The organism is Rhizobium sp. BK376, from assembly GCF_004341625.1.
Taxonomy (GTDB): Bacteria; Pseudomonadota; Alphaproteobacteria; order Rhizobiales; family Rhizobiaceae; genus Rhizobium.
Genome location: NZ_SLZG01000002.1, coordinates 223,502 through 280,412 on the forward strand (window position 1 = coordinate 223,502; position 56,911 = coordinate 280,412).

The 56,911-nt window shown below is 61.4% G+C and carries 51 protein-coding genes (2 of these 51 cut by a window edge); 27 read left to right on the forward strand and 24 right to left on the reverse strand.

What is annotated here, in order from left to right:
* The 5 genes from EV561_RS05620 to EV561_RS05645 all read right to left on the reverse strand — a co-directional run.
* Window positions 1-720: the 5' portion of an ATP-binding cassette domain-containing protein gene (locus tag EV561_RS05620; protein ID WP_132518503.1), read on the reverse strand. It extends 123 nt beyond the left edge of the window; the window shows 720 of its 843 coding nt (coding positions 1-720); it begins with the start codon at window positions 718-720; its stop codon lies off the left edge, out of view.
* Entirely contained in the window at window positions 720-1,592 is an 873-nt protein-coding gene (locus EV561_RS05625) for an ABC transporter ATP-binding protein (RefSeq protein WP_132518505.1), read from the reverse strand. The genes EV561_RS05620 and EV561_RS05625 overlap by 1 nt, the downstream gene beginning before the upstream one ends.
* 13 nt (window positions 1,593-1,605) lie before the next feature.
* Window positions 1,606-2,502, reverse strand: a complete 897-nt coding sequence (locus tag EV561_RS05630) for an ABC transporter permease (protein ID WP_132518507.1) — start codon at window positions 2,500-2,502, stop codon at window positions 1,606-1,608.
* Entirely contained in the window at window positions 2,495-3,505 is a 1,011-nt protein-coding gene (locus EV561_RS05635) for an ABC transporter permease (RefSeq protein WP_132518509.1), read from the reverse strand. The genes EV561_RS05630 and EV561_RS05635 overlap by 8 nt, the downstream gene beginning before the upstream one ends.
* Before the next feature lie 298 nt (window positions 3,506-3,803).
* Window positions 3,804-5,339, reverse strand: a complete 1,536-nt coding sequence (locus EV561_RS05645; RefSeq protein ID WP_132518511.1) for an ABC transporter substrate-binding protein — start codon at window positions 5,337-5,339, stop codon at window positions 3,804-3,806.
* A 360-nt stretch (window positions 5,340-5,699) separates the two neighbouring features.
* Between EV561_RS05645 and EV561_RS05650 the strand changes: the two genes are divergently transcribed.
* The 3 genes from EV561_RS05650 to EV561_RS05660 all read left to right on the forward strand — a co-directional run bounded on the left by EV561_RS05650 (window position 5,700) and on the right by EV561_RS05660 (window position 10,804).
* Complete coding sequence (locus EV561_RS05650) at window positions 5,700-7,853, forward strand: indolepyruvate ferredoxin oxidoreductase subunit alpha (RefSeq protein WP_132518513.1); 2,154 nt, start codon at window positions 5,700-5,702, stop codon at window positions 7,851-7,853.
* A gap of 10 nt (window positions 7,854-7,863) precedes the next feature.
* Window positions 7,864-9,414 (forward strand): indolepyruvate oxidoreductase subunit beta family protein, encoded by a 1,551-nt coding sequence (locus EV561_RS05655; RefSeq protein WP_132518515.1) that lies wholly within the window; start codon window positions 7,864-7,866, stop codon window positions 9,412-9,414.
* 76 nt (window positions 9,415-9,490) lie between these two features.
* The gene (locus EV561_RS05660; RefSeq protein WP_132518517.1) at window positions 9,491-10,804 is read left to right on the forward strand and encodes an MFS transporter; all 1,314 of its coding nucleotides are present in this window, start codon (window positions 9,491-9,493) and stop codon (window positions 10,802-10,804) included.
* A 55-nt stretch (window positions 10,805-10,859) separates the two neighbouring features.
* Here the strand turns inward: EV561_RS05660 and EV561_RS05665 are convergent, their stop codons facing one another.
* From EV561_RS05665 to EV561_RS05675, 3 genes are all read right to left on the reverse strand, one after another.
* On the reverse strand, window positions 10,860-11,366 hold the full coding sequence (locus tag EV561_RS05665; RefSeq protein ID WP_132518519.1) for a MarR family transcriptional regulator: 507 nt from the start codon (window positions 11,364-11,366) through the stop codon (window positions 10,860-10,862).
* 26 nt (window positions 11,367-11,392) lie between these two features.
* A complete protein-coding gene (locus tag EV561_RS05670) occupies window positions 11,393-12,982 on the reverse strand; it encodes an NAD(P)/FAD-dependent oxidoreductase (protein ID WP_132518521.1) in 1,590 nt (529 codons plus the stop codon).
* A gap of 309 nt (window positions 12,983-13,291) precedes the next feature.
* Window positions 13,292-14,077, reverse strand: coding sequence for a cyclase family protein (locus EV561_RS05675; protein ID WP_132518522.1), 786 nt, complete (start codon window positions 14,075-14,077; stop codon window positions 13,292-13,294).
* Between the two features lie 341 nt (window positions 14,078-14,418).
* On the opposite strand from EV561_RS05675, the gene EV561_RS05680 reads away from it, so the two are divergent.
* The 5 genes from EV561_RS05680 to EV561_RS05700 all read left to right on the forward strand — a co-directional run bounded on the left by EV561_RS05680 (window position 14,419) and on the right by EV561_RS05700 (window position 18,226).
* A complete protein-coding gene (locus EV561_RS05680) occupies window positions 14,419-15,987 on the forward strand; it encodes an NAD(P)/FAD-dependent oxidoreductase (protein WP_132518524.1) in 1,569 nt (522 codons plus the stop codon).
* Between the two features lie 104 nt (window positions 15,988-16,091).
* Window positions 16,092-16,709 carry a glutathione S-transferase family protein gene (locus EV561_RS05685; protein ID WP_132518526.1) on the forward strand — a complete coding sequence of 206 codons (618 nt, stop codon included), beginning with the start codon at window positions 16,092-16,094 and terminating at the stop codon, window positions 16,707-16,709.
* A gap of 116 nt (window positions 16,710-16,825) precedes the next feature.
* Entirely contained in the window at window positions 16,826-17,341 is a 516-nt protein-coding gene (locus EV561_RS05690; RefSeq protein ID WP_132518528.1) for a MarR family transcriptional regulator, read from the forward strand.
* Window positions 17,342-17,412: 71 nt separating this feature from the next.
* The gene (locus EV561_RS05695; protein WP_132518530.1) at window positions 17,413-17,733 is read left to right on the forward strand and encodes a nucleotidyltransferase domain-containing protein; all 321 of its coding nucleotides are present in this window, start codon (window positions 17,413-17,415) and stop codon (window positions 17,731-17,733) included.
* A complete protein-coding gene (locus EV561_RS05700) occupies window positions 17,720-18,226 on the forward strand; it encodes a hypothetical protein (RefSeq protein ID WP_245512593.1) in 507 nt (168 codons plus the stop codon). The genes EV561_RS05695 and EV561_RS05700 overlap by 14 nt, the downstream gene beginning before the upstream one ends.
* Here the strand turns inward: EV561_RS05700 and EV561_RS05705 are convergent.
* The 4 genes from EV561_RS05705 to EV561_RS05720 form a co-directional block, all read right to left on the reverse strand.
* Entirely contained in the window at window positions 18,223-18,897 is a 675-nt protein-coding gene (locus tag EV561_RS05705) for an amino acid ABC transporter permease (RefSeq protein WP_132518532.1), read from the reverse strand. The genes EV561_RS05700 and EV561_RS05705 overlap by 4 nt on opposite strands.
* A 93-nt stretch (window positions 18,898-18,990) precedes the next feature.
* Entirely contained in the window at window positions 18,991-19,788 is a 798-nt protein-coding gene (locus tag EV561_RS05710) for an ABC transporter substrate-binding protein (protein WP_132518534.1), read from the reverse strand.
* Window positions 19,789-19,863: 75 nt separating this feature from the next.
* Entirely contained in the window at window positions 19,864-21,069 is a 1,206-nt protein-coding gene (locus EV561_RS05715; RefSeq protein WP_132518536.1) for a pyridoxal phosphate-dependent aminotransferase, read from the reverse strand.
* A gap of 194 nt (window positions 21,070-21,263) precedes the next feature.
* The gene (locus EV561_RS05720; protein WP_132518538.1) at window positions 21,264-22,040 is read right to left on the reverse strand and encodes an aldolase/citrate lyase family protein; all 777 of its coding nucleotides are present in this window, start codon (window positions 22,038-22,040) and stop codon (window positions 21,264-21,266) included.
* Between the two features lie 142 nt (window positions 22,041-22,182).
* On the opposite strand from EV561_RS05720, the gene EV561_RS05725 reads away from it, so the two are divergent.
* Window positions 22,183-23,274 carry an LLM class flavin-dependent oxidoreductase gene (locus EV561_RS05725; protein WP_132518540.1) on the forward strand — a complete coding sequence of 364 codons (1,092 nt, stop codon included), beginning with the start codon at window positions 22,183-22,185 and terminating at the stop codon, window positions 23,272-23,274.
* A gap of 53 nt (window positions 23,275-23,327) precedes the next feature.
* On the opposite strand, the gene EV561_RS05730 is transcribed toward EV561_RS05725, so the two are convergent.
* Complete coding sequence (locus EV561_RS05730) at window positions 23,328-23,567, reverse strand: hypothetical protein (RefSeq protein ID WP_132518542.1); 240 nt, start codon at window positions 23,565-23,567, stop codon at window positions 23,328-23,330.
* 146 nt (window positions 23,568-23,713) lie between these two features.
* The gene (locus EV561_RS05735; protein WP_132518544.1) at window positions 23,714-24,991 is read right to left on the reverse strand and encodes a cysteine desulfurase-like protein; all 1,278 of its coding nucleotides are present in this window, start codon (window positions 24,989-24,991) and stop codon (window positions 23,714-23,716) included.
* Between the two features lie 239 nt (window positions 24,992-25,230).
* On the opposite strand from EV561_RS05735, the gene EV561_RS05740 reads away from it, so the two are divergent.
* Entirely contained in the window at window positions 25,231-26,103 is an 873-nt protein-coding gene (locus tag EV561_RS05740) for an aldose 1-epimerase family protein (RefSeq protein WP_132518546.1), read from the forward strand.
* 107 nt (window positions 26,104-26,210) lie between these two features.
* On the opposite strand, the gene EV561_RS05745 is transcribed toward EV561_RS05740, so the two are convergent.
* Window positions 26,211-27,662: an MFS transporter gene (locus EV561_RS05745; protein WP_132518548.1), complete on the reverse strand. Its 1,452-nt coding sequence runs from the start codon at window positions 27,660-27,662 to the stop codon at window positions 26,211-26,213.
* A 114-nt stretch (window positions 27,663-27,776) separates the two neighbouring features.
* On the opposite strand from EV561_RS05745, the gene EV561_RS05750 reads away from it, so the two are divergent.
* Window positions 27,777-28,652 (forward strand): helix-turn-helix transcriptional regulator, encoded by an 876-nt coding sequence (locus EV561_RS05750; RefSeq protein WP_132518550.1) that lies wholly within the window; start codon window positions 27,777-27,779, stop codon window positions 28,650-28,652.
* Between the two features lie 47 nt (window positions 28,653-28,699).
* Here EV561_RS05750 and EV561_RS05755 read toward each other — a convergent pair whose 3' ends face one another.
* Window positions 28,700-29,428, reverse strand: coding sequence for a GntR family transcriptional regulator (locus EV561_RS05755; RefSeq protein ID WP_132518552.1), 729 nt, complete (start codon window positions 29,426-29,428; stop codon window positions 28,700-28,702).
* Window positions 29,429-29,533: 105 nt separating this feature from the next.
* Window positions 29,534-30,304, reverse strand: coding sequence for a polysaccharide deacetylase family protein (locus EV561_RS05760; protein ID WP_132518554.1), 771 nt, complete (start codon window positions 30,302-30,304; stop codon window positions 29,534-29,536).
* 244 nt (window positions 30,305-30,548) lie between these two features.
* Here EV561_RS05760 and EV561_RS05765 point away from each other — a divergent pair, with 244 nt between their 5' ends.
* Together EV561_RS05765 and EV561_RS05770 are read left to right on the forward strand one after the other, a co-directional pair.
* Window positions 30,549-31,076 carry a hypothetical protein gene (locus EV561_RS05765; RefSeq protein WP_132518556.1) on the forward strand — a complete coding sequence of 176 codons (528 nt, stop codon included), beginning with the start codon at window positions 30,549-30,551 and terminating at the stop codon, window positions 31,074-31,076.
* Window positions 31,077-31,209: 133 nt separating this feature from the next.
* Complete coding sequence (locus EV561_RS05770; protein ID WP_132518558.1) at window positions 31,210-31,374, forward strand: DUF1328 domain-containing protein; 165 nt, start codon at window positions 31,210-31,212, stop codon at window positions 31,372-31,374.
* 74 nt (window positions 31,375-31,448) lie between these two features.
* Here the strand turns inward: EV561_RS05770 and EV561_RS05775 are convergent, their stop codons facing one another.
* The gene (locus tag EV561_RS05775; protein WP_281024832.1) at window positions 31,449-32,957 is read right to left on the reverse strand and encodes an FAD-dependent monooxygenase; all 1,509 of its coding nucleotides are present in this window, start codon (window positions 32,955-32,957) and stop codon (window positions 31,449-31,451) included.
* A 195-nt stretch (window positions 32,958-33,152) separates the two neighbouring features.
* Here EV561_RS05775 and EV561_RS05780 point away from each other — a divergent pair, with 195 nt between their 5' ends.
* Window positions 33,153-33,368, forward strand: a complete 216-nt coding sequence (locus tag EV561_RS05780) for a hypothetical protein (RefSeq protein WP_132518562.1) — start codon at window positions 33,153-33,155, stop codon at window positions 33,366-33,368.
* Window positions 33,369-33,407: 39 nt separating this feature from the next.
* Here EV561_RS05780 and EV561_RS05785 read toward each other — a convergent pair whose 3' ends face one another.
* Window positions 33,408-34,394, reverse strand: a complete 987-nt coding sequence (locus EV561_RS05785) for a DMT family transporter (protein WP_132518564.1) — start codon at window positions 34,392-34,394, stop codon at window positions 33,408-33,410.
* 132 nt (window positions 34,395-34,526) lie between these two features.
* Here EV561_RS05785 and EV561_RS05790 point away from each other — a divergent pair, with 132 nt between their 5' ends.
* Window positions 34,527-35,291, forward strand: a complete 765-nt coding sequence (locus EV561_RS05790; protein WP_132518566.1) for a helix-turn-helix transcriptional regulator — start codon at window positions 34,527-34,529, stop codon at window positions 35,289-35,291.
* 46 nt (window positions 35,292-35,337) lie between these two features.
* Here the strand turns inward: EV561_RS05790 and EV561_RS05795 are convergent, their stop codons facing one another.
* Window positions 35,338-35,559: a hypothetical protein gene (locus EV561_RS05795; RefSeq protein ID WP_132518568.1), complete on the reverse strand. Its 222-nt coding sequence runs from the start codon at window positions 35,557-35,559 to the stop codon at window positions 35,338-35,340.
* A 194-nt stretch (window positions 35,560-35,753) separates the two neighbouring features.
* Window positions 35,754-36,668 carry a LysR family transcriptional regulator gene (locus EV561_RS05800; protein WP_132518570.1) on the reverse strand — a complete coding sequence of 305 codons (915 nt, stop codon included), beginning with the start codon at window positions 36,666-36,668 and terminating at the stop codon, window positions 35,754-35,756.
* 170 nt (window positions 36,669-36,838) lie between these two features.
* On the opposite strand from EV561_RS05800, the gene EV561_RS05805 reads away from it, so the two are divergent.
* The 3 genes from EV561_RS05805 (at window position 36,839) to EV561_RS05815 (ending at window position 42,208) form a co-directional block, all read left to right on the forward strand.
* A complete protein-coding gene (locus EV561_RS05805; RefSeq protein ID WP_132518572.1) occupies window positions 36,839-37,651 on the forward strand; it encodes an alpha/beta hydrolase in 813 nt (270 codons plus the stop codon).
* 62 nt (window positions 37,652-37,713) lie between these two features.
* Window positions 37,714-38,898 carry an efflux RND transporter periplasmic adaptor subunit gene (locus EV561_RS05810; RefSeq protein WP_132518574.1) on the forward strand — a complete coding sequence of 395 codons (1,185 nt, stop codon included), beginning with the start codon at window positions 37,714-37,716 and terminating at the stop codon, window positions 38,896-38,898.
* A 124-nt stretch (window positions 38,899-39,022) separates the two neighbouring features.
* Window positions 39,023-42,208, forward strand: a complete 3,186-nt coding sequence (locus tag EV561_RS05815) for an efflux RND transporter permease subunit (RefSeq protein ID WP_132518576.1) — start codon at window positions 39,023-39,025, stop codon at window positions 42,206-42,208.
* An 82-nt stretch (window positions 42,209-42,290) separates the two neighbouring features.
* Here the strand turns inward: EV561_RS05815 and EV561_RS05820 are convergent, their stop codons facing one another.
* Window positions 42,291-43,154: a DMT family transporter gene (locus tag EV561_RS05820; RefSeq protein ID WP_132518578.1), complete on the reverse strand. Its 864-nt coding sequence runs from the start codon at window positions 43,152-43,154 to the stop codon at window positions 42,291-42,293.
* A 108-nt stretch (window positions 43,155-43,262) separates the two neighbouring features.
* On the opposite strand from EV561_RS05820, the gene EV561_RS05825 reads away from it, so the two are divergent.
* The 5 genes from EV561_RS05825 to EV561_RS05845 all read left to right on the forward strand — a co-directional run bounded on the left by EV561_RS05825 (window position 43,263) and on the right by EV561_RS05845 (window position 50,434).
* Window positions 43,263-44,666 (forward strand): PLP-dependent aminotransferase family protein, encoded by a 1,404-nt coding sequence (locus EV561_RS05825; RefSeq protein WP_132518580.1) that lies wholly within the window; start codon window positions 43,263-43,265, stop codon window positions 44,664-44,666.
* Window positions 44,667-44,821: 155 nt separating this feature from the next.
* On the forward strand, window positions 44,822-45,808 hold the full coding sequence (denD, locus tag EV561_RS05830; protein WP_132518582.1) for a D-erythronate dehydrogenase: 987 nt from the start codon (window positions 44,822-44,824) through the stop codon (window positions 45,806-45,808).
* Window positions 45,805-46,701, forward strand: coding sequence for an NAD(P)-dependent oxidoreductase (locus tag EV561_RS05835; protein ID WP_281024707.1), 897 nt, complete (start codon window positions 45,805-45,807; stop codon window positions 46,699-46,701). The genes denD and EV561_RS05835 overlap by 4 nt, the downstream gene beginning before the upstream one ends.
* Window position 46,702: 1 nt before the next feature.
* Window positions 46,703-48,487 carry an IlvD/Edd family dehydratase gene (locus EV561_RS05840; RefSeq protein ID WP_132518584.1) on the forward strand — a complete coding sequence of 595 codons (1,785 nt, stop codon included), beginning with the start codon at window positions 46,703-46,705 and terminating at the stop codon, window positions 48,485-48,487.
* Between the two features lie 117 nt (window positions 48,488-48,604).
* Window positions 48,605-50,434, forward strand: a complete 1,830-nt coding sequence (locus EV561_RS05845) for an EAL domain-containing protein (RefSeq protein ID WP_132518586.1) — start codon at window positions 48,605-48,607, stop codon at window positions 50,432-50,434.
* On the opposite strand, the gene EV561_RS05850 is transcribed toward EV561_RS05845, so the two are convergent.
* The gene (locus EV561_RS05850; RefSeq protein WP_132518588.1) at window positions 50,397-51,419 is read right to left on the reverse strand and encodes a YeiH family protein; all 1,023 of its coding nucleotides are present in this window, start codon (window positions 51,417-51,419) and stop codon (window positions 50,397-50,399) included. The genes EV561_RS05845 and EV561_RS05850 overlap by 38 nt on opposite strands.
* A 115-nt stretch (window positions 51,420-51,534) precedes the next feature.
* Between EV561_RS05850 and EV561_RS05855 the strand changes: the two genes are divergently transcribed.
* Entirely contained in the window at window positions 51,535-52,419 is an 885-nt protein-coding gene (locus tag EV561_RS05855) for a LysR substrate-binding domain-containing protein (protein ID WP_132518590.1), read from the forward strand.
* A 17-nt stretch (window positions 52,420-52,436) separates the two neighbouring features.
* Here the strand turns inward: EV561_RS05855 and EV561_RS05860 are convergent, their stop codons facing one another.
* The gene (locus EV561_RS05860) at window positions 52,437-53,240 is read right to left on the reverse strand and encodes a DeoR/GlpR family DNA-binding transcription regulator (RefSeq protein ID WP_132518592.1); all 804 of its coding nucleotides are present in this window, start codon (window positions 53,238-53,240) and stop codon (window positions 52,437-52,439) included.
* 232 nt (window positions 53,241-53,472) lie between these two features.
* On the opposite strand from EV561_RS05860, the gene EV561_RS05865 reads away from it, so the two are divergent.
* From EV561_RS05865 to ung, 3 genes are all read left to right on the forward strand, one after another.
* On the forward strand, window positions 53,473-54,348 hold the full coding sequence (locus EV561_RS05865; protein ID WP_132518594.1) for a phosphotransferase: 876 nt from the start codon (window positions 53,473-53,475) through the stop codon (window positions 54,346-54,348).
* A 7-nt stretch (window positions 54,349-54,355) separates the two neighbouring features.
* On the forward strand, window positions 54,356-56,806 hold the full coding sequence (locus tag EV561_RS05870) for an FAD-dependent oxidoreductase (RefSeq protein WP_207910504.1): 2,451 nt from the start codon (window positions 54,356-54,358) through the stop codon (window positions 56,804-56,806).
* Between the two features lie 97 nt (window positions 56,807-56,903).
* A protein-coding gene (ung, locus tag EV561_RS05875) for a uracil-DNA glycosylase (RefSeq protein WP_132518598.1) crosses the window boundary here: on the forward strand, window positions 56,904-56,911 show its beginning. 694 nt of this gene lie beyond the right edge of the window; 8 of the gene's 702 nt are visible here — the first part of the coding sequence; its start codon is at window positions 56,904-56,906; its stop codon lies off the right edge, out of view.

Consider the following 56,911-nt stretch of genomic DNA (forward strand, 5'->3'; position numbering starts at 1 on the left):
TGAACCTTCCTCGACCACCCGGCCCTGACGCATCACGTAGACGCGGTCGCAGACGGCGCGGATGACGGAGAGATCGTGGCTGATGAAGGCCATGGAGAGGCCGAGGTCGCGGGAGAGTTCCTTCAAGAGGTTCAGCACCTGGGCCTGGGTCGAGACGTCGAGGCCGGAGACGATCTCGTCGGCGAGCACGAAGTCCGGCTTCAGCAGGGCTGCGCGAGCAATGCCGACACGCTGGCGCTGGCCGCCCGAGAGTTCGTGCGGGCTGCGGTCGAGGCAGGCCTGCGGCAGCGTCACGCGCTCGAGGATTTCGACGACGTGGGCATCGGCTTCCTTCCGGCTCTTCGCGAGCCCGTGCAGCAGCAGGGGCTCGACGAGGATGCGGCGGATCGTATGGCGCGGATTGAGCGAGGCCATCGGATCCTGGAAGATCATCTGCATGCGCCGGCGTAGCGGCCGCATGGCATTGTCCGGCATATGGGTGATATCGGATCCGTCGAAACGGATCTCGCCGGCGGAGACATCGATGAGGCGCAGTAGGGCGCGGCCGAGCGTCGTCTTGCCCGAGCCGGATTCGCCGACGATGCCGATCGTCTCGCCCCTGTTGATCGACACATCGATGCCGTGCAACACCTTGTGGCCGCCGCCTGATTTGCCGAGCAGGCCGTGGGTGGCGCCGTAGGTGACTTCGATGCCTGTGGCGGTGAGAAGCGCGTCGGTCATCAGCGGCCCCCCTTGGCGATGCCGATTTCGGAGCGCAGCTGGTCGAACACCGCCTGCGGCACCGGCGTCAGCCCGGCATCCGGCCGGTCGTAGCGGGGGCCGGCCGAGAGCAGCGATTTCGTGTAGACATGGCGCGGCTTGGTCAGGACGTCCACGGTCGGTCCTTCCTCGATGACCTTGCCGGAATAGAGGAGCGTGACCGTATCGCAGATCTGCGCGACGACGCCGAGATCGTGGGTGACGAAGATGACGCCGGTGCCATGCGCCTCCTGCAGGCCGCGGATCAGGCGCAGAATCTGCTTCTGCACCGTCACGTCGAGCGCCGTCGTCGGCTCGTCGGCGACGACGAGCTTCGGCTCCAGGGCGAAGGCGGCTGCTATCAGCACGCGCTGGCGCATGCCGCCGGAGAGTTCGTGCGGATAGCAACGCATGACGCGTTCGGGGTCGCGGATATGGACTTCTTCCATCAGCGCCAGCGACCGCAACCGCGCTTCCTTGCCGGAGAGACCGCGTTTCATTCGGAGCCCGTCCGTTAGTTGCGCCTCGATGCGCCGGCCGGGATTGAGGGCGGTTTGCGGGTCCTGCGGGATCAGCGTGATCTCGCTGCCCATGATGTTGCGCAGCTCTTTTGCCGGCAGCGCGAGCAGGTCGCGACCCTCGAAGAGCACGCTGCCGCCGGTGACGCGCACCGTGCGCGGCAGGATGCCGAGCAGGGCCTTGGCGATGGTCGATTTGCCGGCGCCGCTTTCGCCGACGAGGCCGCGGACTTCGCCGCGCTGCAGGCTCAGCGACACGTCGCGCAGGATCGGCGCGCCGCCGTCGCGGTCGGAGATGGCATCAAGGCCGGATATGGACAGAAGAGGCTGATTCATCGGCGCATCCCCTTCATCGGCGCATGACTGGGTCGAGGGCGCGGCGCAGGCCGTCGCCGAGCTGGTTGAAGGCGAGCACTGTGGCGAAGAGCGCGATCAGCGGCGCCACAAGCACCCACCAGCCGTCATAGATGATCTGCCGTCCCTCGGCGATCATGCCGCCCCAGGTCGGGGTGTCCGAGGAGACCGAGAGACCGACGAAGGAAAGGATGGCCTCGACGATGACGGCGATGCCCATTTCCAGGCTGACGAGGCCGATCAGGACAGGGCCGACATTCGGCAGGATCTCGCGGAAGAGGATGTGCAGGCGTGAGAAGCCGATGGTCCGGGCGGCGGTGACGTAATCCATCTGCGCCTGCGCCTGGGTCTCGGAGCGGACGACGCGGCAGAAGCGGGTCCAGTCGATGATGACGATCGCGGCAATGACCGAGTGCACGCCGGAGCCGAAGACGGCGACGAGCAGGATCGACAGCAGCACCGGCGGAAAGGCCATCCAGATATCGACGAGGCGGGAGATGATGCGATCCGCCCAGCCGCCGTACCAGCCGGCGACGAGGCCGAGCAGCGTGCCGATGACCGCGGCGAGGCTGGCGGCGACGAAGGCGACGGTCAGCGCAATACGGGTGCCGAAGATGACGCGCGAGAGCACGTCGCGGCCGAGATCGTCGGTGCCGATGAGGAAGCCAGGATCGCCGTTTTCCATCCAGGCGGGCGGCAGCGTGCCGGACATCAGATCCTGGTCGAGCGGGTTCTTCGGGGCGATCTCGGGCGCGAAGAGGGCGATGACGATCAATAGAAGGATGAAACCGCCGCCGAAGATGACCTTCGGTTCGCGCAGCAGGGCGCGGAGCTGCTTTGCGGCGGGAGAGCGGGTTTTCGGCATGGATGCCGCAGCGAGCGTATTAGCCATGGGCGAGCCTTGGATTGAAGGCGGCCACCAGCAGGTCGACCAGGATATTGACGATGATGAAGAGGGCGCCGAAGACGAGGACGAGGCCCTGGATCAACGGCAGGTCGCGATTGATGACTGCGTCGATCGCCATGTTGCCGATGCCCGGATAGGAGAAGATGCGCTCGACGATGACCGTGCCGCCGATCAGGAAGGTGAATTGTACGCCCGTCAGCGCGATGGTCGGGCCGACCGCGTTGCGTAGCGCCTCTCCGGCGACGAGCCGGAATTCGGACATGCCTTTCAGCCGGGCGAGAAGAATGTAGTCCTGCAGCATCGCCTCCGAGAGCGCCGCTTTCAGCACCCTGGCGATGATCGCGGCGAGCGGCAGCCCGAGCGCCAGCACCGGCATCACCATATGGGCTGCGACATCGGCAAAGACTGCGAAGCGGAGGGTGACGAGGCTTTCGATCAGGTAGAAGGGCGTTGCGAACTGTGCATCAGTACTGGGATCGATGCGGCCGGATAGCGGAAAGAGCGGCCAGGCGACGCCGAGAACAAGAACCAGCGCCAGCGCCCAGACGAAATCAGGCACGGCGAGGAAGAGGCCGTTGACGCCATCGACGACGGGCTCCGCCGGCGTGCGGCGCAGCAGCGTTCCTGTTATCGCGACCGCGCCACCGAGCAGGACGGCGAGGACGAGGGCGGCGACGGCAAGCTCCAGGGTCGCCGGCAGGCGATCACCGAGCAGCGAGAGGACGTCGCGTTTCAGCGAGATCGAGGTGCCGAAATCGCCCGACAGCACCGATTTCAGCCAGATGCCGAACTGCACCGGCACGCTGGCGTCTAGGCCGTAATGCGCGCGGAGCGCGGCAATGTCGGCAGGCGTGGCGCCGGGGGAGATCATCATGGCAATGGGATCGCCGGGCACGACGCGCAGCAGCACGAAGACGATGACGGCGACGCCGAACAGCGTGACTACGGCCATGATCAGGCGATTGAGGATGGCGAGGGCGATTGTCATGGTGCAATTCCACACGGCGCGGACGAGTCGGGATACCCCCCTCTTTCCTGCCGGACATCTCCCCCGCAAGGGGGGAGATTACAAGCGGGCTGATCACCGCGACTCTTGATCGTCTCGTCGTGTTGCATCGGGTTCTGTCCACCGGCGGAGGTGCGCCGAGCCGATCTCCCCCCTTGAGGGGGAGATGCCCGGCAGGGCAGAGGGGGGTGGCCTCCGCATCCTGCCCATGAGGTATCGACGCAAGACCGCTTCTCTCTCCCAGCAAGCTGGGAAAGAGAAGATGACAGGTTCCGTCGCATCAAGCCTTCGACACCAGCGTCGGCTGCAGGGCGCCCGACTTGTTTGGCGTCACCTTCAGGCTCGTCTTGTAGACGACTGGCTGAGCATATTGCAGCAGCGGCAGAACGTAGCCCTGCTCGGCGATGTACTTGATCGCGGCCTTCCAGCCGGCGATGCGCTTGGCCTCGTCTTTTTCGCCCCAGAGCGGGCCAAGCATGTCGTCGACATCCTTGGTCTTCCAGGCCGAGTGCGGCGAGGGGCCGAACATGGCAAAGCCGGTGGAGGTCGTCGGGTCGCCGATCGCGTTGCCCCAGTTGTAGAAGGCGGCCGGGCCGAGCTGGTGGGCGGCGCGCAGCTCGTAGTGCTTGGCGATTTCGTAGACCTCGATATTGGCCTCGATGCCGACCTTGCGCCACATGCCGACGATCGCCTGGATCATTTCATAATCCTTCGGCTTGAAGCCGCGGGTCGTCTTGATCGTGAACTTGACCGGCTTTTCCGGCGAATAGCCGCTGGCAGCGAGCAGCTTCTTGGCCTGTTCGGGGTCATAAGGCGTCTTGATCGAGGGATCGTAGGCGTCGTATTCCGGCGCTTCCAGCGTTTCGAGCGGAACGCCATAGCCGCGCAGCAGACGCTTGATGATTGATTCCTTGTCGACGGACATGATCGCCGCAAGCCGGACATTTTTGTCCAGCATGGGATCGACGTTGGAAATGAAAATCATGCCGATATCGGAGATGGGCGTCGCTTCGCCGGCATAGCCCTTCTTCTTTTTCAGGCGGTCGAAATCCTCATAGGGAATTTCGAGCGTGACGTCGGACGAGCCGGATTCGATTTCGGCGACACGGCTCGTCTGGTCGGTCACGAACTTGAAGATGACGGTGTCGAAGGCCGGCTTGCCGCCGAAATAGTTCGGATTGGCCTTGAGGCGCAGGAAGGAATTGCCCTCGTAGGCATCGAACATATAGGGGCCGGTGCCAACCGGCTTCTTCTCGAAGCCTTCGGCGCCGACCTTGGTGTAATAATCCTTCGGCAGCACGTAGCCGGTGAGGAAGGCCATCCACTTGAAATAGGTCGGCTCGAAGCGGACGACGTCGCCGGTGATGCGATTGCCTTCGACCTTGTAGTTGTTGGCCGTGGACCAGATGAAGGAGATCGGATTGCCGCCCTTCTGGTCGGCGGCGCGGTTCAGCGACCAGACGATGTCGTCGGGCGTGAACTTGGAGCCGTCGTGCCAGGTGACGCCCTCGCGGACATCCATCCAGACCTTGGTCTTGTCGTCGTTCCAGCCCCACTTGGTCAGAAGACCCGGCTGGAATTTCAGATCCGGGCCCTGGCCGATATATTGATCGAAGATCGAGCGGTAGATCGCCTGGATCGTCGGATTGACGGCGGACGGACCCGTGGTCGGATCGAAGGCCGGCAGGTTGACGTTGAAGGCTATGGTCAGCGTGCTCGCGTCAGCAGCTTCGACGACCGTGCGGCCCGATAGAATCCCCGTAATGAATGCGGCTGCGCCGAGGCTCAAGGCCTCGCGCCGAGTAAGCGTCGTCATGGTCACTCCGTTCCCCTGTTGAGCGGCAAGATGACACGACGCCGGCCTGCCGCTGGCGATTTATTGTCGGAATGTTTCAACCTTAAAATAAGCGTTGGGAACGTCAAGCGCTTTCTGTGCGGCAACTGTCGATTTCCGGGCACACATTGGAAGCGACTATTTTTTGATCTTTTGCCCACGTTGATGTATGCTGTTGCATATATTTTGATGCTGTACCGCAAGCGCATTGCCGCTCTGCAAAACTGTTTATCCCATGATCCCTCGTGGGATCGATTTGCCGATTGACAGTTCGATGACGCTCAAAATATGCTTTTGCAAATGATTGAATAAGAAGCCCCACAGGGGCAAAGGGGTACTGCAATGGCCGAACGGTCTTTTGCGCGCGAGGTCGAGGACCTCAAGCTGGGAGAAGGCGAGATCTTCCGGGGCGAGGGCATTCTCGCCATCACCAAGGCGCTGCTGCAATCCGGCGTCTCCTATGTCGGCGGCTATCAAGGATCGCCGATTTCGCATCTCATGGACGTTCTGGCCGACGCAAAGGACGTGATGCAGGAGCTGGGTGTCCACTTCGAGACCTCGGCGTCGGAAGCCGCTGCAGCCGCCATGCTCTCGGCCTCGGTCATGTATCCGGTGCGCGGCGCCGTGACCTGGAAATCGACGGCCGGCACCAATGTCGCGTCGGATGCGCTGTCGAATCTCTCTTCCGGCGGCGTTACTGGCGGCGCGCTTATTATCATCGGCGAGGACTACGGCGAGGGCTCCTCGATCATGCAGGAGCGCAGCCACGCCTTTGCGATGAAGTCGCAGCTATGGCTGCTGACGCCCCGCCCGAACCTGCCGTCGATCGTCGAGGCTGTCGAAAAGGGCTTCGAGCTCTCCGAAGCATCGAATACGCCCGTCATGTTGCAGGTCGGCATCCGCAGCTGTCATGTGCATGGACAGTTCGACGCCAAGGACAACAAGCGCCCGGCCTTTACGCTGAAGCAGGCGCTGGAAAATCCGGTGCGTGACGTTAACCGTATCGTGCTGCCGCCGGCCTCTTTCATCCATGAGAAGGAAAAGCTGGAGAAGCGCTGGCCGGCCGCAGTCGACTTCATCAAGAAGCACGCGCTCAACGAATATTTCGGGCCCTCCGAAGGCGAGGTCGGCATCATCCTGCAGGGCGGGCTTTACAATGGTGTGATGCGCGCGCTGCAGCAGCTGGGCCTCGCCGATGTCTACGGCAATTCCTCCGTGCCGCTCTATGTGATGAACGTCTCCTATCCCCTGATCGATGAGGAGATCGTCGATTTCTGCGCCGGCAAGCAGGCGGTGCTGATGGTCGAGGAAGGCGCGCCGGAATATATCGAGCAGTCGCTGAACACGATCCTGCGCCGCCGCGATATCCAGACCAAGGTGTCGGGCAAGGACGTGCTGCCGATGGGCGGCGAATATACTGCGCCGGTCATGGTGAAGGGCATCAAGAATTTCCTGGAAATGTACCAGCGGGTGCTACTGGGTAACCAGCCGCCGATCCCGGATCCGTCGCCCATCCTCAACGATCCGAAAGTGAAGGCTTTGGCCGAAGTCGTGCCGCCGCGGCCGCCGGGTTTCTGCATCGGCTGTCCCGAAAGGCCGATCTTTGCCGCCATGAAGATGGTGCAGAATGAGCTGGGCCAGCATCATATCTCCGGCGATATCGGCTGCCATCTCTTCTCCATCCTGCCGCCCTTCAATCTGGGTTCGACGACGATGGGCTACGGCTTGTCGCCGGCCGCGGCCTCCGCCTTCAACGTCAAGGCCGACAAGCGCGTGATCTCGGTCATGGGTGACGGCGGCTTCTGGCACAATGGTCTTGCCACTTCGATCGGCAATGCCGTCTTCAACAAGCAGGATGGCGTCATTCTCGTTGTCGATAATTTCTACTCCGCGGCAACAGGCGGACAGGACATTCTGTCGTCGCGCGCCATCAATCCGCGCCGCAAGACCAACAATTCCATCGTCGATGCCGTAAAGGGCGTGGGTGCCACCTGGGTGCGCCAGATCGACCGGACCTATGACGTCACCAAGATGCGCGACACGCTGCGCGAGGCGCTGACGACGAAGGAAGAGGGGCCGAAGATCATCGTCGCCTCCTCCGAGTGCATGCTGAACAAGCAGCGCCGAGTGAAGCCGCAATTCGCCAAGGCGGTCAAGGACGGCAAGCGCATGGTGAAGGAGCGCTTTGGCGTGGATGAGGATGTCTGTACCGGCGATCACGCCTGCATCCGCCTTTCCGGCTGTCCGTCGCTCTCGGTCAAGCATACGGACGACCCGCTGAAGGATGATCCGGTTGCGGCGATCGACAACAACTGCGTCGGCTGCGGCAATTGCGGCGAGGTCTCGGAGGCCGCAGTGCTGTGTCCGTCCTTCTATCGCGCCGATGTCATCCACAACCCGACCGGCTGGGACCGCTTCGTCGCCCGCATGCGTGCGCATGTCATTGGCTGGCTGCAGGCCCGCCGCGATGCCGGCCGCGTCGTCTTTGCGGATTGAGGAGGTCGCCATGAACGAGCATGTAAACTTCTCTTCGTCGCGTCTTTCTACCGACAAGCCGCTGTCGATCGCCATTCTCGCCATGGGCGGGCAGGGCGGCGGCGTCCTAGCGGACTGGATCGTTGGCCTTGCTGAAGAGCAGGGCTGGATGGCGCAGACCACTTCGGTTCCCGGCGTCGCACAGCGCACGGGCGCGACCATCTACTATATCGAGATGCTGCCGGCCCGCGACGGACATGCGCCGATCTTCTCGCTGATGCCGACGCCGGGTGATGTCGATGTCGTGATGGCGGCCGAGCTGATGGAAGCCGGGCGCTCCGTGCTGCGCGGTATCGTGACCCCCGACAAGACGGTGCTGATCGCCTCGACGCATCGCTCCTTCGCGGTCTCGGAAAAGCAGACGCCGGGCGACGGCATCGGCAATCCCGAGGTGGTGGTCGAGGCAACCGATTTCGCTGCCAAGCGTACTATTGCCTTCGACATGGAGACGCTGGCGATCAAGAACGGCAGCGTGATTTCCTCCTCCATGTTCGGGGCGCTCGCCGCGTCCGGCAGTCTGCCGTTCCCCAAGGAGGCCTTCGAGGCGACGATCCGCGCCGGCGGCAAGGGCATCGAGGCGAGCCTTCGCGCCTTCAATGCCGCTTTCGAACGCGCCAGCGGCAAGCCGAACGAGGCGCTGTCGGCGACGCCGCACAAGCGGCTGGAAGGCCTGCCCGAGACCGCGGGCCATCCGGCTCTCGACCGGCTGGTCAACCGCATCCGCGCCGAGTTTCCGGAACCGGCATGGCCGCTGCTCTTTGCCGGCGTCAAGAAGCTCACCGATTTTCAGGATCCGGCCTATGCCGACGAATATCTGACGCGGGTGGCAGCCCTCCATGCCCTCGACCGCAAGGCGGGCGGCGAGGAGAAGGGCTTTGCCTTCACCGTTCAGGCGGCGAAATATACGGCCGTCGCCATGGCCTATGACGATGTCATCCGGGTTGCCGATCTCAAGGTGCGCGCCTCGCGCTTCGATCGCGTCCGCAAGGAAGTCGGCGCCAAGGACGACCAGATCGTCTACATGACGGAATATATGCATCCCCGCATGGAGGAAGTCTGCGGCACCTTGCCGAAGGGGCTAGGATTGTGGATCGAGAGCCGCCCTGCGCTTTTCGACCGGCTTGACCACATGGTCAACAAGGGCCGTCGCGTGCAGACGGGCACGCTCTTCTGGTTCCTCGGCCTCTATATGGTCTCGGTGCTGCGCAAGGGTCGTCGCGGCACGCTGCGGCATGCGCGCGAGGTCGAGCATCGTGAGGCCTGGCTCTCCACTGCGACGGGGCTTCTCGCCTCAAACTATGATCTTGCCGTCGAAGTGCTGAACAATCGCCGCCTGGTAAAGGGCTATTCCGATACGCATGCGCGCGGCCTCTCCAAGTTCGACCGCGTCATGTCGGCGCTGTCGATGCTGCGCGACCGCGAGGATGGCGCGGCCTGGATGCGGCGGCTCCGGCAGGCGGCACTTCTCGACGAAAACGGCGTCGCGCTCGATGGAGCGCTGAAGACGGTTGGGACGCTCTGATCGCAATGATCAGAGCGGATGGAACGGGCAAAAGCCTGAACATGCGAGGCATAAGACCTCCAAAAGGGAACATAGAATGGATAATATTCAAAACGCTGCTGTGGAGGGTGTAGCCACTCTCCGCAGGGGCGAAATCTCGCATTCAAAAAGTTTGCTCGTCGTCCTGCTCTGCTGGGTAGCGATCTTCGCGGAAGGCTATGATGTCGGCGTTCTCGGCGCGATCCTGCCGTCGCTTTCGACCGATTCAGTCTGGCATCTCTCGCCGCTGCAACTGGGCGCCATGGGCAGCTATACCGTGTTTGGCATGCTCGTTGGCGGTATCGTCATCGGGACGCTCAGTGATCTCTATGGCCGCAAGCCGATGTTTCTGGCTTGCCTCTCGCTTTTTGCGGTCTGCACCGCCGTTACCGCGTGGTCGCCAACACCGACATGGTTTGCCGCCAGCCGCTTCGTCGCAGGCCTTGGTCTTGGCGGGATCATTCCCCTCGCAGCGGCGCTTACGATCGAATACTCGCCGGCTGCAAAGAAGAACGTCAATTACGGGCTGATGTATTCCGGCTATTCGCTCGGTCTCTTTGCCGCCGCGCTCGTCGGCCGCTGGCTGCTGCCGGATTACGGCTGGCGGCCGGTCGTGCTCATCGGGGCGCTTCCGGTTCTTTGCGTGCCCGTCATGGCCGCGTTGCTGCCGGAATCACTCGATTTCCTGGTCGGTCGCCGTCAGGACGACAGGGCAAAGAGGCTGGCTGCGAGGCTCGGCATTGCCGTTCCGGCCCCGTCGGCCCGTGAGGCTGGTGTCGGCTGGCGTGCCGTTCTCGGCGAAATCTTCTCGCCGAAGAATGCCTTTGCCACGGCCTGCTTCTGGATCGCGCTTTTCATGGGCCTGCTTCTCGTCTACGGACTGGCGCAATGGCTGCCGCAGATCATGCGCAAGAGCGGCTATGACCTGGGCGACAGCCTGCTGTTCCTGGCGGTTTTCAGCTTCACCTCCGCGATCGGCGGCATCGTTCTCGGCCGGTGGGCGGATCGGTTCGGCGTGCGTCGGACGGTGGCGCTGTCCTATCTGCTCGGCGCGATCGGCATTGCCCTTCTCGCCTTCAAGGGATCGATCCTGCTGAATTATATCGTGGTGGCAGTCGCGGGCTTCGGCACGGTTTCGGCTTCGCTCATTCTGACGGGATATCTTGCGGATTATCTTCGGCCATTCGTTCGCGCGTCCGGGACCGGCTGGGCATTGAGCTTCTCGCGTATCGGCGCGCTCAGCGGCCCGCTCATGGGGGGCTATATCGCCAGCCTCAATGTCGGCCCGGAGTGGAATTTCTATATTTTCGCGATCGTCGCGGCCAGTGCAGCACTGGCGACGGCGTTGATACCCAACAAACCCAAAGCGTAGATTTGCGTTTCAATGAGCCGCGACAAATCGCGGCTCATTGAGAGTACCGCAATGATCAAATCTCATGCTTCCTGATATTCACCAGCACCTTGTGCAGCGTCGAGAGAAAGGCGCGATATTCCGCCTCGTCCACGCCGTCGAACATCTGGAGAAACAGATCGTACATTGTCGGCCAGATCTTCTCGAAGGCGACACGGCCTTCCTCGGTAATGGAAACATCGCGGATGCGCATGTCTTCGGCACGCGGCTGGCGACGGATGTAGCCCTGGTCCTCCAGTGAATCCAGCGTGCGGCTCAAGGTCGATTGTTCGGTAACGGCGAAGACCGACAGCTCATTGATCGTCACGGAAGAGGAGACGCTGAGGACGGCCAATGCCCGCATCTTTGCCGTGCTGATATCGTATTCGCGGAGTTCTTCGGCAAGATTGGCGTTCCAGCGTGCCATCAGCCGGTTCATAAGATAAGGCGCGAAATGGTTGAGGCCGATCTCGCCCATGGTCGGGCGTCTGGCATCGCCTTCCTGCCTGCGCTGCAATACGGGGCCTGAAAACCGTTCCTCCATGAAAGATCCGTCTCCTTACGTTGCCGTTATTTCAGGGAGGAAGCGAGCAGGAAGCCCGAGCCACCGCCGAGCCCCGGTCCGGGATGGGTGGAAGCACCGATGTGATACAGGCCCGGAACGTGGGTGCGGTGGTTAACAGAAGACTTAAACGGGCGCCAGAGGAAAAACTGGTCCAATCCGGAGAAGCCGCCATAGGGGTCGCCGCCGACGAGGTTCATGTTCATGGCCTCGAGATCGGCCGGGGAATAAGCGCGGCGGGCAAGTTTTATCTCGGAAAAGTTCTCGATATGGCGGGCGAGCGTCGCCTCGATGCGGTCGGCATAGCGCTCGCGGATTGCTTCTGTCCATCGGCCATCGGCAGGTGTGGCGATCTCGCCCGCGGCATCGCCCTTGATGTGGCGCGGCGCTTCGGGCAGCTGCAGCCAGAGGATGGATTTGCCATCAGGCGCGCGGCTCGGATCAAAGGAGGCGGGCTGGCCGACGCAGATGGAGGGTTCGGCCGGCAGGAGGCCACGTTCGCATTCGTTGGTGGCGCGCGAAACGCCGTCTAGGCCCGGCGTCAGGTGCAGCAGCGCCACCTTGCCAAGTTCCGGATTGGCCTTCCAGCGCGGCGGGGCGGAGAGGGCATAATGGATCTGCATATTGCCCTTGCCGTAGCGATATCGGGCGACGCCATCGGTGATGGCGTCGGGCAAGGGCGCGGGCCAGTCCTTCATCAACCGCCCGTAGAGCTGGTTCGGCGTCGACGATACCACGACACCCGATGTCGCCATCAGCCGCTCGCCGCTCGCAAGCTTGACGCCGGTGGCGCGATGGCCCGGGCCGGGCAGAATGCGCTCGACATCAGCGCCGGTACGGATTTCACCGCCATGGTCGTTGATCAGGCGTTCGAAAGCGCCGAGCAGGCTCGCGGCACCGCCCTTGGCGACAGGGCACCCGGCGAGTTCGATCGCAAAGCCGATCACCTTCAACATCTGTGCAGAGTAAGCGCTTTCCGGGCCGATACCGCAATGTAGCACCCAGGGCGCCCAGAGCGCCTGGATGTCCTCGGATTTATAGGTCGTTTCGAGATAGGCGCGGGCGGGAACCAGCGCCTCGCCGAACCAGGCGACGAGGTTGCGGAGGCCGCGGCCCCAGCCCTGTTTGGCGATTGTCTTCAGCATGGTCGTGGACCAGAGCGCGCCGCCGAGCAAGGAGAAGAGGAATGGCGCGTCAGCGCCGAGCTTGTCCATGTCGTGGGCAAAAGCCTTGCCGTCGCCGGGGCTGAGCGCCTCGAAGGTCGCGATGTTGCGCTGGCGGTCCTTGGAGAAGATCACATGGGCGCCATCAGGGCGCAGAACGCCGGTCGGCAAGTCGGCATGGGCGAATTCCAGCCCCCGCGTTTCCAGATCCTTGCCGACCGCGCCATAGGCGGGCGAGGTCATGAACAGCACCATCGTCGTGGCCATGACGTCGTGGATGAAGCCGGGCTCGGTGATCTCCTCGGTGCGCAGGCAACCGCCGATGCGATCGTTGCGCTCCAGAACGAGGACCTTTTTGCCCTTCTTGCCGAGCATCGCGGCCGCGACCAGCGCATTGATGCCGCTGCCGACGATGATGAAATCATGGGTGCTCATGCAGGGGCTCCGGGAACTAAGATTTTAATCTTCGCTCGACGGCGAGCGGGCGACTGCTGTGAATATCTTCTCCCCAGCGGGGAGAAGATGCCCGATAGGGCAGATGAGGGGGCGGAGCATTAAGCGACGCCTTGAGCGAAGCGAAGGGCAATTGCTTGGAGAAAAGGCGGCAAATGCTGTGCCGTGCCGCCCCCTCATCCCCGGCGCAACGAGTTGCGCCTGACCTGCCTGCACCTTCTCCCCGCTGGGGAGAGGAGATTTGTGGCAACGCCTTGCCCCTCTAGCGGCAGCACGACGATGCGTCGCCTCTTACTTTGCAATCAGCGCCAGCGCGCGGACCGGCGAGCCGGTGCCCTTGACGAACTTCAGCGGGGCGGCGATCAGGACTGCGCCCTTGGCGGGCAGCTGGTCCAGATTGCTGAGGCTGGCGAGGCCATAGCGGTTGTTCTTGTGCATGAGATTATGCGCCGGGAAGGGCGGGTTCATGCCGCCGGCGGAACCGGCGTCGGTGCCGATCGTTTCCGAGCCCCAGCCGATGACGCCCTTGTCGACGAGATATTGGATCGCTTCAGCAGTCGGGCCGGGCGAATGCGGGCCGTTTTCATCCGCATTCAGGAAGGTCTCGGTCGAGCCGTTGCGCTTGTACCAATCGGTGCGCAGCAGCACCCAAGTGCCGGCTTCGATCTCGCCGTTCTCTGCTTCCCATTCCTTGATGCTATCGACGGTCAGCAGGTAATCGGGATTGGCGGCTGCTTCCTTGGAGCGGTCGATGACGTTGACCGGGGCGACGAAATTCTGCGGCGGGATCGTATCCGTGGTGTTGTTCGGATTGTCCTTGCCGGTGATCCAGTGAGAGGGCGCGTCGAAATGCGTGCCGGTGTGCTCGCCGAGTTCCAGCCAGTTCCAGGCCCAGAACGGACCGTCCTGATTGTATTCGGAAATGGTGTGGACCTTCACCGACGGTGTGTTCTTGCCGAACTGCGGGGGCAGGTAGAGGACCGGCGTGTCCGGGCCGAGCGGCGCGGTCAGATCGACCACCTTGATGGAGCCCGAAACGAGGGCGGTGGCGAGACTTGCGAGAGTGTTGGATGTCATATTGAGTTCCCCTTAAAGGCCATGACAACAGGGAGAGGGCTTTGCGCGTTATTCCGGGCTAGGCCCGTTCCGAGGTGTCTGGATGAGGGGAGCCTATGTCACAAAATATGATATTGCAAGTATTGGACAGGGCCGAAACCGATGCAAATCGGCGGCCCTTCCTGCACCCTCCCGTCATTTGCAATTGCAAGGAAATAAAGGCCTTTTAGCCGGCTTTCTTGCGTATCGGCCACTGTCATCTCGCGGGATTTGAGTGGTTCATCGGCCTTTGCCCCTTGAAGGCTTCCATTCAAGATGTATGCATATGCGAATAAAAATAAAGGCAAAGAGGGGTTGTTGGAATGAGCTACGATGCGGTGGTTGTGGGCGCCGGTCATAATGGACTGGCAGCGGCGGTCCATCTGGCGGCGAAGGGATGGAAAGTCGCCGTCGTCGAGGGCAATGCCGAGCCGGGCGGCGCGGTGAAAACCCGCGAAGTGACGCTGCCGGGTTTCCGTCACGATCTCTGCGCCATGAACCTTTCGATGTTCGCAGGCTCCGCCTTCTTCTCGCAATACAAGGACGATCTCATCGCCCAAGGGCTCGGTTTCGTACCGGCTGCGGATTGCTTCGCCAGCGTCTTTCGCGACAATACCTATCTCGGGGTCAGCACCGATCTTGAGAAGACGACAGGGGCGATCGCCGACATCTCGCGGGAGGATGCGGCCGCCTGGCGCGCCATGCTTTCGGAATTCGGATCCGACGCGCCGCATATTTTCGGGCTGCTCGGCTCTCCCATGCCGTCCGCCGCAGCGGCCAAGGTAGTCTGGAGGGCGTGGCGGCAAAAGGGGACCGGCTGGCTCTACGATACGGCGCGCATGCTCTTTGCCTCGCCGCGCGATTTTCTCGATGCGCGGTTTCGCAGCGCCAAGCTGAAGACGATGATGGCGGCGTGGGGGTTGCACCTCGATTTCGCGCCTGACATCGCCGGCGGCGCGCTTTTTCCCTATCTGGAATCGATGGCGAACCAGGCATTCGGCATGGTGATCGGAAAAGGCGGCGCCGATACGATCGTCAAGGCAATGGTCGGCGCATTCGAGGCCAAGGGCGGGGAGCTGATTCTCGGCACGTCAGTCGAGAAGATCATCACGTCAGGCAAGAAGGCGACGGGTGTTGTGCTGACGGATGGCCGGCGGCTGGAGGCCAGGCGCGCCGTCATCGCCAACGTTCATCCAAAGCTCCTCTTCGGCGGGTTGGTCGCCGCCGATGCGAAGCGCGAGCAGTTCGATCGGAAGGTCGCCGGTTTCCGCGCCGGGCCGGGGACGATGATGGTCCATCTGGCGCTGAGCGCTTTGCCAGACTGGGCTGCAGGGGCGGACCTCAAGAAGTTCGCCTATGTCCATATCGCCCCCGACATGGAGATGATGTCCAAGGTCTATGCCGAGGCGGCGGCAGGGTTGCTGCCGGTCGAACCGGCGCTGGTCGTCGGCCAGCCGACGGCGATCGATCCGTCGCGAGCGCCGTCCGGACAGCATGTGCTCTGGGTGCAGGTGCGCGTCTTGCCGGCGGAATTTACCGGCGATGCGGCTGGCCAGATCGCCGGCAAGAGTTGGGACGAAGCGAAGGAGGCCTATGCCGAGCGGGTCATCGACATCATCGAGCGCTATGCGCCAGGTCTTCGCGGCAAAATCCTCGGGCGCTCCGTCTTCTCTCCCGTCGATCTGGAGCGGGAGAACCCGAACCTGATCGGCGGCGATAATCTCTCCGGCAGTCACCATCTCGACCAGAATTTCCTCTTCCGCCCGGTCGCCGGCTATTCGCGCTACAGGACGCCGGTCGATTCCCTCTATATGTGCGGCGCCTCGACATGGCCGGGCGCCGGAACGGGGGCCGGCTCGGGCTTCATGCTGGCGAAAATGCTGGCCCGCTAAGAAGAGTGCGCCTGCCGAGGCTGGCGGCGCTTCAGAAATCTGATAGCCATTCAAGTTGGCAAATGCCTCGCCGAAATCAGGAGGCCAAAATCAGGAGGAATACGATGCGGCTGATCGGAATGCTCGACTCTCCCTATGTTCGCCGCGTGGCGATTTCGCTCACAGCTGTCGGCATCCCTTTCGAGCACGAGCCGCTGTCGGTCTTCCGGACCTATAAGGAATTCGAGGCCATCAATCCTGTTGTCAAAGCTCCGACGCTGGTGCTCGACGACGGCACGGTGCTGATGGAATCCTCGCTCATCCTGGAATATATCGAGCGCCTCGCCCCGCAGGAGCGGCGCTTGACGCCATCGGAGACGGCCGATTTCGCCAGGGCGCAGCGCATCGTCGGGCTGGCGCTGACCGCCTGTGAGAAGAGCGTGCAAATCGTTTACGAACACCATCTGCGACCTTCCGAAAAGCTGCACGAGCCGTGGCTCGACCGCGTGAAGGGCCAGCTTCTGGCCGCCTACGGCCTGCTGGAGAAGGAGATCGGCACGGGTGAAACCTGGCTGTTCGGCGATCGGCCGCTGCAGGCGGATATCAGCGTTGGCGTCGCATGGTACTTCACGCAGGACATGTGTTCGGGCGTTGTCGATCCGGCCGCATATCCTGCTCTAGCGCAATTTTCCCGGCGCGCGGAAGCATTGGACGCGTTTCGTGCGATGCCTCACGAAGGCTAGTTCCGCCGTCATCAATCGAAATCTGAATGGCCTCTACCGAAACCTTTGACATTTCAAATATTGCTCCGTAGACCTTGAAGGATGCGGATTGCAACCGAATGATTTGAGCGAGGATCATGGCCGAGGCCGATAGCGGAACCGTCGATCTGGAAATCATCGTCCAGGATGCGCAAGAGGGCAAGAAGCGCGAGCTTCGGCTGTGGTTGCGCATGCTGTCGACGACCAAGCTGATTTCGCAGGAAGTGCGTCGCCGCTTGCGCAACGAGTTCGGCGCGACCCTCCCGCAGTTCGACCTGATGGCGCAGCTCTATCGCGAAAGCGACGGCCTGCGCCTTGGCGAACTTTCCAAGCGCACCATGGTCACGAACGGCAATGTCACCGGTCTGGTCGAGCGGCTGGAGAGTGACGGCCTCGTGGTTCGCGAGACGCCCGACGGCGACCGCCGCGTTACCGTGGCCAAGCTGACGCCGAAAGGCGAGGAACTGTTCGGCGCCATGGCAGCCGCCCACGAAGGCTGGCTACGGGACATGATGGCGGATGTCGATCCCGCCATCATAGCGGAGCTCTGGGCCGACATCGGCGCCGTCAAATCCTCGGTGAACGATCACTTATCGGGCGCCGCGTTCGACTGATTGCTACCGGCTATGCTTGGCTTCACGATTGCCAGCCAATGCTATAGGGTTCTGTTTGCATGGAGCCCAGCATGAACCGGATGAATGCACTGACAGCAAAGAGACGTGCGACGCGGCAAGAGCTTGCGTCGGCGGCAGTCGTGCGCATTTTGCATGAGGCCAGCAGTAAGGGCATCGACGTCACGCTGGTCGGCTCGCTCGCGAAAGGCGATTTTCGCGCGCATTCAGACGTCGATCTCCTTGTCCGCGGGTCGGTGGATTCCAAGCGCCGCCTGCTGATCGAAAGATTGGTCGCAGATGGCATGCGCGGTCCCGGTATTCCTTACGATCTCATCTTCGAAGATGACTTGACTGAAGATCGCCGTCAGGAGCTTCTTGATGGCATCGTTTAGCCTACCGGTCTTTTCGAGACTTTCCCCGAAGATCGCCCGCGCCGAGCATGAGCTGGCGCAGATGGCGGAATATTATGCGAGCCATTCGGATCAGGTGGCAGCTGGAGACTGGGGAGCCATGGGGGCGGTCTCCTCCGGTGTCCACAATGTCTACAACGGGATCGAGGACATTCTTCTCAGCATCGCGAGAGACGTGGATGACTCCGTGCCGGCAGGCCCTTCAGCGCATCAGGATGTTCTCGATCAGATGGCGGCGCAGGTTGCCGGAACGCGTCCGGCTTTATTGGATACAGGCCTCTACGAAGCCTTGGTGGAACTCAAGGGATTTCGCCATCTGGTACGCCATAGATATGGCTTTGACCTCAAGCCCGAGAAGGTCATCGAGAACCTTGATCTTCTCCAGAAGGTGTTCCCCGCTTTCATCGAGGCGGTGGTTGAACTGGAGAAGATAATGAGGGAAGGCGACGATCTTATTCCCCGACCGCCGCGTTAGCGCGTGCGCTCAGCCTTGAATTTCTTCTCCAGCAGGCTGACGAGCCGGACCATCGGCCAGAGCAGGATGATGTAGACGATCGCAGCACCGATCAGCGGTGATGGATTGGCGTAGAGCGCTTGTGCATCCTGGCCTTCCTTCAGCAGTTCCGGCAGGGCGACGGTCGATGCGAGCGAGGTATCCTTGAACATGGAGATGCAGTTGCTCGTGGTCGGCGGGATGACGATGCGCAGCGCCTGCGGCAGCACCACTTTGTAGAGCGTCACCAGGAAGGGGATGCCGAGGGCGGCGGCGGCCTCGAACTGGCCGCGCGGTACGCTTTCGATGCCGGAGCGGAAGACCTCAGCCGAATAGGCGGCCATGACGATCGAGAAGGCCATGACGGCCGAGGTCCAGGAATCCAGACGGATGCCGAGGAAGGGCAGGGCGTAGTAGATCAGGATCAGCACGACCAGGACAGGCGTGGCGCGCAGGATATCGATGTAGCCCACGGCGAGATACTGCAGGGGCTTCGGCGCATAGAGTCGGATCAGGCTGATGACGAGGCCGCCGGGGACGCCGATGATGATGCTCATGATGCCAAGCAGCAGGGTGTTCCACAATCCGCGCATGAGAGCGGGAAAGGCCGACATCAGGACGTCAGTATTGAAGAAAGTATCGACGAGCGACATGGGCATTCCTTACAGGCGCGACGAAACGAGGACTATCACGAAAGTGCCGGCCGTTGGCCGGCCGGCACAATGTTTTGCACATTGATCTTTTGATCACGCCTTCGGGATGGGAGCTTCCGTAACGGTGGACGATCCTGCGGGAGCGGGATTGCCGAACCACTTCTGGTGGATCTTATCCATCGTGCCGTCCTTCTTCATGGACGTGATGGCGTCGTTGATCTTGGTGACCAGCGGCGAATCCTTGGTCATCATTAGGCCGTACTGTTCGCCGGTCTTGATGCGGTCCTTGATCGCGAAGCCCTTCATTTTCACGAAGAGGTACTGCATGCCGGGAACGTCGCTGACGACGGCGTCGACACGGCCTGCGCCGAGATCGAGGAACATGTCCTGCTGGCTGTTATAGCCCTTTACGTCAGCAAAGCCGTTGGCCGCCTTGTTGTCGTTGACCCATTTTTCGCCGGTCGAGCCGGAGAGAACGCCAACGGTCTTGCCCTTGAGATCGGCGATGCCCTTGACGGCGCTGCCGTCCTTGGTGGCGACGCCCATGTCGGAATCGTAATAGGGCTGCGTGAAGGACTGCGACTTCAGGCGCTCGGGCGTGATCGTGATCGAGGAGATCGCGACGTCGATGCGCTTGGAGCTAGTAGCGGCGAAGAGTGCCTGGAAGCCGTAATCTGCAATGTTCGTCGTCATACCGGCGCGCTTGGCGGCCTCATTGACGATGTCGACCTCGAAGCCTTCGAAGCTGCCGCTGTCGGTCTTGTATTCGAAGGGCGGGTTATTCGGGTAGGAGCCGACATTCAGCGTGTCGGCAGCATAGGCACAGGAAGCACCGCCGGCGATGCCGACGGCGGCTGCAAGCGCCAGAAGATTGCGACGTGTAAAGTTCATTCGTTAGTCTCCCTCTGGTTTTGACCCGCAGACACGATCTCCACGGGGTATCGCCGGCCGCCGCGAGGGCGACCGTCATTTCATGGCGTCGACCATGCGATCGAGCGCTGTTCGGATTTGTCCGATGTCCCTGAAGATACACATGCGCAGGAAGGCGCGCGAGCTATCTCCGAAAAGATAACCGGGGGCGAGGCCAACGCGCGCGCTATCGAGAATGCGGGCGCAGGCGGCGCGCGCATCTGTCTCGCCTTCGAGCGCGAAGAAGGCATACATGCCGCCGCGGGGCTTGTCCGGCAGGATCATGCCCGGGATCTGCGGCAGCTTTTCATAGGCAAGATCGAGGCCGGCCTTGATCTTCGTGCGGATTTCCTCGACCAGCGGTTCGCCATCGCGGATCGCAGCCAATGCACCGGCCTGCACCATACCCGCCGTGCCGCTGTTGATATACTGCGTCATGGCGGCGAGCTGGTCGGCGACGCCGGACGGATGTGTGAGCCAGCCGATCCGCCAGCCGGTCATCGCCCAGGCCTTGGAGAAGCTGTTGATCGAGATGACGCGATCGCCATCCTCGGCGATCTGCAGGATCGAGGGCGCGACGATGCCGTCGAAATAGAGCCGGCCGTAGACCTCGTCCGAGATGATCCAGATGCCGGTGCGGCGGCTGAAATCGAGCAGCGCCTTCATCTCCTCGCGGCTGGCGGTCCAGCCGGTCGGGTTCGACGGCGTCGAAAGGAAGATCGCCCGCGTGCGGGCGTCGCAGCGGGCGAAAAGCTTGTCGAGGTCGAGCCGCCAGTCGGTGTCGAAATCGAGTGCGACGGGGCGTGGCTCGCCGCCGATCAGGTGGATGGCATTGTGGATGTTCGGCCATTGCGGCGCGACGTAGACGACGTTGCTGCCGAGATCGACCAGCAGCTCCAGCGCGATATAGAGCGCCTGCATGCCGCCCGGCGCAATCGTCGTGCGCTCGATCGGGATCGAACAGTCGTGAAGCCTCGACTGGTATTCCGACAGCGCCTCGTTCAGCGGGCCATAGCCGCGCATGTTCGGAATGTAGAAGGTCGCGCCGTCGTCGAGCGCCTGTTTCGCGGCCTCGCGGATGAAGGCGGGCGTGACCATGTCGCCTTCGCCATACCAGAGCGGAATGACGCCGCCGAGTTCGCGGGCGCGCATGGCAAGCTCGGCGATGTTTTCCGTATGCAGGTCGCGGATCTGCGCGCGAATGCCCTCGAAGGCATGGCGGGCGCCGTCAGTCTCGGCGCTATAAGGCGGTTGAAAGGACAATGAACTTTCCCTGAAAGCCTGACATGAAAACTATCGCCCGCCGCTCACGGCGACGGTCCGAGCGCTCCTTATTTGGAATGGTTATCCAAAATCGACGGCATTTCAAGAGAAAAAGTTTAAGCTTAAAAAATCTCCCTTCGAGATATATTTCATCGTTCGCTTATCTTCATATAACATTCTGAATTATTTCAGTTTTATGCTGATATTGGTTTGGTGCCGAGATGGCGCGCCTGTGCCAGTCCCGATGCAAGCGAGGCCCCCAGGAACATCGTATCGCTCGCCAACATGAAGAAGCTGATCCCGGCATTCGACCACTCCGCGATATCATCCGGCGAGGGGCGGAATATCCCGACGGTTCGGCCCGTATCGAGCGCTGTTCGCGCGATGGTGCGGATCGCGTCGTCGAGCTTGCCCTTGCCTGCCGGACCCATGGCGTCGATGGAGACGGAGAGATCGCCGGGGCCGATGAAAATGATGTCCACACCCTCGACCGCGGCGATCTCGGCAATGTTGGCAAGGCCGTCTGCGGTCTCGACCTGAATGGCAAGAACCAGTTCTTCATTGGCTTTCGCGAGATAATCGGGAATGCGGTAGCCGTAGGCGGCTGCGCGGCCCGGGCCGACGCCGCGGTTGCCGATCGGCGGATAGCGAGTCGCCATGACGGCGGCTTTTGCCTCCTTCGCAGATGATACCCGCGGTACCAGCACGCCCGCCGCGCCGGCATCCAATACCGCCGCAATCTGCTCCTGTCCGTGACCGGGAACGCGAACCATGGCTGGAACGCGATGGACATCGGCGGCGCGGATCAGGTCCTCGATCCGCTCGCGGCTGATCTGCGAATGCTCCCAGTCGATGCAGAGGAAATCCGGTCCGGCCTGCGCCGTCACCTCGATCGCGACGGGGTGGGGGATTGCGGCGAAGGGGCCGACGAGCAGGTCGCGGTTGAGGCATTGCTGACGGAAATTGCTCATGGGCGGTCCTTCGAAAATCGATATTCCTTTCGGTAAGGGATAGCGCCAAAGGTAATCGATGCGAAGTCTCAATCTATTTTATGCTTGAAATATTCTTGGCGGACCGTACCGTTCTGACGGCAGGCTAGGAGGAGGCGCAGGCATGATCAAACAACATCCGCTCAAGGGTTCCAACCGGCTGAAGCTCGGTGTCTTCTCGGCCAATGCCGACGGCGGTCTTGCCATCACCGATGTTCCGGAGCGCTGGACAGCGAGCTGGCAGGACAATCTGACCGCGGCCCAGATCGCAGATCGCGCGGGCCTTGAATTCTTCTTGCCGATCGCCCGCTGGCGCGGCTTCGGCGGCAAGAACCGGGTTCGGGAATGGTCGTTCGAAACCTTCACCTGGGCGGCGGCGCTCGCGGCCGCGACCGAGCAGATCGGTCTTTTCATGACTGTGCACGTCCCGCTCTTGCATCCGCTTTATGCGGCCAAGTCGCTGGCGACCGTCGATCACATCAGCCAGGGCAGAGCGGGGCTCAACATCGTCTGCGGCTGGAATCCCAAGGAATTCGGCATGTTCGGCGTGCCGCTGGTCGAGAAGGGCTATGATCAGGCGGCCGAATGGCTCGATATCGTCGAGCGGGTCTATGCGTCAGACGAGCCGGTGGATTTCAACGGTAGCTATTACGCGCTAAAGGGTGCCGTCAGTCGCCCCGCAAGCCTGCAGACGCCGCGTCCGGTGACGATGAATGCAGCCTTCGGCGGCCCGGGACGGGATTTCGCGGCCGGCCATTGCGATTATCTCTTCACCACCTTCACCGAGATATCAGACGCCGGAAAGCATGTGGCCGATATCGGTGAACGCTCGGCAAAGCAGGGGCGAGAGGTCGGTGTTTATACCGTCTGCCACGTGGTCTGCCGCGAAACCCAGGCCGAGGCGGAGGATTATTACACCCGCTATGCCGTCACCATGGCCGACCACGCCGCCGTCGATGACCACATGGCCGGAAAGAAGGAATTCTCGCAATCGCACGACCGTGACGCCTATGACCGCTATCGTCAGCGCTTCGCCGGCGGCGCGGGCAGCTATCCGCTGATCGGCACTCCGGACAAGATCGCTGAGGAGATGATCGCGATCGCCGAACAAGGCTATGCCGGCATCGCGCTCTCCTTCGTGAACTACACGCAGGAGCTTCCCTATTTCTGCGACCGGGTGCTGCCGATCCTGAAAAAGGCCGGCTATCGTGGCTAGGCGTGCGGAGATTACGGGGCTTATTCTCCGCATTCTTTGTGGAGATGGCGCTGTTAGCCGCCGTTGATGTCGGCGATCTCGCCGAATTGGGCGAGCAGGCGCGGCGAAGACATGTCGCCGCTTTCTTCGTCGACGATGACGGCATAGGCGGCTACACCGACGAAACGCTCCGACATCGACAAAGCGATCTTTTCGGCGCTGACCGCGTTCGATGCCTGGCGCATTTCGCCGGGCACCAGATTGCCGCGGTTCTTGCGGTAGGGGATGACTATGAATTTTTCCGCATTTGCCACGGCATTTTTCCCAGATGATCGTTCGTGCAATGTTCTGATTTGATCCGGGAAGTCAATCGCCGTCTCTCATATGTAGGCAGTCAAGCCAAGAGAGAATGCGGTGGCGAGAGTTGTTCGGGCGCTCGCCACCGCTTCAGACACGCGGCTTATTTGCGCCGCGCGATGATGTCGCCGAGGACCTTGTCGAAGCGGGCTGCCTCCTCGACCTTGTTGTAGTGGACCATGGAGATGCGGAGCGCACCCTGTTCCATCGTCAGGCCGAGGCGCTTCATCAGGCGCGGGGCGAACATGTGTCCGTCGCGCAGGCCGATGCGGGCTTCGCCCATTTCCTTGGCAATGTCCTGCGGCGTGATGCCCGGGATGTTGAAGCAGATCGTCGGCACGCGGCCGGCAACCTTGTCTTCATCGGATATGCCATAGATGACAGCGCCATGGCGCTTGAGGATCGACAGCAATTCGCGCGAAAGCGTCATTTCATATTCCCGGATCGCGCCCATCGCAGCGACGAGTGCGTCGCGGCGGGAATGTTCTCCGGCCGGCAGGAAGCGACGGCCGAGGGCTTCGAGATATTTCACGGCGGCGTTCATGCCGGCGACGTTTTCATAGGTGAAGGTGCCGACTTCGATCTTGTAGGGCGGAACGTCGGGGATGAAGTCTTCCTTGAAGGTCGGAAGCTTGACCAGCGCGTCATAGCGGCCCCAGAGGAAGCCCATGTGCGGCGAGAAATTCTTGTAACCGGAGCAGACGAGATAGTCGCAGTTCCAATCCTGGACGTCGATCAGGCCGTGCGGGCCGTAATGGACGCAATCGAGGAAGACCTCGGCGCCGGCGGCATGGGCGATTTCGCCGACGGTCTTGACGTCGACGATCGTGCCGATCGAGTGGGCGGTCACGGTGCAGGCGACGAGGCGGGTCTTGTCGTTGACGAGCGGCTTCAGGTCTTCGGTGTGAAGCGTGCCGTCCTCGCGCATGCGCCACCAGACGATCTTGGCGCCATCGGCTTCCAGCGCCAGCCAAGTGGCGATGTTGGCGTCGTGGTCCATGTCGGTGACGACGATCTCGTTGCGCTCCTTCAGCATCTTGGCGATGCCGAGGCTGACGAGGCGGATGAAGGAGGTGGCGTTGAGGCCGAAGGAGATTTCTTCCGGACGATAGGCGTTCACCAAAAGGCCGACGCTTTCGCGGCCTTCGTCAAGGTTGCGGTCGACGCCCTGGCTGTGCTGATACTTCGCCATGCGCTGGACGTTGTAATCGACCAGATGCTCGGCAACGGCGTCGACGACCGATTGCGGCACCTGGGCGCCGCCGGCATTGTCGAGGAACACGAAGTCGCCGGCCTTCCGGATCGCCGGGAACATGGCGCGGATTTCATCGACGGGGAAGCTGTTCTGGCCGGTGAACTTTGCGGACGGGGAAGCGCTCATGGGCGGGGCCTCTTTGGACTTGGAAACGGAATGTGAAGGCGCGGGACAAGACGCCGATCGCCAGCGTTGATCATTTGATCACAAGATATTTTATAGTTCAACTAAATTCGTGTCATCCATTGGTAACGGCGTGCGGCGAAGATCCACTATCTGCCGAGTAGGGGACTTGCCTGATGGAAATCCCTGATGGCTGGCGATATGGTTCGATGCAGAAGCGAAGCAACGTGAAAGGACACTCGATGTCAACTCCAAGCCGGATCGGGAACGAATATCTTACCGTCGATGTCTCCTCTCTCGGCGCCGAAATGCAGGCGCTGACCACCAAGGACGGCCGCTCCTGGCTGTGGAACGGCGATGCGGCATTCTGGACCGGTCGTTCGCCTATCCTGTTTCCGATGGTTGGCAGGGCGCCGGAAGATACGGTTACGATCGACGGCAAGGCCTATTCGATGGGCCAGCACGGCTTTGCCCGCAGAAGCGAATTTGTGCTTGCGGGTTCCTCACCGACCATGTGTCGCTACGAACTCGCCGCGTCGGATGCCACGCGGGCAGTCTATCCGTTCGAATTCACGCTTGCCGTAGAACATGCGATCGAAGGTCGCTCGCTGACGGTTTCGGCCGAAGTGACCAATCGTGACGAAAAGCCGATGCCGTTCGGGCTCGGGTTTCATTCGGCCTTTGCCTGGCCCCTGCCGGGCGCATCGGCGGATGCGGCTCATACGATCACGCTCGATAATGGCGCCGAGCCTGCTCTGGCGCGGCTGGAGGGTGGACTGGTGCGTCCGGGCGCCTTGCCTTCGCCCTTTGCTGCTGGCCGGCTGGTGCTGGATCATTCGATGTTCAACGAAGATGCGATGATTTTTCCGCAGGGCGCGGGCAACGGTCTGCGCTATGCGGCGGAGGGCGGTCCCGCGATGCATTTCAGCTTCGAAAACCTGCCCAACCTTGCGCTATGGCAGAAGCCGGGCGCGCCCTTCCTTTGCATCGAACCATGGCATGGCACGGCAGCCGAGCTTGGCGGTTCGAACGACCTTTCGAAGCGCCCCTACAGCCAGACCCTGGTGCCGGGCGCCAAGAGCCGCTTCGCGTTCACGCTTGAGATTTTGGGCTAGGGCGATCCTAATTCGTCCCAGTTGGACTCTAGCTTCGGCGAGCTCCGGCTGACGTCTTTCGAAACGTCGGCCGGGCTGCTTGCTGAAGCGTAGCCGGTTACAGCTATTTATTCCGGGACCACGATCATCGCTTCGACCTCTGCCGAGACCGGCGCTACTCCCCGCTGGCTAAGGAGCCGGTGGACGGCTGCGGCTAGGAGGATGACCATCAGGCCCAGCTCTACCATGATGGTTGTGGTGCCGGCGGTCAGGTAAAGGTTCGAATGCTGCAACGTCTCGGCAAAGACCGCGCCGAGTATCGCCGGCCCGAGGCCAAGCGAGACCTGCTGCATGGTGGCCAGCATTGCGCTGCCCGAGCCGGCATGCTCGTGCGGCACATCGGCAAGACCTGCCCTGTAGAAGCAGTTGACGATGAATGCCTGGCCGAAGCCGATCAGGGCGGTCGCGGGAATGAGGTTGACGAGACCGGGGTTCGGCCAGACCCATTCCAGCGTGACGATGAGCAGGCAGAGCCCCACCATCTGGATCAGGCAGCCGGCGACCAGCACGGCTTCGCGGCGGACGTCGGAAAGCCGCGGCACCACGACGACAGCGGAGAGGAAATAGGAGGCGCCCAGCGCGATCAGGGCATCGCCGGATTGCAGCGGCGTCAAGCCCGCGCCGCTTTGCAGCGTCAAGGCAAACACGAACATGAAACCGCTCCACGACGTGAAGAAGATGATCGCGATCAGCCCGCCAAAACGCATGCTGGATATGCGCACCAGCGAGGGTGGCAGGATCGGGAAACTGCCGCGCTCTTCCTTGCTGCGCTCTATCCGCCAGAGCAGCGCGGTCAGCGGCAGGATCGGCACGTAGCCGAGCAGGCAGGTCCAGCTCCAGTGCAGCGAGGGGCCGAGCGCCGTCGGCAGCAGGATCGACAGCGTCAAAAGGGCGAGCGTGATAGTGCCGGACCAATCCACCGGCACGTTCCTCTGGCCGCGTGTCTCGGGCACCTGACGCCAGACGCACAAGAGAATCAGCACGCAGATGGGAAGGTTGATCAGGAAGATGCTGCGCCAGCCGGAGCCGGCGATATTGGCCGAGATCAGGAAGCCTCCCAGCACCTGGCCCACGATGAAGGCGAGGCCGCCGATTGCGCCATAGAGTGCAACGGCGCGCGCATGATCCCGCCCGCTCAGCGTCACATGGATGGTGGCAAGGATCTGCGGCACCATCAGTGCTGCCGCAAGGCCCTGCAAGGCGCGTGCGGCGACCAGGAACATGACCGAGTTTGCCACTCCGCACAAAAGCGAGGCGAGCCCGAACATCACGACAGCGATGGCGAAGATCCGCCGGCGACCGAAATTGTCACCCAGGCGCGCGCCCATGGCGAGGCAGATTGCAAAGGCGAGGCCATAGGCCGAAACGAACAGTTCGAGCTCGGTTTCGCTGGCTTTGAGGGAGGCGGATATGGCAGCAAGGCCAACGTTGATGATGGAAAAATCCAGCTGCAGCAGCAGCTGGCCGGCGAGCAAAATCACAAGGCCGAACTGGCCAAGGCTGATTTTCGCGGAAGACATGGCGACCTCTAGGGGGAAATGGAAAATAGCGGTTTCCCGCTTTCTATACCAATGTTAGACTGGTACAAGACCCGTAGTTAGACTGGTATAAATAATGCCAGGCTGGAGGCTCGCATGCACGGAATGTTCGATGTAGATCTCAACTACGCCTCGTCGCGGGCGCAGGAGCTCGGCGATATGCTGCGCCGGCGGCGGGAAAGCCTCGATCCCAATAGCCTTGGCCTTTCGCGCAGTGGCCGCATCCGTACGCCGGGATTGCGGCGGGAAGAGGTTGCGACACGCGCGGCTATCGGAATTACCTGGTACACCAAGCTGGAGCAGGGGCGTCCCATCAAGGTTTCGCCGCGCGTTCTCAGCTCCGTGGCGCAGGCGCTGGATTTCACCGATGTCGAGACCGAGCATTTGTTCAGGCTGGCTGGCCTGTCCGCATCGCCCCTGTCGGCGCCGTCTTCCGTCTGCGAGCCGCTTTCCGCGTCCAGTCAGGCCATCCTCGATCAGCTCTGCCCCTATCCGGCCCTTATCCAGACCAAGCGTTACAATATTCGCGGCTTCAACGAGGCCTATTGCCGTCTGGTTGGCGTCAATCTCAACGCCATCCCGCCGGAGGACCGAAACTGCATCTATCTTGCCCTGATAAATCCGGCATGGCGCGCCAGCCTTGTGAACCCGGAAGAGGTGGTCGCCAACATGGCCGCCCTCTTTCGCGCCTCCATGGGGGAACATCTCGACGATCCCTTGTGGGAGCGTCAGCTGGAACGCTATCTGGCTGCATCCGAGCATTTCCGCACCACCTGGCAGCAATATCAGCTGCGTGGAGTCGAGAATATGGTGAAGCTCTTCCGCGCGCCCGATGGATCCATTCTCACCCTGCAATCCAACAACTGGTGGTCCACCCCTGGCCATAACGATCGGATGATCGTCTACACGCCGGTCAATGACGAAAGCGCTGCCGGGCTGAAAGCGATGATGAAGAGGAAGAAGGCCTGGTGAAGCACTTTCGCTGAAGGTGATTTAGCGGCAGGAATCGGGGGTGTTGCTCAGCGCCGCAATCCGGAGGCGGGGCTCTTGAGCCGCTGCTCCTCGTCGGTTGCCGGGCAGTAGTCCCGCAAAATCTCGTGAGTGCGGCGGATATCGTTGATGACAGCGTCGCGGGTGCGCGTCACATCGCCGGCCTTCAGTGCTTCGATAATGGCGAGATGCGGGTCGGCAGGATCGATCTCGCCGCTCCTCATAAGCGGCTCGACCGAAGTGGAAAGCATGCGCATGTAGGGGCCGAAGCGAAGCCACAGCGTCTCGATCAACTGCAGCAGCACTTCCGAGCCGGAGGCGCTGTAGATGGTGAAATGGAATTGCTGGTTCTTCGCCATCAGCTCGTAGACGTTGCTGTTGCGGCCGATCGCATGCTGCTCGGCGGCGATCGTCTCAAGCTTTTCGATATCCTTGGCCGTCAGGTGCGGCACGCCGAGTTCAGTCGCCAATCCTTCAACGGCGATGCGCGCCCGGCAGAGATCGTCGAGCCGCGCTCGTGTCACCATCGGAATGCGCGCCGAGCCGTTCGGGGCCACTTCAAGCGCATTTTCCGCCGCAAGCCTGCGCAAGGCTTCGCGCACCGGCATATTGCTTGTGCCGAAGGTTTCGGCGAGGGAGGCGATCGTCAGGGTCTGGCCCGGATCGAAGTTGCCGGCCATCAACGCGTTGCGCAATTGCTGGTAGACGCCCTCCTGGATGGTCGTTCGGGAGGATACGGGCTCCAATGCAATGCGCATGCTGTCAGTCCTTCTCCGCAGGCGATTCAATTCGAAACGTCATCCTAGATCGAAGGATGGCCGGAGGGAACAGAGCAGTTGAGCGAATTCTGAAGCACTGGCTGCCTACTGATGGTAACTGCCGATATCCCCGAAAGCGTAACCGCGCTGTTTCAAGGCATCGATCAATGCGGCCAGTTTTTCTCGTCCGTTGAACTGGTCCTGAAACATCTCGTCATGCATCAGTAGGATCATCTTTCCTGGTCGGACGAACTTGTTGTAGCGGAAAAGATGGTCGATTTCGCTCACGAGCGTATCGACCGACTGAACGGGCTTGCCGTCGTTGCTGTGGATCCACTCGAAATCCCATCCGTAAAGATAGAACCCGGCCTCGGAGACGAGTTCGTAGTCCAGCCATTCCCGCTGCCATTCGGCGACATTGATCGACAGGTCTTCGGTGGCAATATGCGGCAGGCGGAACACATCGCGTCCCGGCAATCGTGCGTTGACGATCGGCGAGAGGCCAAGCACCTGATTGGCGTGCAGCATGTCGGAAACGACAGCCCGGGTGTTGGAATAAAACACCCTGTAACGGTTATTGGCGTGGGTGTAGCTGTGGTTCCCCAATGTCACCAAAGGCAAGGCCTTGGCTTGTGCCAACAGCTCGCGCCCCCGAGGACTGGTCTCGACATGAAGGCCGACCATGAACATCGCGGCGGGCACGTTTTCCTGCTTCAGGACCGAGAGGACATTCTCCGTGCCTTGCAGGGGGCCATCATCGAAGGTCAGGTAGATCGTTCTGTCGGTCGCCAAAGCTGTGGTGGAGCTGGCGAAGACGAGAAATGCGGAGGCAAGCAATGTTTGAAATATGTTTCGCGGAAAATCGTATCGACCCATTGGTGCCTCGCCCCGAATTCCCGGCAATCTGGCATATCGGTACCAGCAAAGGAAGCCGACGGCGGGTGCGGGGCCAACGTGTCGCTGAAGGATCCCGGGAGATGAATTCGGTCGGTTGGCGTGATGCAATCATGCAAGCGTGGCCCGGAATATTCATGATCGGTAATCTTTGCCCCTTCTCGCCACGATGATGACCAAATTCCGTGGTGTTCCCGCATTCCTGCAATAGGGAACAGTATCGGGCATGAACTGGATCAATCGCTATATCGACCATCCTTTGCTGGATGGCGCGGCTGGGTCGCTTCGGGCCTGGCATCTCTATACCGGACAGCCGCCGGAACGGCTGGAGCCGGTCTGGAATATCGTCGTTCTTGCCTTTCTGCTAGTTATCAGCGGGCATTTTCTGGATGGCCGCGCGCTTGTCCTCAGTGTCGCAGCACTTCTCATGCTGGCGCTGCCGTCGGCATGGCGGCTTATTTCCTCTTCGCGGCGGGGCGGGCAGGGCTACGGCGCACGGGAGTACAAGACCCTGAGGGCGCGGGCGATTTTCAACCGCGAGGCCCAGTGGGCGCTGAGGGTCATGGTTCTCTTCACATCCGCCTGCCTGCCGTTCCTGGCGCATACGAGCGATCCGGTCGGTGCGGCGTTCCTGCTCGGCGGCAGCATCTGGTTCGTCCTGACGGCGCCTGCCAAATTCTATCTGGATGCGGCCGAACCGCCCATGCCGAATGACGGCGACCGGGCATTCCGGAGCAATCTTCAGTTCGGCTGATTGCCCGTTCTTCAAGTCCAGCTGCGGCCGGCGACCATGCTGGCCGGCGATCTTTCGTCCTTGCGTTGAAGCAATCGGGAACCAATTTCGCAGGTCTCCGTTATCTTCGCAGCAGACGCAAAGGAGATCGCAAATGCTTTATTATGCCTTGGTATTCCTCGTTGTTGCCCTGATTGCCGGTGTACTTGGCTTCGGTGGTATTGCCGGTGCTTCGGCATCGATCGCTCAGGTTCTGTTCTTCATCTTCCTGGTGCTGTTCATCGTGTCGCTCGTCGCGCGCCTGATGCGCCGGGTATAGCTCGAACAGGAACGAACTGCCCGAATAATAAACAACCGGCGCATCAAGCGCCGGGTGTTGCCATCTTGGCGACATCAAACGGCCGGGCGCGCTGCGAGCCCCGCCAAATAGTTTTCCGCCTCTTCCCAGCCATCTTCGCGTGTCGAGAGGCCGATATAGCCATCGGGACGCACGATGAGCAGCGTCTCTTCGTGTGGAGGCGTTCTCGGGTCGGCGGCCAGCAGATGCGGATATCGAGCTGTCAGCTCGGCCCCTTTTTTCCCGTCGGTTGCATAGAGCACGAAGCGCGGCTCGCTGCCGGCGCCGGGAGGAGCGCCGGCATATTGTTCCGGTGCAAGCCGTGCGCCAGCTCCTCGGCCATGGGACAGCGGGCTTCTTGTATATTCGATCTCGATCTCGCTCATGGTCGCCGCCATCTTGTTGCGAACCATCTGGAAGCCGAGCAGGGTATGGAAGGCGAGATTGCGCAGCGCCTGAGCTGCCGGGTTACTGAGCGTTCCGATATCGGTGAGCAGGGTGGCGTTACGCAGCACCATATCTCCGACAACGGTCCGTTCCGGACTATAGCTGTCGAGCAGCGAGCTATCGGCCTGTTCGCGCATGACCATCGCTAATTTCCAGGCGAGGTTGATCGCGTCCTGCATGCCGGTATTCATCCCCTGGCCGCCTGCCGGGCTGTGCACATGCGCGGCGTCACCGGCGAGGAAAGCCCGTCCGCGCCTGTAGTCGGAGACCTTGCGCTCGTTGATCCGGAAATTGGAAAGCCAGACCGGATCGGTCGGCCGAAAGCCGCCGCCGGCGCGACTGTCGATCATGGACTGAACGTCGGCGAGGGTCGGATCGGGGCGCGGATGCGTCGGGTCGGTCTTGCCGACGGTTGCGATCACGCGCACGCGACCGCCCGGTATCGGGAAGATCACGAAAGGCCCATCCCGGTGAAGATATGTCGAGATTTCGTCCGCGGCCGGTGCCGCATCACCTTCGAGCCGCACGTCGGCCAGCATCCAGTCGTCTCCCTGGGCGGAGCCCCGGAATTCGACGCCGAGGCCATGCCGAACGGCACTATGGGCTCCGTCGCAGCCGATGAGCCAGGGTGTTTTGACGTTCTCCTGCCTGCCGTCGGCATGGCGCAAGGTTGCTTCCATGTGGTCGCCGCCATCCGCAAAGCTGATGAGTTCAACCTGGCGTTCGACGGTCACGCCGAAGCTTGAGAGGTGAGCGGTGAGCAGGCTTTCCGTATCGCTTTGCGGGATCATCAGGGCATAGTTATAGGCGCTTGCGATCTCGTCGAAATCGGTGTGGCCGAGAACGCGGCCCCCGCTGCGCATCGAGGCGCGCTGAGCACGCAGTCCCTTGTCGAGGAAAGCCTGTGTGCAGCCCATGCGGTCCATGAGCTCGAGGGTTCGCGACCAGACGACCAATGCCTTTGATGTCCGCGTCGGTTCCGGGTTACGATCGATGAGACGGACCGGAACGCCATAGCGCGCCAATTCCGCCGCCATGGTGAGGCCCACCGGCCCTGCGCCGACGATCAGGATCTGCTGCATCTCTTCCCTCCTTTTTAGGATTTCATCCTCGGCTATACCCCCGGCGAGTGACAGCAAATCTACATGAGGCCTTGGGCGAAGGACAGATTTTGCGCGACCGTTAGCCGCGATGATCGCGCCGGCTATACCGAGACGTGCGTGGGCCTTATCATGTGCGCTCAGATATGTAGCAGGCAAAACGCGAACCGCCGGCCGGTGCGTTCGAAATCATCGGAAATGGAGGTCAGGACCATGCACAAGTTCACTGTGGCGGTCACGCAGGAGATCGAAGCGGATACCGCGGAGGAGGCCGCCCTCTTGATGTATCAGGAGCTGACCAAGGGACCGGTACCGATCCGCTATTCGGTGAGCGATGAGACAAAGCTGACGACCGATATAAAACTCGATCGCGAAAAGGCGGAGGAATTCGCTGCGGTCGATCACACTGCGGATCCTGGAAACTGGTGAGCGTGCCACCCGGAACCGGAATATCGGCGGCGGCCATACTTACAGCTCTTCTGTCTCCCAGGCTGCCAGATCGCCTCCTTCGACCGTTTCTCCTCTTGCCACCTTTGCCTCGCGCAGGCCGAGACCGACGCCGATCAGCGCGAGTGCGCCGCCGATGAAGTGATAGGAGAAGAGCTGTTCGCCGAGGATGCCCCAGGCGAGTGCTGCAACCACGATCGGAAGCAGATTGATGAACAGCGAGGTGCGCGCGGCACCCAGCTTCTGGATACCGATCATCCAGCATAGCGGCGCCAGCAGCGAAGTCGGGATCGCCGCGTAAAGGATGAGCGGCAGGTTGGCCGATGTGATCGGGGAGATCGTGCCCATCAGCCAGATCGGCAGCAGAAGCAATGTCGAAAAGCCGATCTGCCAGAAAAGCTGCTGCCACATGGTGAGCGGAATGGTCCAGCGCCGAAGCATGACGCCGTAGAGCGAGTTCGCGAGCACTGCCACCAGCATCATCCCGTCACCACTATGGAAACCGCCCGTCAGCAAGCTTGCGGGAGCGCCGTGCGAGGTCAGGTAGATAAGGCCGGCCAGGGAGACGACGCCACCCAGAATGCGGCCGGTCGTCAATCTCTCGCCGGCGAGGATGCTGGCAAGCAGGGTAGAAAGCAGCGGCATGAGGGCCAGCATCACGCCCATGTTGACGGCCGTCGTCGTCTTGGCGGCCTCATAGGCAAGGCTCTGATAGATGACCATGCCGAGCGCGCCGAGGCAGGCGAGCCTCCACCAATGGTGGACAAGCACGGCGCGTCGCTCCCATACGCCTTTGGCGACGAAAGGCAGCAGAACGATGAAGGCCAGAAACCAGCGGTAAAAGGAGATCGACCCCGGCGAGATGACCCCCGCGGCAGCCTCTGTCACGATCACGTTGCCGGACCAGATGAGCACGGTCAGAAGCGGCGCAAGCGTCGTTCCTATCGTCGAGGAGGGGGCCATCGCGGAGGAGGGGCTCGAAGCAGCTGGGTTGGCTTGGGTGCTCATGATCGCAATCTCGTTGCGCCCATACTCGTCGGCATCGAAGAGGCGGGCGGATTGTCTTTCGGATGCGCTTTTACTCTTTGTCCGATTTCAGGTATATAACGATTTTCGGACAATGCCTGTCGGAATGCAGACATGAAGAGTAGCGCGCCACGCACGCAAGGGGATCCACCGAAGCCGGTCTCCTTCAGAACTGAGAATTACAAGGGCGGTACGCGATTCCCGCCGGCGCGACAGGATTGGGGCGAACTCAATTATGCTCTCGTCGGTGTCGTCGAATTCAACGTGGAGGGCGTGCGCTATCTCTCGCCGCCGCATTATGCTATCTGGCTGCCGCCCGATACGCTGCACGATGCCTGGAACCAGCACGACATCCGCTATGTCACCATCTATGTCGAGCGGGCGCTATGTGCCGACCTGCCGGCGACAACCTCAACGCTCAGCATCAGCCCGCTCCTAAAGGCAATCCTTGCCGACTTTGCTTCTAGGGATGTCACAGCGCCGGAGACCGCGGAAGACCTGCGGCTCGCGCAAGTGCTGGTCGATCAGATCAGGCTCGCACGCCGTTTCGATAGCTATCTTCCGCTATCCAGCGATGCCCTGCTCGGCCCGATCCTGCGGTCGCTACAGGAACATCCGGGCGACCGGCGATCGCTTGCGGAATGGGCGCGAATGGTGAAAACGACCGAAAGGACGCTCTCAAGACGCTGTCAGGATGAGCTTGGAATGTCGTTCAACGAATGGCGCCAACGCATGAAATTGATCGCCGCGCTGGCCTTGCTCGACGCCGGACAGCCCGTACAGGAGATTGCGCGGCAATTGGGGTACAGCAACGCCTCCGCATTTATCGCCATGTTTCACCGGTTGACGGGAATAAGCCCGACGCAGATGAAGGGTTAGCCCTTAAGGAGCATGGAACTTAACGCGGCTTCGATTGCCTTGAAAATCAGGCGATGGCAGCGTCCGGCCGGTTCGCATGGGGCAGGTGTGCCAAGGTCTGCGACACGGCATAGTGGTTCATCTTGAGGGAAGATGCGTCGCCGCGTCCAAGAACGCGCGCTGCACTCTCAAGGAACTGAGCGAATGAACGCCGCGAAATATGATCGGCGTCCAGCATCAGCGCGATCATCGGATCGTCGACAGCGTCGGAAATTGTGAGATCGGTCATCATAGGTCACCTCTGCTCTGGCTGCCGTTCTACAGCCATTGCGTTACACGCCGATGTCAGGAATTGTTAAATTAGAAATGAATTATACAGATCGTCGTGCTGTCGCAAATCGCACAAGCGGATTACGCCTGTGAACTAATGTGGAAACTTGAACTGGGGCTTGTTCCTATTCGATTCAAGTGGGCTTGGAAAATTCAGATTTCTCCGACCTTTGATGTCACCAGCAATTTCGCCAGCCAATCGACGAAGACGCGCACCTTGTTGCTGAGATGGCGGTTCGGCGGATAGACGATGTGAAGGGGAAGGGGACTGCGCTGCCACTCAGACAGGATGCGGACCAGCTTGCCCTCGGCCAAGGCCTCGCGGATCATGAAGCCGGGAGCCTGCACGACGCCAAGCCCGGTCATGGCCGCCGAAACATAGCTCCGGCTGTCATTGACGGACACCACATAGCGCGGAGATATTTCAAGCGCCTCGTTGCCGCGATTGAACTCGAATGGGATCGTTCGTCCTGTCTGAGCACGAAAATAGCTGACGGCATGGTGGGCCGGCGTTTCCAGATCTTCCGGCCGCTCGGGAATGCCGAACTTTTCGATATAGAGGGGAGAGGCGCAGGTGATGAGGTTGACCTCCGCCACTCGACGCGCAATCAGCGACTGGTCCGAGGGCATGCCGGCGCGCAGCGCGCAGTCGACGTTTTCTGCCAGATAATCCACGAGCCGGTCGCCGACACCCAGGTCGATATGGATGTCAGGATAGCGCAGATGGAAATCGCAGAGCGCCGGAATGACGATCTGGTCGGCAAAGGCACCGGCCATTTCAACGCGCAGACGTCCGCTCGGCAGGCTCTGGGAACTACTGACGCTGCCGTCGAGTTCCTCTATTTCGGAGAGAATCTGCACGGCGCGCTCGTAATAGAGCGCCCCATCGGTCGTCACCATCACCCGGCGCGTCGTGCGGTTCAAAAGCTTGGTGTGAAGATGCGCTTCGAGAGACTGGATAAGCGTCGTTACAGTCGCCTTCGGCATGGAAAGGGTTGTTGCGGCGCGCGTAAAGTTACCCGTTTCGACAACGCGGGCAAAGGCGCGCATGGCTGAAAGCTGGTCCATCCTGTAATAATCCCTGAGGCCGTTTGAAAGAAGCCCATTGTTCGTGAACTTGAACAGTCTGATCGAATATAGGGTACTTATTCTCAAAACGGAATAACAATATGTTCTGGTCAAGTGATGAGGCAGAATGACCTTTGGCTGGTTGATCGCCTCTGTATGGGAGCCCCTCGATGCGTGCCCCTTTTAAGGAAGTAGTACTGGAAGGCGTGGCCACTGGCCCCGTTTCCGCCCGCGTCTTTTGCGATGCGATGGACAACAAGACGGCGCCGATCGTGCTTTATCTGCATGGTGGCGCCTTCCTCGATACCGCGGTCAATATCGGCCGTCCCGTCGCGGAATGTCTTGCTGATGCCGGCGCAATCGTTGTCGATGCAGACTGCAGCGGACCGAGCCAGAACGGTTTTCCGAAGGCAATCGAATATGCCTACGGCGTTCTGGAATATCTCGCCCGCAAGCGTGAACTGGGCGGTAAGAAGTCGCTGCTGTTTGTCGCCGGTGAGGAATCGGGTGGCAATCTGGCAGCGGGTGTCGCACTGAAAGCGCGTGACGGGATGCCTGGCAAGCTCGATGGCCAGATCCTGATTTCGCCTCTGCTTGATCCCTTCATGGGGACCAAGTCTTTCAGGAAGGCCGAAGAGGCTGGCATGCGCGAGCGCTGGACGGAAGGTTGGAACCATTATCTGGGGTTCCTGGGTGGCGTTTGCCATCCCTACGCAGCGCCCTGCTACTGTTCGCGGCTTGCCGGTGTTGCGCCGGCGCTGGTGTTGACGGCGGAGGACGATCCTCTCCGCGACGAAGGTATCGGATACGGCGATCGCCTGAAATCGGCGGGCGTATCGGTCCTGCAGCAGGTTTTCCCCGCCGGGACCGGCTGGCCGACAATTTATGGTGGGCGATCGGACGATACGCCGCGCTGGCCGGAAAAAATCCGGCAGTCGTTCAGCGGCTTCGTCCAGGATATCCGGATGATGTCCGGCACATAGACATACGAATTCATTTCCGGTCCCGGTCCTCCCAAGTCGGGGCTGAAAAAGGAGAGAACACAATGAAGTCCAACGACAAGCGCTGGGCCCTGTGGGGCGCTAGCATAGCTGTTGTTGCGTCAGTTTCCGGCGCAGCATTCTATCTCGACCTGCCACGCGGCGCTGCTGCAAGCGAAACTGCGGCTGCTGCTCCGCCGGCAATTCCGGTGACGGTCGCAACGGTGCAGGCGCGTGACATTACCGCCTGGCAGGAATTCTCGGGCCGCCTCGAAGCGATCGATCGCGTCGAAGTCCGCCCGCGGGTTGCCGGTGCTGTCCAGTCCGTGCATTTCCGCGAGGGTGCACTGGTGAAGCCGGGCGACCTGCTTTTCACCATCGACCCGGCGCCCTATGAAGCATCCGTCGCCCAGGCCCAGGCCCAGGTTGCGGCCGCCAAGGCAAAGCTCGACCTTGCCAAGGTAGAGCTTGATCGTGGCCAGCGGCTTTCCGACAACCGCACGATTTCGCAGAGCGATCTCGACCAGCGTTCGGGCACCTATAGCGAGGCTGACGCCGACCTGAAGGCTGCGCAAGCTGCACTACAGACGGCCCAGCTGAACCTCGACTATACCCAGGTTCGCGCTCCGATTGCCGGCCGCGTCGGCAAGATTGCTGTCACCGTCGGCAACCTCGTTGCTGCAGGGTCTGCTTCGCCGGCTCTTACGACACTGGTATCGGTCAATCCGATCTATGCCAGCTTCAACGCCAACGAGCAGGTGGTGACGCAGGCACTGGCCCAGCTGCCGGCCGATGGCAATGCGGCGCCGCCGGTCGAGCAGATCCCGGTGCAGATCGGAACGACCAGCGATGATGGCACACCGATTTCGGGCAAGCTGCAACTCATCGACAACGAAGTCGATGCCGCAAGCGGCACGGTCGGCGTCCGCGGTGTCTTCGACAATGCCAATGGCCGCCTCATCCCGGGCCAGTTCGTTCGCGTGCGAATGGGCCAGCCGAAGACCGAGAACCATCTTCTGATCAGCGAGCGGGCAATCGGCACCGACCAGGACAAGAAGTTCGTCTTCGTTGTCGATGGCGATAACAAGATCGTCTATCGCCCGATCGTGGTCGGCGACATCAGCGATGGCATGCGGATTGTCGAAAGCGGTCTTAGCGCCGGCGATCGCATCGTCACCAACGGCTTGCAGCGCGTGCGCCCCGGTGCGCTCGTCGATCCGCAGCCGGAACAGAAGGTCGCCGCAAACTAAGCGACCGCAGCCGGGAGGCTCAGTCTCCCGGCGATCCAATACCTGAATTCGTCTTGCCCGTGGCCTCCTTCGCCGCGTGGCCATAGACGTCGTGTCCGTTGTTCATCCCGGAGAGGGCTTTGATATGAACATCTCCAGATTTTTCGTCGACCGCCCGGTGTTCGCCGGGGTCCTATCGGTCCTCATCGTCGTTGCCGGTCTGATCGGCATGAAACTCTTGCCGATTTCCGAGTACCCGGAAGTCGTGCCTCCCTCCATCGTCGTCACGGCGCAATATCCGGGCGCCAACCCGAAGGTCATCGCCGAGACGGTCGCAACGCCGCTCGAAGAGCAGATCAACGGCGTCGACGGCATGCTCTATATGAACAGCCAGGCGACTTCGGACGGCCTCTTGACGCTGACCGTCACCTTCAAGCTGGGCACCGACCCAGATAAGGCGCAGCAGCTCGTGCAGAACCGCGTCAGCCAGGCTGAACCGCGTCTGCCGCAGAACGTCCGCGATCTCGGCATCACCACGGTCAAGAGCTCGCCCGACCTGATGATGGTCGTGAACCTGATCTCGCCCGACAATCGCTACGACATCACCTATCTGCGCAACTACGCGACCCTGAACATCAAGGACAGGCTGGCTCGCATCGACGGCGTCGGTCAGGTCGAAATCTTCGGCTCGGGCGACTATTCGATGCGCGTATGGATCGATCCGCAGAAGGCTGCCGAGCGCAACCTTGCCGCTGACGATATCGCCAACGCCATCCGCCAGCAGAACGTTCAGGCCGCCGCAGGCATCATCGGCGCGTCGCCGAACATTCCGGGCCTCGATGTCCAGCTCAACGTCAATGCGCAGGGCCGCCTGACGACGCCGGAGGAATTCGGCAACATCATCGTCAAGTCCGGCTCCAACGGCGAAATCACTCGCCTTCGCGACGTTGCCCGCATCGAAATGGGTGCTTCGGACTATTCGCTGCGCTCGCTGCTCGACGGCAAGGCTTCGGTCGCCGTTCCCGTCTTCCAGGCGCCTGGCTCGAACGCCATCGAGATCTCCGACAACGTCATCAAGACCATGAACGAGCTGCAGGCGGCCATGCCTGATGGCGTAAAGTACGAGATCGTCTACGACACGACACAGTTCGTCCGTGCCTCGATCGACAAGGTCGTTCACACCCTGCTCGAAGCGATCGCACTCGTCGTTATCGTCGTCATCCTGTTCCTGCAGACGTGGCGCGCCTCGATCATCCCGCTGATCGCGGTTCCGGTCTCGATCATCGGCACGTTCGCTGTCATGTATATCTTCGGCTTCTCGATCAACGCACTCAGCCTTTTCGGCCTGGTGCTTGCGATCGGTATCGTCGTCGACGACGCGATCGTGGTCGTGGAAAACGTCGAGCGTAACATCGAAAACGGCCTCAGCCCGCGCGATGCGACCTATCGGGCGATGAAGGAAGTGTCCGGCCCGATCATCGCGATCGCGCTCGTGCTCGTCGCCGTCTTCGTTCCGCTCGCCTTCATCTCCGGCCTGTCGGGCGAGTTCTATCGCCAGTTCGCGCTGACGATCGCCATCTCGACCGTCATCTCCGCCTTCAATTCGCTCACCCTGTCGCCGGCGCTGGCTGCTCTTCTCCTGAAGGGCCACCATGAGCCGAAGGACTGGCTGACGCGTGCCATGGACCGGGTTCTCGGCTGGTTCTTCCGCGGCTTCAACCGCGTGTTCCATGCCGGCTCGAACGGCTACGGCAAGGCTGTCGGCGGCCTTCTGTCCGGCAAGGGCCTCGTGATGATCGTCTATTTTGCGATGATCGGCGCGACCTACTTCCTGTTCCAGGCAGTGCCGGGCGGCTTCGTGCCGGCACAGGACAAGCAGTACCTCATCGGTTTCGCGCAGCTGCCTGATGGCGCCACGCTCGACCGCACCGAGGACGTCGTCCAGAAGATGAACGACATCGTCATGAAGCAGCCGGGCGTCGATCACGCCATCGCCTTCCCGGGCCTGTCGATCAACGGTTTCACCAACTCGTCGAATGCCGGTATCGTCTTCGTCAAGCTGAAGCCCTTCGAAGAACGCACGACGCCTGATCTTTCGGGCGGCGCAATCGCCATGCAGCTGAACAAGAAGTTCGGTGCGATCCAGGAAGCCTTTATCGCCATGTTCCCGCCGCCGCCCGTCCAGGGTCTCGGCACGACGGGCGGTTTCAAGCTCCAGATCGAAGACCGTGCCGGTCTCGGCTACCAGGCGCTCGACGAAGCCAACAAGGCCTTCCTTGCCAAGGCTTATCAGGCACCTGAACTCGCCGGCCTGTTCTCGAGTTACCAGATCAACGTGCCGCAGCTCTATGCAGACCTCGATCGCGCCAAGGCCGAACAGCTCGGCGTGTCCGTGACCGACGTCTTCGATACGCTGCAGATCTATCTGGGTTCGCTCTATGTGAACGACTTCAACGCCTTCGGCCGTACATACTCGGTCCGCATTCAGGCCGATGCCAAGTTCCGCTCGCATGCGGATGATATCGGCCAGCTGAAGGTGCGTTCGGCTTCGGGGCAGATGATCCCGTTGTCGGCTCTGTTGAACGTCAAGTCGACCGCTGGTCCTGAACGTGTGACCCGCTATAACGGCTTCCTTGCCGCCGATATCAACGGCGGTCCGGCACCGGGCTATTCGTCGGGTCAGGCACAAGCTGCCGTCGAGCGGATCGCTAACGAAACGCTGCCGAAGGGCATCGGCTTCGAATGGACCGATCTGACCTATCAGCAGATCATCGCCGGCAGCTCGGGTATCATCATCTTCCCGCTCGCGCTCCTGCTGGTCTATCTCGTGCTGGCTGCCCAGTATGAAAGCCTGGCCCTGCCGCTTGCGATCGTCATGATCGTGCCGATGGGTGTGCTTGCCGCGTTGACGGGTGTCTGGCTGATCGGCGGCGACAACAACATCTTCACCCAGATCGGGTTGATGGTGCTGGTGGGCCTCTCGGCGAAGAACGCGATCCTGATCGTGGAATTCGCCCGCGAGCTGGAATTCGGCGGCCGTACGCCTTACGAGGCGGCGATCGAAGCGAGCCGGCTGCGTCTGCGCCCGATCCTGATGACCTCCATGGCCTTCATCATGGGTGTCGTGCCGCTGGTGACGTCTACCGGGGCAGGTGCGGAAATGCGCGCTGCCATGGGTATCGCCGTCTTCTCGGGCATGATCGGCGTCACTTTCTTCGGCATCTTCATGACGCCGGTCTTCTACGTCCTCATTCGCCGCCTCTCGGGCAACCGTCCGCTGACGCAACATGAGGAGCATACGGCAGAGATCATTCCTCTCGCTGCCGAATGAAGCTTTGATACCGGCCGCTGACCCCCCGGTGCCGGTATCTTAGGGGCGGAGCCGAAAGGCTCCGCCCTTTTTCTGTTTGGTCTTATTTAGCGAATTTCTTTGCACCGGCCACGCAGGCGACGACCGCCAGCGTCACCGCAATCATTACGCCGCTGACGCTTTCGTGCAGCAGGGTCGCCGCCAGCACCAGGCTGAAGAAGGGCTGCAGCAATTGCAGCTGCCCGACCGCCGCGATGCCGCCGAGCGCAAGGCCGCGGTACCAGAAGATGAAGCCGATCAGCATGCTGAACAGCGACACATACCCTAATCCGATCCACGCTGGCCCGCTGATCTGGCTGAACGAGGCCGGCAGGAAGAGCAGCGCAATCGCGAGCATCACGGGTAGCGACAGCACCAGCGCCCAGGAGATGACCTGCCAGCCGCCGAGCTTCCTCGACAGCCGGGCGCCTTCCGCATAGCCGAGCCCACAGACGGTGATGGCCGCGAGCATCAGCAGATCGCCTACTGATGAGGCGGAACTTGCCTGCGAGAGCGCGAAACCGGCAACGAGCGCGCTGCCGAGGCAGGAGAACAGCCAGAAGACCGGCCGCGGTCGCTCGCCGCCGCGCAGCACGCCGAAGATCGCCGTCGAGAGCGGCAATAAGCCGATGAAGACCGTGGAATGGGCCGAGGTGATGTGCTGAAGAGCAAAAGCCGTCAGCAGCGGAAAGCCGATGACGACCCCCATCGCAACAACGACGAGCGAGATCAGGTCGGCCATGACAGGCCGCTTCTCGCGAAAGGCGACGAGCAGGATAAGCGCCAGCGCGCCGGCGATCGTGGCGCGCGCGACTGTCAGGAAAACGGGATCGAAACCCGTCACCGCCGCGCGCGTTGCCGGCAGCGATCCGCTGAAAATCAATATGCCGAGAAATCCGCTGATCCATCCACTCGCAGTCTTGTCCATGATTCACTCCTGACATTTTCTCTCTCCTCATCTGCCGATGCCTCTGGATCGGCAAGAGACAGACCTGTACAATTGCCGCAAACTGTTGTGGTATCGAGGGCAGTACGGATGGCAGACGATCTGGCGGCGATTGATGTTGGCAATACAAGGATAGATGCGGTCATGGCGGCGGTCCGCAGCCGGGTTGCGGCGCGCAGCCTCGTGCCGGGCTCCCGGCTTCCCTCCGTGCGCGCCTTCGCCAAGACGATGCAGGTGTCTACTTCGACCGTCGTCGAGGCCTATGAGCGGCTTGTTGCGGAAGGGCTGATCCGTTCACGGCCGGGCTCTGGCTTTTACGTCTCGGCCCAACTGGCGCCGCTGTCGCTTTCCGAAATTGGCCCGAAACTCGACCGGGAGATCGATCCGCTCTGGGTTTCCCGTCAGTCGCTGGAGGCGGGCGAGGAGGTGCTGAAGCCCGGCTGTGGTTGGCTGCCTCCCTCCTGGATGCCCGAGGCGGGGATGCGCAAGGCGCTCAGGACGCTGGCGCGAGGGCCGGACAGCGTGCTGTCGGACTATGCCACGCCGCTCGGCCTGCCGGCCCTGCGCCAACTTCTGTCGCGGCGGATGGGCGAGCATGGCATCGGCGCATCGCCCGACCAGATCCTGCTGACTGAGTCGGGCACGCAGGCGATCGATCTTCTCTGCCGGTTGTTCCTGGAGCCGGGCGATACGGTTCTCGTGGACGATCCCTGTTACTTCAATTTTCATGCGCTGCTTAGGGCGCACAGGGCCAAGGTCGTCGGCGTGCCCGTCACGCAATCGGGGCCTGACGTGCAGGCCTTTGCCGAGGCGCTCGAGGAGCATCGGCCGCGGCTCTACATCACCAATTCAGGCATTCATAATCCGACCGGCGCAACGCTCTCGCCGGTCACGGCGCATCGGATACTGAAGCTTGCCGACCAGGCCGGGCTGACCATTATCGAGGACGACATTTTTGCCGATTTCGAGCACGTGCCGGCGCCCCGGCTCGCTGCTTTCGACGGGCTCGATCGGGTGGTCCATATCGGCAGCTTCTCCAAGACACTTTCGGCCTCGGCCCGCTGCGGCTTTATCGCGGCGCGGCCGGAATGGATCGAGGCGCTGGCCGATCTCAAGATTGCGACCAGCTTCGCCGGCGGCAGATTGTCGGCGGAACTGGTGCTGGCGCTGCTGACCGATGGCAGTTATCGCCGGCATATGGAGGCTTTACGCGCCCGGCTGCACAAGGCGATGCAGGAGACGATCACCCGTCTCGGCTCGCTCGGCATCACGCCTTGGCTGAAGCCGCAGGCCGGCATCTTCCTCTGGTGCAGCCTACCGGATGGATGCGATGCCGCTGACGTCGCGCGGTCCGCTCTTGCCGACAATATCGTGCTGGCACCCGGCAATGCCTTCAGCCTGTCGCTCACGGCCAACAGCTTCATGCGTTTCAACGTCGCGCAGTCTGGCGATGCGCGGATTTTTCGCGCGCTGGAGAAAGTGCTTCGACAATAAAGGTTCAGGCGAGGCGAGCCCGCGCAAAATTGTCCCAGCATGGCCGATTTGATTTGCAAGATCGGTCCATGGGTTTATCAAGCAAAGGGAAAATGATTGACGTACGTCGGCCGGAGGAGTGGTCGGCCAGCGCGTCTGTTTCGCGGAGGAGCGACATGCATATTGCCATCATCGGTGCTGCCGGAATGGTCGGCCGGAAACTGACGGCCAGACTGGTTGCCGACGGCGTTCTCAGTGGTGAGCCGATCGAGCGCCTGACCTTGCTCGATGTGGTCCAGCCGGCCGCTCCTGATGGCTTTGCCGGCAGAGTAGATGCCCGTGTCTCCGATCTGTCAGACGAGGGCGAAGCGGAGAAGATCGTCGCGGCGCGGCCGGATGTGATCTTTCATCTCGCGGCTATCGTCTCCGGAGAAGCGGAGGTCGACTTCGAGAAGGGATATCGCATCAATCTCGACGGCACTCGGTTGCTGTTCGAGGCGATCCGCCATGCGAATGGCGAGGATGGATACAAGCCGCGGCTGGTGTTCACCTCGTCCTGCGCCGTCGTCGGCGCACCCTTTCCCTATCCCGTCCCCGATGATTTCAATCTTACGCCGCTCACCAGCTATGGTACGCAGAAGGCGATCAGCGAATTGCTGCTGGCGGACTATAGCCGTCGTGGTTTCTTCGACGGAATCGGCATTCGCCTGCCCACCATCTGCATCCGTCCGGGCAAGCCGAACCGCGCAGCATCGGGATTTTTTTCCGGCATTCTGCGCGAACCGCTGATTGGCATGGAAGCCGTTCTGCCGGTGCCGGAGAGCGTGCGCCACTGGCATGCTTCACCACGCTCAGCCGTCGGCTTTCTCATTCATGGCGCGACGATCGATCTGGCGCCGCTCGGCGTGCAGCGCAGTCTCAATATGCCCGGTATCAGCGCGACCGTCGGAGAGCAGATCGAGGCGCTGCGTCGGGTCGCCGGCGAAAGGGCCGTGAAACTGATCCGCCGCGAGCCGGATGAGCTGGTTCAGCGCATCGTTTCCGGCTGGGCGCAAGGGTTCGAGGCGAAGCGTTCGCGGGAACTGGGCTTTACGGCGGAGAGCTCCTTCGACGAGATTATTCGCGTCCATATCGACGACGAGCTTGGAGGGCAGTTGCCGTGAATGCTGTGAGACGCAGGATAGCCTTTCTCGGAATGGGCCTGATGGGCGCTCCGATGGCGCGTCGGCTGATCGGGGCCGGATTTACGGTCGCCGTCTGGAACCGCGACAAGACGAAGGCGGACGCGTTGTCGAGCGAGGGAGGTATCGTTGCCGATACGGCTGCGGAGGCAGCAGAGGGTGCCGTCGTCGTCATTACCATGCTGACGAACGGCGAGGCGGTCGGAAAGGTGCTTTTCGACGGCGGGGTTGCCGATGTGATGAAGCCGGGTGCCGTCGTTATCGACATGAGTTCCATTCCGCCTTCGGTCGCTCGCGAGCATGCCGCGAAATTGGCGGAGCGCGGCATTCGCCATGTCGATGCGCCGGTTTCCGGTGGCGTGGTCGGCGCGGCAGCGGGAACGCTGGCGATCATGGCGGGCGGCGAGCCCGAGGTGATCGCTGAGCTTGCCGATGTCTTTTCGCCGATGGGACGCATGACGCATGTCGGCCCCAGCGGCTCCGGCCAGCTTGCCAAGCTTGGAAACCAGCAGATCGTCGCGGTGACCATCGGCGCCGTTGCCGAGGCCATGATGCTGATCGAGGCGGGTGGTGGTTCTGCCGAAGCGTTTCGAAACGCCATTCGCGGCGGCTTTGCCGAAAGCCGGATTCTCGAACTGCACGGCCAGCGCATGGTGTCGCGCGACTTCGAGCCCGGCGGCTCCTCGCATAACCAGCTCAAGGATCTGAATACCGTCCTGGCAACCGCGAAGGATCTGGCGCTGGCTCTGCCACTGACGGAAGCCGTGCAGGCCGAGTTTGCCGCCTTTGTTGCCGATGGCGGTGGCGAAAAGGATCACAGCGGCCTGCTGCTGCATCTGGAAAAGCTGAATGCCCGTCCGAAAAGGGATGCCTGACATGACCGACAAAAACATGCCGAAGCGCCGCCTGCGTTCGCAGGATTGGTTCGACAATCCGGATCATATCGACATGACGGCGCTCTATCTGGAGCGCTTCATGAACTATGGCATCACGCCGGAGGAATTGCGGTCCGGCAAGCCGATCATCGGCATTGCCCAGAGCGGCAGCGATCTTACCCCGTGCAATCGACACCACATCGAGCTTGCCAAGCGCGTGCGTGACGGCATTCGCGATGCCGGCGGCATACCGATCGAGTTTCCGACGCATCCGATCTTCGAGAACTGCAAGCGTCCGACGGCAGCGCTCGACCGCAATCTTGCCTATCTCAGCCTCGTCGAAGTGCTCTACGGCTATCCGCTTGACGGCGTCGTGCTGACGACGGGATGTGACAAGACCACGCCCTCGGCACTGATGGCGGCGTCTACGGTCGACATTCCGGCGATCGTGCTGTCCGGCGGTCCGATGCTCGACGGCTGGCACGACGGCGAGCTGGCAGGCTCCGGCATGGCGATCTGGCGGTCGCGGCGCAGGCTGGCTGCAGGCGAGATCGACGAGGAGGAGTTTCTGGAGACGGCATTGGATTCGGCGCCGTCGGTCGGGCATTGCAATACGATGGGGACCGCTTCGACGATGAATGCCCTTGCCGAAGCACTCGGCATGTCGTTGACGGGATGCGCCGCCATTCCCGGACCTTACCGCGAGCGTGGCCAGATGGCCTATCGCACCGGCCGGCGGGCGGTGGAACTGGTTCTCGAAAACATCAAGCCATCCGATATTCTGACGCGTGAGGCTTTCCTCAATGCGATCCGCGTCAATTCCGCGATCGGCGGTTCGACCAATGCGCAGCCGCATCTGGCCGCCATGGCGAAGCATGCCGGCGTCGAACTCCATCCCGATGATTGGCAGGTGCATGGTTTCGACATTCCGCTGCTTGCCAATGTGCAGCCGGCCGGCGCCTATCTCGGCGAGCGGTTTCACAGGGCAGGCGGGGTGCCAGCGATCATGTGGGAATTGCTGCAGGCCGGAAAGATCGACGGGAGCTGTTCCACGGTGACAGGCAAGACGATGGCCGAGAACCTGAAAGGACGTGAGGCGAAGGACCGCGAGGTCATCCGTCCGTTCGCCGAGCCACTCAAGGAGCGCGCCGGTTTCCTTGTCCTGAAGGGCAATCTGTTCGATTTCGCGATCATGAAGATGAGCGTCGTGTCGGAGGATTTCCGTCGCCGCTACCTGCAGGAGCCGGGCAGGGAAGGTGTGTTCGAGGGCAAGGCCGTCGTCTTCGACGGCTCGGAGGATTATCACAAGCGCATCAACGATACCGAACTCGGCATCGACGAAAATACGATCCTCGTCATTCGCGGCGCTGGGCCACTTGGTTGGCCGGGCTCCGCCGAGGTGGTGAACATGCAGCCGCCGGACGCGCTGTTGAAGCGCGGCATCAAGAGCCTGCCCACCATCGGCGACGGCCGCCAGTCGGGGACGGCAGACAGCCCCTCGATCCTCAATGCGTCACCTGAAAGTGCAGCGGGCGGCGGCCTGGCATGGCTGCGATCCGGTGACATCATTCGCATCGATTTCAATAAGGGCCTTTGCGACATGCTGGTGGAGGACGCGGAAATCGAACGTCGCAAGGGTGATGGCATTCCGCCTGTTCCTGCAGATGCTACGCCGTGGCAGCGCATCTATCGCGGCTCGGTCACGCAACTGTCGGACGGTGCGGTTCTCGAAGGTGCGGCCGATTTCCGAAAAATCGCGGAACATCCGCCGCGGCATAATCATTAACCAGGAAACAGCCCTATCAAAAGTTGCGAACGAAAAGCCATAAAATCACGAGGGTAGTCATTAAGCATCGCTAAAGGATGAGATGATAGGATCGCACAGAAATCATGCAATCTTTCCATGTGCTTCCGGGGAGGAGCAGCAAGCTCGGTGCCAAAGACCAGAAAACGCCGATCCGAACAGGAATTCCAGGATCTCTTGAGGAGATTGGAATTGGCTGTGGAGGCGTCCCAAATCGGGGTGTGGGAGCACAGCATCGGTGACGACAAGATCCTCTGGGACGACCAGATGCACCGGCTTTATGCCACGGGGCGCAAGGATCGGATGGTGAGCGCGGAAACATGGACGATGAGCATCCATCCCGACGACCGCGCGCAGGCCGAAGCGGAATTCGACGAAGCCATTGGGGCTAGGAGCCTCTACAACTCGCAGTTCCGCATCGTGTGGCCGAATGGCGAAATTCGCCATATGCGGTCGCGCGCCCATTTCTACGAAGGGCCTGGCGGCATTCCGTCCTTTATCGGCGCCGAATGGGACATTACAGCGGATGTCCTGCTCAACCGGGAGCTTGCCGAGCAGAAGAGCGTGGCAGAGGCTCGCGCCGTAGCACTCGAAGAGAGCAATGCTCGCATAGAATATGCCGCGGATCACGACTATCTGACGGGCCTCCCGAACCGTCGCTATTTCGACCGACGGCTGGCGGAATTGGGGGATGAAGACGGCGCTAATACAGCCGCCATTCTCCACATCGACCTCGATCGCTTCAAACAGATCAACGACAAGTCCGGTCATGCGGCGGGCGATGCCATGCTGCGGAACACGGCGGCGCGCATATCCGATGCAATATCGGAAGCCGACATGGTTGCCCGCATTGGAGGCGACGAGTTCGTGGTGTTGCTCGTCGATTTCGGCGGTGTCGAGGCGCTGAGAACGATCGCCGGCGACATTCTCGAACGTCTGAGCGCCGATATCCATTTCGGTCCGGAGACGCTTCAGAGCGGTGCTTCCATCGGTGTGGCCTGGGGCAGGGCGGCAGACGCCGGCAATCTATTGGCGGAATCCGATCTTGCGCTTTATCAGGCAAAGAAACTTGGCCGCAATCGCGTGGAGTTCTTCACGCTGAAACTGCAATCCGATCTGCAGGGCGAGCGGCAGCTTGCCGAGGAATTGAAGCTGGCGCTCTCGCGGCAGGAGATCGTGCCCTATTATCAGATCCAGGTCGATGCGCGCACGCGACAGATATTCGGGCTCGAGGCGCTCGCGCGCTGGCATCATCCTGAGCGGGGACTATTGCTGCCCGGCGTGTTCATGAAGATCGCCGACGAGTACGGGCTGACCGCGGATGTGGATGCTGCAATCCTCAACCAGGCTCTGCGGGACCGGCGCGAATGGGAGCGGCATGGCATCGTTCCGCCTCGCATTGCGGTCAATATTTCAGGCAGCCGTCTCAACGATCCGCAATTGATCGAGGGGTTGGCGCGCCTCAACATCCCGCCGCATGCCATCGTCTTCGAACTGGTCGAGACCATCTTCCTCGACGATACCGACGAAAGCCTGCTGCTCGACATAGACCGGATCAAGAAGATGGGCATCGATATCGAGATCGACGATTTCGGTTCCGGCCACGCCTCGCTGATCGGTCTGGTCAAGCTGAAGCCGAAGCGGTTGAAGATTGACCGACAATTGGTCACCGCGATCACCGTCTCCGACGAGCAGCGGCGGCTCGTCGCCTCCATCGTCGAAATCGCCAGGGCGCTCAATGTCGAGGTCATAGCGGAGGGGGTGGAGACCGAGGAACATGCGCGGCTGCTGGCCCGCATCGGGTGTGATGGTCTCCAGGGTTACGCGCTCGGCTATCCGAGTTCGGCCGCGCAGACGAAAGCCCTTTTGTCCTCCGATCGGAGGCCCGTCGTCAGGGAATCTGCAGAACTGCAATCAGCCCATAACTGATCGTTCCAAGGACGATAAGCGACAGCGTTGCTGCGCATATCACCCGGCCACCGGCATGGGCGACGGAACGAATGTTGACCGAGAGCCCGAGCGCGGCCATCGCAATCACCGTCAGGACCGTGGAGACGGCTGCCATCGGCGCGATCACCTGTTCCGGGATGAGGCCGAAGGAACGCAGGGCCATCGTTGCAAGGAAGCCGACGATGAACCATGGAACCAGCGAATGATGATACCCTGTTCGGGCGTCCTCACCCCCGGTTTCGGCCTTTACCAGAATGCCGAGCAGGAAGATGACCGGGCCAAGCATCAGGACGCGCACCAGCTTGACCAGCGTGCCTGTTTGAACAGCGAGGACGCCGACCGGTGCGGTTGCGGCAAGGACCTGGGGTACGGCATAGACAGAGAGACCGGCCAGCACGCCATATTGCGGAATACTCATGCCGGCGTCGAAGTAGAAGGTGGGAAGCAGGAATACGGCCGCGACGCCGAGGACCGCCGTGAAGGCCAGCGCCGCTGCGATCTCTTCCGAGCCGGCTTCGATGACGGGAGCAACCGCGACGATTGCCGAATTGCCGCAGATGGAATTGCCGCAGGCGATCAGCGTTGCAAGCTTCGGCGGCAGGCCGAGCAGGCGCCCGATCGTATAGCTGGCACCGATCGACAGGACGACGACAACGGCAATGCCCGCGATCAGGGCAACGCCGGCGCCGCGGATGGCGGCGAGGCTGATGGAGGCGCCGAGCAGCACGATCGCTATTTCAAGCAGGATCTTGGCGCTGAAATTGATCCCGGGACGGAAAGAGTCCGGCAGGGGGCGGATGGTGCAGACCGCAATTCCGAGCGCTATCGCAAGAACCAGGCTTTCGATCCATTTGCCGCCGAAGAGGTTCATTTCCGCTCGCTCGCCTAGATAGGCTGCCAGGGCAACGGCACTGCACAGAACCAGTCCGGGAACGATGTGGGAGGTGCGCTTGAGGAGGGGCATTCTGAACCGCCATTCGGAGTGTTATTTCTCAATGGCAGGAATGTCTCATCTGCGAACATCGACATCCATCGAATATTATCCTACGTTTCGTTCGCTAAAATAGAATGATTTGCCCATGACCTTTGAGCAGCTTGCCATCTTCGTCGCTGTGGCCGAGCGGGAGCATTTGACCCACGCGGCCGAAGCCATTCATCTGACGCCTTCGGCCGTCAGCACGGCAATCAAGAATCTCGAAGCCTATTACGGGGTCGAGCTCTTTCATCGCGTCGGACGACGGATTGAACTTACCGAGACCGGGCGGACCTTTCTCGACGAGGCAAGGGCGACGCTTGCACGAGTGAATGCCGCGGAACTTATGCTCTCGGAACTCGGCGGACTGCAGCGCGGGCGGCTTACGCTCTGCGCCAGCCAGACGATAGCGAGCTACTGGCTTCCCCCGGTCATGATGCGTTTTCATCGCGATTATCCGGGCATCGATCTCGATTTGATGATCGGCAATACGCGCACCGTCTCCGATGCCGTCATCGAGGGGCGGGCCGAGCTTGGCTTCGTCGAGGGAGAGCTGGATGCGCCGGTCCTTTCCTCGCGCGTCGTGGCCCAGGATGCGTTGGCCTTGATCGTGGCACCGGATCATCCCTGGGCGGACGGACGTCTGCTGTCGGCAGCAGATCTTGTCGCCGACAGCGGCTGGGTCATGCGCGAAGAGGGGTCGGGAACGCGATCGGAATTCGAAAATGCGATAGAGAGGCTCGGCGTATCGCGCAGCGATCTGCAAATTGCCCTGACGCTGCCTTCGAACGAGGCGGTCCTGGCGGCGGTGCGGTCGGGGCCTTGCGCGGCGGTGATATCAAGTGCTGCAGCTGCCCTCTATCTGCAGGAGGGATTGCTTGTCAAAGCAGCTTTCGATCTTCCGGTCAGGAATTTCCGGCTGCTGCGGCATAAGGAGCGCCATGCCAGCAAGGCGGCACTGACGCTCGAGGCGATGTGCAGAACCGGTTGAGCTTCGGTCGAGGCGCTTCAGTCCAAGCGCTTCTGGCCGGCGACGACGAGTTCGATTTCGTTGCGCGCCAACATCGCCTGGATGTCGCCCGGCGGTTGGTCGTCGGTCACCATGACGTCGTAGGTGGAAGGGTCGTCGATGATGATTGGCGCGCTTCGGCCGAACTTCTTGCTGTCTGCAACGATGATACGGTTCTCGGCGCGCCGGGCCGCCTCGCGGGAATATTCCGCTTCCTCCAGATCGTGCAGCATGAAGCCCGACGTCGCGTTGACGGCGCCGACCGAAAGGATGGCGTGACGAACGCTGAAGCGCCGCAGGAAGTTGATCGCTTCCATTCCGAAGGCGCCGCCGTCATGGGTGCGCAACTCGCCGCCGGCGAAGAAGACGCGGTTGCCGTTACGGGTTGCGAGCGCATGAGCAACCGAGACGGCGTTGGTGACGATGAAAAGATTCTGGTGCTTCTGCAGCGCGACGGCAATGAAGGCCGTCGTCGAGCCGATGTCCAGGAAGAGGGTGTCGCCGTTCTCGATCATGCTGGCGACGCTTGCAGCGATGAGGCGCTTGGCCTCGGGATTTTCGTTCATGCGAAAATGCAGCGGTTGCTCGATGACGGAATCCTTGATGTGGACGCCGCCATGCACTTTCGTCACGAGGCCATTGGCCTCCAGGGTGCGGATATTGCGCCGGATCGTTTCCTCCGACACGGCCAGCCGGTCAGCCAGAAATTGAATGCGACTTGCTCCCCCCGCAAGCCTCAACTCCTCCAGTATTTCGCGCTCGCGGTGGTTCGAATGTATTGGAAGTTGGTCGACGTCGGTCATTTTTCCAACCTGCTTTGTTCCCTTAAACCAATTTTTAAGTCAAATTTGACCGTTCGTGAAGCATTCCGTTTGCCGAATGGTGCAAATCCGCGATTTTTGCAGCGATTGGCCCGATGAAACTCAACAAAAAGCCAAATATTCGTTTCTTTATGTGGTTGGCGCTTGACACATCGGTGTTTGTGAAGAACCTTTTATCACAAATGGCTTAAATGCCATGCAGCTCGGAGGGGGAATGAGCGCAGCGCCGGAAGACAGGATACATACTCTCGGGATCTGGCATGGATCGATCGAGATCACTCCTCTCTTTGGCGGCCTCACCAACCGAAACTATCTGGTCAGAGACAATTGCCGCCGCTGCGTGGTGCGTCTCGGTACCGATATTCCCGTCCACCATATCAGCCGAGCCAACGAGCTTGCCGCCAGCAAGGCCGCCCACGAGGCCGGCATTTCGCCCGCAGTCATCCACCATGCGCCCGGTGTCCTCGTCCTCGACTATATCGACGGGGCGCCGCTTGTGCCGGCAGATATTCGCCACGCGTCGATGTTCGAGCGCGTGGTCGCGCTTGTACGCGAATGCCATTTCGAGATTCCCAAGCATTTCCGCGGTCCGGCGATGATCTTCTGGGTCTTCCATGTCATACGCGACTATGGCGCGGCCCTCCGTTGTGGCAACCGGCATGCAGAGTCGATCCCGTCGCTCATCGAGAAGGCGGAACGGCTGGAGCGGGCGGCGGGACCGTTCGAAATCGGTTTCGGCCACAATGATCTCCTGGCTTCCAATTTCCTCGACGATGGAAAGAAGCTCTGGCTGATCGACTGGGACTATGCCGGCTTCAACACGCCGTTGTTCGATCTGGGCGGGCTGGCGTCCAACAACGAGTTTTCTGCGGAGCAGGAAGCTGCAATGCTGGAGACCTATTTCGAACGGTCGATCGATGACGATCTGTGGCACCGCTACGTGGCGATGAAATGCGCTTCGCTCCTGCGCGAAAGCATGTGGAGCATGGTTTCGGAAACCCATTCCAGCATCGATTTCGACTATCCCACATATACCGATGAAAACCTGGCGCGGTTCGACCGCGCTTACGAGATATTTTGTGGATATTGAGGTTCATTTGATGAAGACCCTGCCAACAACAGCAAAAGCGATCGTCATAGGCGGCGGCATCATCGGGTGCTCCACGGCCTATCACCTTGCCAAGCTCGGCTGGACGGATACCGTTCTTCTGGAGCGCAAGAAGCTGACCTCGGGGACAACGTTCCATGCCGCGGGCCTTGTCGGCCAGCTGCGGACGAGCGCCAATATTACCCAGCTGCTCGGCTATTCCGTCGGCCTCTACAAGGAACTCGAAGCCGAGACGGGGCTTGCCACCGGCTGGAAGATGAATGGCGGCCTGCGGGTTGCCTGCAATGAAGAGCGGTGGACCGAGGTCAAGCGCCAGGCGACGACAGCGCAATCCTTTGGTCTCGAGATGCAGCTGCTGACGCCTAGGGAAGCACAGGATCTCTGGCCGCTGATGGAGATCGACGATCTCGTCGGCGCGGCCTATCTCCCGACCGACGGCCAAGCCAATCCCTCCGACATCACCCAGGCGCTGGCCAAGGGTGCAAGGATGGCCGGCGCCTCGATCTTCGAGGACACCGAAGTTCTCGATATCGAGATCGACAAGGGCCGCATCCGCGCCGTTGTGACAGACAAGGGCCGCATCGAGTGCGAGCGGGTCGTCGTCTGCGCCGGGCAGTGGACGCGCGCCTTCGCCGCCCGTTTCGGCGTCAACGTGCCGCTTGTCTCGGTCGAGCATCAATATGTCATCACCGAATCCTTCGGCGTTCCTTCCAATCTGCCGACGCTGCGCGATCCCGATCGGCTGACCTATTACAAGGAAGAGGTCGGTGGACTGGTCATGGGCGGCTACGAGCCTAATCCCATTGCATGGGCGGTCGACGGCATTCCTGAAAATTTCCACTATTCTCTGCTCGATTCCAATTTCGACCATTTCAACCAGATCATGGAGCAGGCGCTCGGGCGCGTGCCGGCGCTTCAGACTGTCGGCGTCAAGCAGCTGCTCAACGGCCCGGAGAGCTTCACGCCCGATGGCAATTTCATCCTTGGCGAGGCACCGGAGCTGAAGAACTTCTTCGTCGGCGCCGGCTTCAATGCCTTTGGCATTGCGTCGGCCGGTGGCGCCGGCATGGCGCTGGCCGAATGGGTGTCGAAAGGCGAGCCCCCCTACGACCTCTGGCCGGCGGATATCCGTCGCTTCGGCCGTCCGCATTTCGATACGGACTGGGTGCGCACCCGTACGCTGGAAGCCTATGGCAAGCACTACACGATGGCATGGCCGTTCGAGGAGCATTCCAGCGGCCGGCCCTGCCGCAAGTCGCCGCTTTACGACCGGCTGAAGGCGCAGGGCGCCTGTTTCGGCGAGAAGCTCGGCTGGGAGCGGCCGAACTGGTTTGCGGATCTCTTTGCCGGCGAGGAGCCGAAGGATATATACAGCTATGCCAGGCAGAACTGGTTCGATGCCGTCGGCCGCGAGCACAGATCGACGCGCGAGGCTGCCGTCATCTTCGACCAGACCTCGTTTGCGAAGTTCCTGCTCAAGGGGCGCGATGCGGAAGCGGCGATCTCGTGGATCGCCTCCAACGATGTCGCACGGCCGGTTGGTTCGCTTGTCTACACGCAGATGCTAAACGACAAGGGCGGCATCGAGTGCGACGTGACGGTTGCGCGCATCGCCGAGGATGAGTTTTACATCACGACAGGCACGGGTTTCGCGACCCACGACTTCGACTGGATCTCGAAGAATATCCCGGCCGATCTGCATGCCGAGCTGGTCGACATCACCTCCGCCCATTCCGTCCTGTCGCTGATGGGACCGAAGTCGCGCGTCATTCTCGAAGCGGTCACACATGCGGATATCTCCAACGCGAGCTTCCCTTTCGGCACCGTCCGCACGATCGGGATTGCCGGGTGCCCGGTCAGGGCCTTGCGCATCACCTATGTCGGTGAACTCGGCTATGAGCTGCATGTACCGATCGAATATGCTGCGACCGTCTATGATGCGCTGATGATAGCGGGGCGGGACCACGGGCTCGTCAATGCCGGCTATAGGGCAATCGAGAGCTGCCGGCTGGAAAAGGGTTATCGCGCCTGGGGATCGGATATCGGGCCGGATCATACGCCTGTCGAGGCCGGTCTCGCCTGGGCGGTGAAGATGAGGAAGAACATCGCCTTCCGTGGCCGCGATGCGATCGAGCGCCAGCTCGCAACGGGCGTGCGCAAGATGCTCGCCTGCTTCGTGCCGGATGATCCCGATGTGGTGCTGCTTGGCCGAGAGACGATCTACCGGGACGGCAAGCGCGTCGGTTGGCTTTCCAGCGGCGGCTTCGGCTACACGGTCGGCAAACCGATCGGCTATGGTTATGTGCGCGATCCCGAGGGCGTCACAGAGGACTTCGTTCTGTCAGGAACCTACGAACTCGACGTTGCCAGGCAGCGCGTGCCATGCAAGGTGTCGATGAAGCCGCTCTATGATCCTGACATGCTGAGGATCAAGGCTTAAAACCTGTGACTCGTCGCCGCCTGGCGTGTGCTTTTCTTGACTCGGCAAGCTATTCGTCCTCAATCGGTTGACGGTTGAAAAGACGGAGCAGCGCGACATGGCAGA

Excerpts from the sequence above, each read along its gene's own strand:
- EV561_RS05625 (WP_132518505.1), bottom strand. The coding sequence starts at position 1,592 with ATGAATCAGCCTCTTCTGTCCATATCCGGCCTTGATGCCATCTCCGAC.
- EV561_RS05630 (WP_132518507.1), bottom strand. The coding sequence starts at position 2,502 with ATGGCTAATACGCTCGCTGCGGCATCCATGCCGAAAACCCGCTCTCCC.
- EV561_RS05635 (WP_132518509.1), bottom strand. The coding sequence starts at position 3,505 with ATGACAATCGCCCTCGCCATCCTCAATCGCCTGATCATGGCCGTAGTC.
- EV561_RS05645 (WP_132518511.1), bottom strand. The coding sequence starts at position 5,339 with ATGACGACGCTTACTCGGCGCGAGGCCTTGAGCCTCGGCGCAGCCGCA.
- EV561_RS05650 (WP_132518513.1), top strand. The coding sequence starts at position 5,700 with ATGGCCGAACGGTCTTTTGCGCGCGAGGTCGAGGACCTCAAGCTGGGA.
- EV561_RS05655 (WP_132518515.1), top strand. The coding sequence starts at position 7,864 with ATGAACGAGCATGTAAACTTCTCTTCGTCGCGTCTTTCTACCGACAAG.
- EV561_RS05660 (WP_132518517.1), top strand. The coding sequence starts at position 9,491 with ATGGATAATATTCAAAACGCTGCTGTGGAGGGTGTAGCCACTCTCCGC.
- EV561_RS05665 (WP_132518519.1), bottom strand. The coding sequence starts at position 11,366 with ATGGAGGAACGGTTTTCAGGCCCCGTATTGCAGCGCAGGCAGGAAGGC.
- EV561_RS05670 (WP_132518521.1), bottom strand. The coding sequence starts at position 12,982 with ATGAGCACCCATGATTTCATCATCGTCGGCAGCGGCATCAATGCGCTG.
- EV561_RS05675 (WP_132518522.1), bottom strand. The coding sequence starts at position 14,077 with ATGACATCCAACACTCTCGCAAGTCTCGCCACCGCCCTCGTTTCGGGC.
- EV561_RS05680 (WP_132518524.1), top strand. The coding sequence starts at position 14,419 with ATGAGCTACGATGCGGTGGTTGTGGGCGCCGGTCATAATGGACTGGCA.
- EV561_RS05685 (WP_132518526.1), top strand. The coding sequence starts at position 16,092 with ATGCGGCTGATCGGAATGCTCGACTCTCCCTATGTTCGCCGCGTGGCG.
- EV561_RS05690 (WP_132518528.1), top strand. The coding sequence starts at position 16,826 with ATGGCCGAGGCCGATAGCGGAACCGTCGATCTGGAAATCATCGTCCAG.
- EV561_RS05695 (WP_132518530.1), top strand. The coding sequence starts at position 17,413 with ATGAACCGGATGAATGCACTGACAGCAAAGAGACGTGCGACGCGGCAA.
- EV561_RS05700 (WP_245512593.1), top strand. The coding sequence starts at position 17,720 with ATGGCATCGTTTAGCCTACCGGTCTTTTCGAGACTTTCCCCGAAGATC.
- EV561_RS05705 (WP_132518532.1), bottom strand. The coding sequence starts at position 18,897 with ATGTCGCTCGTCGATACTTTCTTCAATACTGACGTCCTGATGTCGGCC.
- EV561_RS05710 (WP_132518534.1), bottom strand. The coding sequence starts at position 19,788 with ATGAACTTTACACGTCGCAATCTTCTGGCGCTTGCAGCCGCCGTCGGC.
- EV561_RS05720 (WP_132518538.1), bottom strand. The coding sequence starts at position 22,040 with ATGAGCAATTTCCGTCAGCAATGCCTCAACCGCGACCTGCTCGTCGGC.
- EV561_RS05725 (WP_132518540.1), top strand. The coding sequence starts at position 22,183 with ATGATCAAACAACATCCGCTCAAGGGTTCCAACCGGCTGAAGCTCGGT.
- EV561_RS05735 (WP_132518544.1), bottom strand. The coding sequence starts at position 24,991 with ATGAGCGCTTCCCCGTCCGCAAAGTTCACCGGCCAGAACAGCTTCCCC.
- EV561_RS05740 (WP_132518546.1), top strand. The coding sequence starts at position 25,231 with ATGTCAACTCCAAGCCGGATCGGGAACGAATATCTTACCGTCGATGTC.
- EV561_RS05745 (WP_132518548.1), bottom strand. The coding sequence starts at position 27,662 with ATGTCTTCCGCGAAAATCAGCCTTGGCCAGTTCGGCCTTGTGATTTTG.
- EV561_RS05750 (WP_132518550.1), top strand. The coding sequence starts at position 27,777 with ATGCACGGAATGTTCGATGTAGATCTCAACTACGCCTCGTCGCGGGCG.
- EV561_RS05755 (WP_132518552.1), bottom strand. The coding sequence starts at position 29,428 with ATGCGCATTGCATTGGAGCCCGTATCCTCCCGAACGACCATCCAGGAG.
- EV561_RS05760 (WP_132518554.1), bottom strand. The coding sequence starts at position 30,304 with ATGGGTCGATACGATTTTCCGCGAAACATATTTCAAACATTGCTTGCC.
- EV561_RS05765 (WP_132518556.1), top strand. The coding sequence starts at position 30,549 with ATGAACTGGATCAATCGCTATATCGACCATCCTTTGCTGGATGGCGCG.
- EV561_RS05770 (WP_132518558.1), top strand. The coding sequence starts at position 31,210 with ATGCTTTATTATGCCTTGGTATTCCTCGTTGTTGCCCTGATTGCCGGT.
- EV561_RS05780 (WP_132518562.1), top strand. The coding sequence starts at position 33,153 with ATGCACAAGTTCACTGTGGCGGTCACGCAGGAGATCGAAGCGGATACC.
- EV561_RS05785 (WP_132518564.1), bottom strand. The coding sequence starts at position 34,394 with ATGAGCACCCAAGCCAACCCAGCTGCTTCGAGCCCCTCCTCCGCGATG.
- EV561_RS05790 (WP_132518566.1), top strand. The coding sequence starts at position 34,527 with ATGAAGAGTAGCGCGCCACGCACGCAAGGGGATCCACCGAAGCCGGTC.
- EV561_RS05795 (WP_132518568.1), bottom strand. The coding sequence starts at position 35,559 with ATGACCGATCTCACAATTTCCGACGCTGTCGACGATCCGATGATCGCG.
- EV561_RS05800 (WP_132518570.1), bottom strand. The coding sequence starts at position 36,668 with ATGGACCAGCTTTCAGCCATGCGCGCCTTTGCCCGCGTTGTCGAAACG.
- EV561_RS05805 (WP_132518572.1), top strand. The coding sequence starts at position 36,839 with ATGCGTGCCCCTTTTAAGGAAGTAGTACTGGAAGGCGTGGCCACTGGC.
- EV561_RS05810 (WP_132518574.1), top strand. The coding sequence starts at position 37,714 with ATGAAGTCCAACGACAAGCGCTGGGCCCTGTGGGGCGCTAGCATAGCT.
- EV561_RS05815 (WP_132518576.1), top strand. The coding sequence starts at position 39,023 with ATGAACATCTCCAGATTTTTCGTCGACCGCCCGGTGTTCGCCGGGGTC.
- EV561_RS05820 (WP_132518578.1), bottom strand. The coding sequence starts at position 43,154 with ATGGACAAGACTGCGAGTGGATGGATCAGCGGATTTCTCGGCATATTG.
- EV561_RS05825 (WP_132518580.1), top strand. The coding sequence starts at position 43,263 with ATGGCAGACGATCTGGCGGCGATTGATGTTGGCAATACAAGGATAGAT.
- denD (WP_132518582.1), top strand. The coding sequence starts at position 44,822 with ATGCATATTGCCATCATCGGTGCTGCCGGAATGGTCGGCCGGAAACTG.
- EV561_RS05840 (WP_132518584.1), top strand. The coding sequence starts at position 46,703 with ATGACCGACAAAAACATGCCGAAGCGCCGCCTGCGTTCGCAGGATTGG.
- EV561_RS05845 (WP_132518586.1), top strand. The coding sequence starts at position 48,605 with ATGTGCTTCCGGGGAGGAGCAGCAAGCTCGGTGCCAAAGACCAGAAAA.
- EV561_RS05850 (WP_132518588.1), bottom strand. The coding sequence starts at position 51,419 with ATGCCCCTCCTCAAGCGCACCTCCCACATCGTTCCCGGACTGGTTCTG.
- EV561_RS05855 (WP_132518590.1), top strand. The coding sequence starts at position 51,535 with ATGACCTTTGAGCAGCTTGCCATCTTCGTCGCTGTGGCCGAGCGGGAG.
- EV561_RS05860 (WP_132518592.1), bottom strand. The coding sequence starts at position 53,240 with ATGACCGACGTCGACCAACTTCCAATACATTCGAACCACCGCGAGCGC.
- EV561_RS05865 (WP_132518594.1), top strand. The coding sequence starts at position 53,473 with ATGAGCGCAGCGCCGGAAGACAGGATACATACTCTCGGGATCTGGCAT.